Annotated in this window: 66 protein-coding genes and 6 pseudogenes; 45 read left to right on the top strand and 27 right to left on the bottom strand. The window is 35.4% G+C overall.

The features are described 5' to 3' along the window. Positions 1-350 precede the first annotated feature (350 nt). From JCM19055_RS12400 to JCM19055_RS12375, 6 genes are all read right to left on the bottom strand, one after another. Positions 351-887 (bottom strand): hypothetical protein, encoded by a 537-nt coding sequence (locus JCM19055_RS12400; protein ID WP_042359949.1) that lies wholly within the window; start codon positions 885-887, stop codon positions 351-353. Between the two features lie 190 nt (positions 888-1,077). After that, on the bottom strand, positions 1,078-1,395 hold the full coding sequence (locus JCM19055_RS12395) for a hypothetical protein (protein ID WP_042359948.1): 318 nt from the start codon (positions 1,393-1,395) through the stop codon (positions 1,078-1,080). 330 nt (positions 1,396-1,725) lie between these two features. Further along, positions 1,726-2,403 (bottom strand): hypothetical protein, encoded by a 678-nt coding sequence (locus tag JCM19055_RS12385; protein WP_042359946.1) that lies wholly within the window; start codon positions 2,401-2,403, stop codon positions 1,726-1,728. Then, positions 2,336-2,707, bottom strand: coding sequence for a hypothetical protein (locus JCM19055_RS26465; protein WP_152549868.1), 372 nt, complete (start codon positions 2,705-2,707; stop codon positions 2,336-2,338). The genes JCM19055_RS12385 and JCM19055_RS26465 overlap by 68 nt, the downstream gene beginning before the upstream one ends. After that, positions 2,707-3,306 carry a hypothetical protein gene (locus tag JCM19055_RS12380; RefSeq protein ID WP_042359945.1) on the bottom strand — a complete coding sequence of 200 codons (600 nt, stop codon included), beginning with the start codon at positions 3,304-3,306 and terminating at the stop codon, positions 2,707-2,709. Before JCM19055_RS12380 ends, JCM19055_RS26465 begins: the two co-directional genes overlap by 1 nt. Next, complete coding sequence (locus tag JCM19055_RS12375) at positions 3,299-3,652, bottom strand: hypothetical protein (RefSeq protein ID WP_042359944.1); 354 nt, start codon at positions 3,650-3,652, stop codon at positions 3,299-3,301. Before JCM19055_RS12375 ends, JCM19055_RS12380 begins: the two co-directional genes overlap by 8 nt. A 1,949-nt stretch (positions 3,653-5,601) precedes the next feature. On the opposite strand from JCM19055_RS12375, the gene JCM19055_RS12370 reads away from it, so the two are divergent. The 3 genes from JCM19055_RS12370 to JCM19055_RS12360 are packed head-to-tail and all read left to right on the top strand — an operon-like array spanning position 5,602 to position 6,579. Next, on the top strand, positions 5,602-5,931 hold the full coding sequence (locus JCM19055_RS12370; protein ID WP_042359943.1) for a hypothetical protein: 330 nt from the start codon (positions 5,602-5,604) through the stop codon (positions 5,929-5,931). After that, positions 5,894-6,274, top strand: coding sequence for a hypothetical protein (locus tag JCM19055_RS12365; protein ID WP_152549867.1), 381 nt, complete (start codon positions 5,894-5,896; stop codon positions 6,272-6,274). The genes JCM19055_RS12370 and JCM19055_RS12365 overlap by 38 nt, the downstream gene beginning before the upstream one ends. A gap of 14 nt (positions 6,275-6,288) precedes the next feature. Next, a complete protein-coding gene (locus JCM19055_RS12360; protein ID WP_265182097.1) occupies positions 6,289-6,579 on the top strand; it encodes a hypothetical protein in 291 nt (96 codons plus the stop codon). A 681-nt stretch (positions 6,580-7,260) separates the two neighbouring features. Here JCM19055_RS12360 and JCM19055_RS12355 read toward each other — a convergent pair. Continuing rightward, positions 7,261-7,914 (bottom strand): hypothetical protein, encoded by a 654-nt coding sequence (locus tag JCM19055_RS12355; RefSeq protein WP_042359941.1) that lies wholly within the window; start codon positions 7,912-7,914, stop codon positions 7,261-7,263. A 2,435-nt stretch (positions 7,915-10,349) separates the two neighbouring features. On the opposite strand from JCM19055_RS12355, the gene JCM19055_RS12350 reads away from it, so the two are divergent. The 4 genes from JCM19055_RS12350 to JCM19055_RS27400 all read left to right on the top strand — a co-directional run bounded on the left by JCM19055_RS12350 (position 10,350) and on the right by JCM19055_RS27400 (position 12,824). After that, entirely contained in the window at positions 10,350-10,703 is a 354-nt protein-coding gene (locus JCM19055_RS12350; protein ID WP_042359940.1) for a DUF4260 domain-containing protein, read from the top strand. Between the two features lie 803 nt (positions 10,704-11,506). Next, a complete protein-coding gene (locus JCM19055_RS12345; protein ID WP_081833664.1) occupies positions 11,507-11,716 on the top strand; it encodes a type II toxin-antitoxin system death-on-curing family toxin in 210 nt (69 codons plus the stop codon). A gap of 186 nt (positions 11,717-11,902) precedes the next feature. Beyond that, positions 11,903-12,202 carry a hypothetical protein gene (locus tag JCM19055_RS12340; RefSeq protein WP_042359939.1) on the top strand — a complete coding sequence of 100 codons (300 nt, stop codon included), beginning with the start codon at positions 11,903-11,905 and terminating at the stop codon, positions 12,200-12,202. Positions 12,203-12,683: 481 nt separating this feature from the next. After that, positions 12,684-12,824: a hypothetical protein gene (locus JCM19055_RS27400; RefSeq protein WP_193745416.1), complete on the top strand. Its 141-nt coding sequence runs from the start codon at positions 12,684-12,686 to the stop codon at positions 12,822-12,824. Positions 12,825-13,259: 435 nt separating this feature from the next. Here JCM19055_RS27400 and JCM19055_RS12335 read toward each other — a convergent pair whose 3' ends face one another. The 3 genes from JCM19055_RS12335 to JCM19055_RS12325 all read right to left on the bottom strand — a co-directional run bounded on the left by JCM19055_RS12335 (position 13,260) and on the right by JCM19055_RS12325 (position 14,965). Further along, positions 13,260-14,048 (bottom strand): type II CAAX endopeptidase family protein, encoded by a 789-nt coding sequence (locus tag JCM19055_RS12335; protein ID WP_042359938.1) that lies wholly within the window; start codon positions 14,046-14,048, stop codon positions 13,260-13,262. 113 nt (positions 14,049-14,161) lie between these two features. After that, positions 14,162-14,512, bottom strand: coding sequence for a hypothetical protein (locus JCM19055_RS12330; protein WP_042359937.1), 351 nt, complete (start codon positions 14,510-14,512; stop codon positions 14,162-14,164). Between the two features lie 156 nt (positions 14,513-14,668). After that, positions 14,669-14,965: a MerR family transcriptional regulator gene (locus JCM19055_RS12325; RefSeq protein ID WP_042359936.1), complete on the bottom strand. Its 297-nt coding sequence runs from the start codon at positions 14,963-14,965 to the stop codon at positions 14,669-14,671. A gap of 287 nt (positions 14,966-15,252) precedes the next feature. Here JCM19055_RS12325 and JCM19055_RS27395 point away from each other — a divergent pair, with 287 nt between their 5' ends. Beyond that, positions 15,253-15,423, top strand: a complete 171-nt coding sequence (locus JCM19055_RS27395; RefSeq protein ID WP_193745415.1) for a hypothetical protein — start codon at positions 15,253-15,255, stop codon at positions 15,421-15,423. 516 nt (positions 15,424-15,939) lie between these two features. Here the strand turns inward: JCM19055_RS27395 and JCM19055_RS12320 are convergent. Next, positions 15,940-16,275 carry a hypothetical protein gene (locus JCM19055_RS12320; RefSeq protein ID WP_042359935.1) on the bottom strand — a complete coding sequence of 112 codons (336 nt, stop codon included), beginning with the start codon at positions 16,273-16,275 and terminating at the stop codon, positions 15,940-15,942. Positions 16,276-16,951: 676 nt separating this feature from the next. Between JCM19055_RS12320 and JCM19055_RS12315 the strand changes: the two genes are divergently transcribed. The 12 genes and pseudogenes from JCM19055_RS12315 to JCM19055_RS29570 all read left to right on the top strand — a co-directional run. Then, entirely contained in the window at positions 16,952-17,710 is a 759-nt protein-coding gene (locus JCM19055_RS12315) for a bifunctional 2-polyprenyl-6-hydroxyphenol methylase/3-demethylubiquinol 3-O-methyltransferase UbiG (protein WP_042359934.1), read from the top strand. A gap of 670 nt (positions 17,711-18,380) precedes the next feature. Next, positions 18,381-18,656, top strand: coding sequence for a TetR/AcrR family transcriptional regulator (locus JCM19055_RS31760; RefSeq protein ID WP_370543110.1), 276 nt, complete (start codon positions 18,381-18,383; stop codon positions 18,654-18,656). A 16-nt stretch (positions 18,657-18,672) separates the two neighbouring features. Beyond that, positions 18,673-19,011, top strand: a complete 339-nt coding sequence (locus JCM19055_RS31755) for a hypothetical protein (RefSeq protein ID WP_370543120.1) — start codon at positions 18,673-18,675, stop codon at positions 19,009-19,011. Positions 19,012-19,016: 5 nt separating this feature from the next. Further along, positions 19,017-19,558: pseudogene (locus tag JCM19055_RS12305) on the top strand (GNAT family N-acetyltransferase). Between the two features lie 839 nt (positions 19,559-20,397). Continuing rightward, a complete protein-coding gene (locus tag JCM19055_RS12300) occupies positions 20,398-20,805 on the top strand; it encodes a hypothetical protein (protein WP_042359933.1) in 408 nt (135 codons plus the stop codon). A 26-nt stretch (positions 20,806-20,831) separates the two neighbouring features. After that, on the top strand, positions 20,832-21,047 hold the full coding sequence (locus JCM19055_RS12295) for a hypothetical protein (RefSeq protein ID WP_152549866.1): 216 nt from the start codon (positions 20,832-20,834) through the stop codon (positions 21,045-21,047). Beyond that, positions 21,040-21,540 (top strand): RadC family protein, encoded by a 501-nt coding sequence (locus tag JCM19055_RS25500; RefSeq protein ID WP_081833663.1) that lies wholly within the window; start codon positions 21,040-21,042, stop codon positions 21,538-21,540. Before JCM19055_RS12295 ends, JCM19055_RS25500 begins: the two co-directional genes overlap by 8 nt. A gap of 98 nt (positions 21,541-21,638) precedes the next feature. Further along, positions 21,639-21,878, top strand: coding sequence for a hypothetical protein (locus JCM19055_RS12285; RefSeq protein ID WP_152549865.1), 240 nt, complete (start codon positions 21,639-21,641; stop codon positions 21,876-21,878). A 176-nt stretch (positions 21,879-22,054) separates the two neighbouring features. Next, complete coding sequence (locus tag JCM19055_RS12280; protein ID WP_042359930.1) at positions 22,055-22,309, top strand: ArdC-like ssDNA-binding domain-containing protein; 255 nt, start codon at positions 22,055-22,057, stop codon at positions 22,307-22,309. Positions 22,310-22,470: 161 nt separating this feature from the next. Next, on the top strand, positions 22,471-22,770 hold the full coding sequence (locus JCM19055_RS12275) for a hypothetical protein (RefSeq protein ID WP_042359929.1): 300 nt from the start codon (positions 22,471-22,473) through the stop codon (positions 22,768-22,770). 367 nt (positions 22,771-23,137) lie between these two features. Next, positions 23,138-23,269, top strand: a complete 132-nt coding sequence (locus JCM19055_RS29575) for a hypothetical protein (RefSeq protein WP_265182096.1) — start codon at positions 23,138-23,140, stop codon at positions 23,267-23,269. Positions 23,270-23,605: 336 nt separating this feature from the next. Next, positions 23,606-24,036: pseudogene (locus JCM19055_RS29570) on the top strand (transposase); the annotation flags it as partial. A gap of 543 nt (positions 24,037-24,579) precedes the next feature. Here JCM19055_RS29570 and JCM19055_RS12265 read toward each other — a convergent pair. Further along, a pseudogene (locus JCM19055_RS12265) lies at positions 24,580-24,873 on the bottom strand (manganese catalase family protein); the annotation flags it as partial. 186 nt (positions 24,874-25,059) lie between these two features. Between JCM19055_RS12265 and JCM19055_RS31750 the strand changes: the two are divergent. Beyond that, positions 25,060-25,209 carry a zinc ribbon domain-containing protein gene (locus tag JCM19055_RS31750; protein ID WP_370543119.1) on the top strand — a complete coding sequence of 50 codons (150 nt, stop codon included), beginning with the start codon at positions 25,060-25,062 and terminating at the stop codon, positions 25,207-25,209. 185 nt (positions 25,210-25,394) lie between these two features. Beyond that, positions 25,395-25,649, top strand: coding sequence for a hypothetical protein (locus JCM19055_RS12260; protein WP_042359927.1), 255 nt, complete (start codon positions 25,395-25,397; stop codon positions 25,647-25,649). 225 nt (positions 25,650-25,874) lie between these two features. Here the strand turns inward: JCM19055_RS12260 and JCM19055_RS12255 are convergent, their stop codons facing one another. The 8 genes and pseudogenes from JCM19055_RS12255 to JCM19055_RS12230 all read right to left on the bottom strand — a co-directional run bounded on the left by JCM19055_RS12255 (position 25,875) and on the right by JCM19055_RS12230 (position 35,130). After that, positions 25,875-26,936 carry a serine hydrolase gene (locus JCM19055_RS12255; RefSeq protein WP_052366285.1) on the bottom strand — a complete coding sequence of 354 codons (1,062 nt, stop codon included), beginning with the start codon at positions 26,934-26,936 and terminating at the stop codon, positions 25,875-25,877. Positions 26,937-27,194: 258 nt separating this feature from the next. Then, positions 27,195-27,353: a hypothetical protein gene (locus JCM19055_RS27390; RefSeq protein ID WP_193745413.1), complete on the bottom strand. Its 159-nt coding sequence runs from the start codon at positions 27,351-27,353 to the stop codon at positions 27,195-27,197. Between the two features lie 1,044 nt (positions 27,354-28,397). Continuing rightward, on the bottom strand, positions 28,398-28,562 hold the full coding sequence (locus JCM19055_RS29565) for a hypothetical protein (protein ID WP_265182095.1): 165 nt from the start codon (positions 28,560-28,562) through the stop codon (positions 28,398-28,400). Between the two features lie 499 nt (positions 28,563-29,061). Beyond that, positions 29,062-29,562: a hypothetical protein gene (locus JCM19055_RS12250; protein ID WP_042359926.1), complete on the bottom strand. Its 501-nt coding sequence runs from the start codon at positions 29,560-29,562 to the stop codon at positions 29,062-29,064. Next, positions 29,555-33,239 (bottom strand): annotated as a pseudogene (locus JCM19055_RS12245) (multicopper oxidase domain-containing protein). The gene JCM19055_RS12250 and the pseudogene JCM19055_RS12245 overlap by 8 nt, the downstream one beginning before the upstream one ends. Before the next feature lie 30 nt (positions 33,240-33,269). Further along, positions 33,270-33,563, bottom strand: a complete 294-nt coding sequence (locus JCM19055_RS12240) for a hypothetical protein (protein WP_081833661.1) — start codon at positions 33,561-33,563, stop codon at positions 33,270-33,272. Positions 33,564-33,575: 12 nt separating this feature from the next. Further along, a complete protein-coding gene (locus tag JCM19055_RS12235) occupies positions 33,576-33,881 on the bottom strand; it encodes a hypothetical protein (RefSeq protein ID WP_265182094.1) in 306 nt (101 codons plus the stop codon). A 970-nt stretch (positions 33,882-34,851) separates the two neighbouring features. Then, positions 34,852-35,130 carry an aminotransferase class I/II-fold pyridoxal phosphate-dependent enzyme gene (locus tag JCM19055_RS12230; RefSeq protein ID WP_152549864.1) on the bottom strand — a complete coding sequence of 93 codons (279 nt, stop codon included), beginning with the start codon at positions 35,128-35,130 and terminating at the stop codon, positions 34,852-34,854. Positions 35,131-35,789: 659 nt separating this feature from the next. Here JCM19055_RS12230 and JCM19055_RS29560 point away from each other — a divergent pair. From JCM19055_RS29560 to JCM19055_RS31745, 4 genes are all read left to right on the top strand, one after another. Further along, on the top strand, positions 35,790-36,020 hold the full coding sequence (locus JCM19055_RS29560) for a hypothetical protein (RefSeq protein ID WP_042359923.1): 231 nt from the start codon (positions 35,790-35,792) through the stop codon (positions 36,018-36,020). Positions 36,021-36,093: 73 nt separating this feature from the next. Next, positions 36,094-36,270 (top strand): lmo0937 family membrane protein, encoded by a 177-nt coding sequence (locus JCM19055_RS26450; protein WP_152549863.1) that lies wholly within the window; start codon positions 36,094-36,096, stop codon positions 36,268-36,270. A 407-nt stretch (positions 36,271-36,677) separates the two neighbouring features. Next, on the top strand, positions 36,678-36,992 hold the full coding sequence (locus JCM19055_RS12220) for a hypothetical protein (protein ID WP_265182093.1): 315 nt from the start codon (positions 36,678-36,680) through the stop codon (positions 36,990-36,992). Between the two features lie 20 nt (positions 36,993-37,012). Then, positions 37,013-37,225, top strand: a complete 213-nt coding sequence (locus tag JCM19055_RS31745; RefSeq protein WP_370543118.1) for an STAS domain-containing protein — start codon at positions 37,013-37,015, stop codon at positions 37,223-37,225. A 1,481-nt stretch (positions 37,226-38,706) separates the two neighbouring features. Here the strand turns inward: JCM19055_RS31745 and JCM19055_RS12215 are convergent. Next, the gene (locus JCM19055_RS12215; protein ID WP_042359921.1) at positions 38,707-39,081 is read right to left on the bottom strand and encodes a DUF2834 domain-containing protein; all 375 of its coding nucleotides are present in this window, start codon (positions 39,079-39,081) and stop codon (positions 38,707-38,709) included. Between the two features lie 384 nt (positions 39,082-39,465). On the opposite strand from JCM19055_RS12215, the gene JCM19055_RS29555 reads away from it, so the two are divergent. From JCM19055_RS29555 to JCM19055_RS27385, 5 genes are all read left to right on the top strand, one after another. Then, a complete protein-coding gene (locus JCM19055_RS29555; protein ID WP_265182092.1) occupies positions 39,466-39,588 on the top strand; it encodes a hypothetical protein in 123 nt (40 codons plus the stop codon). 396 nt (positions 39,589-39,984) lie between these two features. Next, positions 39,985-40,188, top strand: a complete 204-nt coding sequence (locus JCM19055_RS12210) for a hypothetical protein (RefSeq protein ID WP_042359920.1) — start codon at positions 39,985-39,987, stop codon at positions 40,186-40,188. Between the two features lie 62 nt (positions 40,189-40,250). Continuing rightward, complete coding sequence (locus JCM19055_RS12205) at positions 40,251-40,541, top strand: hypothetical protein (protein WP_042359919.1); 291 nt, start codon at positions 40,251-40,253, stop codon at positions 40,539-40,541. Positions 40,542-41,101: 560 nt separating this feature from the next. Continuing rightward, positions 41,102-42,244: a hypothetical protein gene (locus JCM19055_RS12200; RefSeq protein ID WP_265182091.1), complete on the top strand. Its 1,143-nt coding sequence runs from the start codon at positions 41,102-41,104 to the stop codon at positions 42,242-42,244. Position 42,245: 1 nt separating this feature from the next. After that, positions 42,246-42,407 (top strand): hypothetical protein, encoded by a 162-nt coding sequence (locus tag JCM19055_RS27385; RefSeq protein ID WP_193745412.1) that lies wholly within the window; start codon positions 42,246-42,248, stop codon positions 42,405-42,407. A gap of 7 nt (positions 42,408-42,414) precedes the next feature. Here JCM19055_RS27385 and JCM19055_RS29550 read toward each other — a convergent pair whose 3' ends face one another. Beyond that, positions 42,415-42,543, bottom strand: coding sequence for a hypothetical protein (locus JCM19055_RS29550; protein WP_265182090.1), 129 nt, complete (start codon positions 42,541-42,543; stop codon positions 42,415-42,417). Positions 42,544-42,933: 390 nt separating this feature from the next. Here JCM19055_RS29550 and JCM19055_RS12195 point away from each other — a divergent pair, with 390 nt between their 5' ends. The 10 genes and pseudogenes from JCM19055_RS12195 to JCM19055_RS29540 all read left to right on the top strand — a co-directional run bounded on the left by JCM19055_RS12195 (position 42,934) and on the right by JCM19055_RS29540 (position 48,597). Then, positions 42,934-43,977, top strand: coding sequence for an NAD(P)/FAD-dependent oxidoreductase (locus JCM19055_RS12195; protein ID WP_042359917.1), 1,044 nt, complete (start codon positions 42,934-42,936; stop codon positions 43,975-43,977). An 84-nt stretch (positions 43,978-44,061) separates the two neighbouring features. After that, a complete protein-coding gene (locus JCM19055_RS27380; RefSeq protein WP_193745411.1) occupies positions 44,062-44,211 on the top strand; it encodes a hypothetical protein in 150 nt (49 codons plus the stop codon). Positions 44,212-44,936: 725 nt separating this feature from the next. Then, positions 44,937-45,499: pseudogene (locus tag JCM19055_RS12190) on the top strand (DUF3189 family protein). A gap of 1,011 nt (positions 45,500-46,510) precedes the next feature. Beyond that, entirely contained in the window at positions 46,511-46,684 is a 174-nt protein-coding gene (locus JCM19055_RS27375) for a hypothetical protein (protein WP_193745410.1), read from the top strand. A 31-nt stretch (positions 46,685-46,715) separates the two neighbouring features. After that, complete coding sequence (locus tag JCM19055_RS12185) at positions 46,716-46,988, top strand: hypothetical protein (protein ID WP_265182089.1); 273 nt, start codon at positions 46,716-46,718, stop codon at positions 46,986-46,988. A gap of 168 nt (positions 46,989-47,156) precedes the next feature. Beyond that, positions 47,157-47,342, top strand: coding sequence for an AbrB/MazE/SpoVT family DNA-binding domain-containing protein (locus tag JCM19055_RS31740; RefSeq protein ID WP_152549861.1), 186 nt, complete (start codon positions 47,157-47,159; stop codon positions 47,340-47,342). Between the two features lie 80 nt (positions 47,343-47,422). Beyond that, positions 47,423-47,821 carry a type II toxin-antitoxin system death-on-curing family toxin gene (locus JCM19055_RS12175; RefSeq protein WP_042359916.1) on the top strand — a complete coding sequence of 133 codons (399 nt, stop codon included), beginning with the start codon at positions 47,423-47,425 and terminating at the stop codon, positions 47,819-47,821. A gap of 38 nt (positions 47,822-47,859) precedes the next feature. Beyond that, on the top strand, positions 47,860-48,069 hold the full coding sequence (locus tag JCM19055_RS29545; protein WP_265182088.1) for a hypothetical protein: 210 nt from the start codon (positions 47,860-47,862) through the stop codon (positions 48,067-48,069). A gap of 44 nt (positions 48,070-48,113) precedes the next feature. Next, on the top strand, positions 48,114-48,464 hold the full coding sequence (locus JCM19055_RS31735; RefSeq protein WP_370543109.1) for a Fic family protein: 351 nt from the start codon (positions 48,114-48,116) through the stop codon (positions 48,462-48,464). Continuing rightward, the gene (locus tag JCM19055_RS29540; protein ID WP_265182086.1) at positions 48,418-48,597 is read left to right on the top strand and encodes a hypothetical protein; all 180 of its coding nucleotides are present in this window, start codon (positions 48,418-48,420) and stop codon (positions 48,595-48,597) included. The genes JCM19055_RS31735 and JCM19055_RS29540 overlap by 47 nt, the downstream gene beginning before the upstream one ends. Before the next feature lie 976 nt (positions 48,598-49,573). Here the strand turns inward: JCM19055_RS29540 and JCM19055_RS12165 are convergent. The 3 genes and pseudogenes from JCM19055_RS12165 to JCM19055_RS12155 form a co-directional block, all read right to left on the bottom strand. Beyond that, complete coding sequence (locus tag JCM19055_RS12165; RefSeq protein WP_052366282.1) at positions 49,574-50,014, bottom strand: site-specific integrase; 441 nt, start codon at positions 50,012-50,014, stop codon at positions 49,574-49,576. A 200-nt stretch (positions 50,015-50,214) separates the two neighbouring features. Beyond that, positions 50,215-50,660 (bottom strand): annotated as a pseudogene (locus JCM19055_RS25485) (Tn3 family transposase); the annotation flags it as partial. A gap of 591 nt (positions 50,661-51,251) precedes the next feature. Beyond that, a complete protein-coding gene (locus JCM19055_RS12155) occupies positions 51,252-51,650 on the bottom strand; it encodes a carboxymuconolactone decarboxylase family protein (RefSeq protein WP_265182119.1) in 399 nt (132 codons plus the stop codon). Positions 51,651-51,874: 224 nt separating this feature from the next. On the opposite strand from JCM19055_RS12155, the gene JCM19055_RS12150 reads away from it, so the two are divergent. From JCM19055_RS12150 to JCM19055_RS12140, 3 genes are all read left to right on the top strand, one after another. Beyond that, positions 51,875-52,432 carry a TetR/AcrR family transcriptional regulator gene (locus JCM19055_RS12150; RefSeq protein ID WP_042359914.1) on the top strand — a complete coding sequence of 186 codons (558 nt, stop codon included), beginning with the start codon at positions 51,875-51,877 and terminating at the stop codon, positions 52,430-52,432. A 392-nt stretch (positions 52,433-52,824) separates the two neighbouring features. Further along, positions 52,825-53,226, top strand: coding sequence for a hypothetical protein (locus tag JCM19055_RS12145; RefSeq protein ID WP_152549860.1), 402 nt, complete (start codon positions 52,825-52,827; stop codon positions 53,224-53,226). A gap of 73 nt (positions 53,227-53,299) precedes the next feature. Further along, positions 53,300-53,989 (top strand): hypothetical protein, encoded by a 690-nt coding sequence (locus JCM19055_RS12140; RefSeq protein ID WP_042359912.1) that lies wholly within the window; start codon positions 53,300-53,302, stop codon positions 53,987-53,989. Between the two features lie 90 nt (positions 53,990-54,079). On the opposite strand, the gene JCM19055_RS23880 is transcribed toward JCM19055_RS12140, so the two are convergent. Together JCM19055_RS23880 and JCM19055_RS23875 are read right to left on the bottom strand one after the other, a co-directional pair. Further along, entirely contained in the window at positions 54,080-54,562 is a 483-nt protein-coding gene (locus tag JCM19055_RS23880) for a site-specific integrase (RefSeq protein WP_193745408.1), read from the bottom strand. Then, positions 54,504-55,130, bottom strand: coding sequence for a site-specific integrase (locus JCM19055_RS23875; protein ID WP_052366280.1), 627 nt, complete (start codon positions 55,128-55,130; stop codon positions 54,504-54,506). The genes JCM19055_RS23880 and JCM19055_RS23875 overlap by 59 nt, the downstream gene beginning before the upstream one ends. Before the next feature lie 479 nt (positions 55,131-55,609). Here JCM19055_RS23875 and JCM19055_RS12130 point away from each other — a divergent pair, with 479 nt between their 5' ends. After that, positions 55,610-56,353 carry a hypothetical protein gene (locus tag JCM19055_RS12130; RefSeq protein WP_042359911.1) on the top strand — a complete coding sequence of 248 codons (744 nt, stop codon included), beginning with the start codon at positions 55,610-55,612 and terminating at the stop codon, positions 56,351-56,353. Positions 56,354-56,874 lie beyond the last annotated feature (521 nt).

Raw genomic sequence — 56,874 nt, 5'->3', positions numbered from 1 at the left:
TTAAAACCTCAGTAAATATTTACTGGGGTTTATTTGTAAGGTGAGTTCAAACCTTTGAAAAAAGCACGCCTCATCAAGGGACGTGTCAAAGCTTATACATTTATGTGGGATTAATGTAATTGTTAAAGGCACGTTCAAAAGAACGTGCCCGCAGAGTTAATACAGGTTCATGGATGAACCTTATTAATATGAAGCCCGGATTGAATTAAAATATAACAATTCATTAAAAATTTATTTACAACAAGCAGGATGAAAAACATATTCTGCTTTATAATGAATTAATAAATAAAACCATCCAAGAAACGTAAGTGATCTTTAGAGAAGCCTCTAAGAAGCTTCTCGTTCATTTTTTAGTAGTAAATTCGTTGATTTACAGAATGATACACAATCACTTCGTTGATTTTGCTCTCTTTCTTATTCAATACATAACGTTGAACGTTTTTGGGATTAAGTTGCTCATGTAAAATTAGTTTGTTTAACGCACTCTGACTAGCCGATAGAAAGACTTTAATCCGATCAAAGCCTTCTTCTTGAATCAACCTTTCAATATCAATTTTTGCCTTACCAGGATTAACTCGAAGCGTCGCATAGTCTGTTGTGATCTTTTTAAAGCCCTGTTCTTCCATCAAAGTTAAGATCTTTAATCGAAAGCCATCATACTGTTGTTGTAGAAGGACTTTCTTTTGGCTAAGTTGGATATATCTTTGAATCAATGCTTCATTTCGTGTGATGTGGTCAAAACTTTTAAAGTAATTATTAAGACGTGCTTTAACGAGCCTTTTTGGGTAGACCTCTAGATGCGGTGTATTCGAGACCAAGTGTGATACATGACGCCCTGTGACCGTTTGATACGCCACATCATCAAAAAGAAGAGCGTAATTGGTCAATCGTAAATTTCGCAAGTCCTTCACGAATGCCTGATCATATTTCTTATAATCACGATTGTGAAACTCTTGAACATAATACTCCCCAGTTTGAAGATAACTCTTACCTGAGATCCGTAATCGCTCAATTAAAATCTTCTTTAAGATTTCTAAATCTCTGGTTATAGTTTTGTATTCAATAAAAATGGAGGCTTCAAAAAAAGCGGGTAATGTCTTGCTTTAAATTATTTTCTGCTTGAAGCTGCTCCTCAAAATTCAAGTACATCGTTTGTAGCGCTGCGTCCTCATTTTCTGATTCTGTTAATGTTCGTTTGAACTTTATTTTAAACTCCGTACTCATTAGATGATGCAAAACGTTGTTGTCCCCGATGAATTTCCGAACACATGCAGGAGTGGGGTAGTCACGCCAACGTATCGCAATCTTGCCATCTTCCTCATCAACCTTTAGCCCTTGTCTCCCAATGTAAGGGAAGTTCTCCAACAACGATAATTTAATGGCTTGTACGTTCATCGAATTACCAAGTCTACGATAAACATATTAATAAATGCTAAAACCGCTAGCACAAGAATCCATAGTTCGTTCGTCGTCAATTTATTTCTCCGTTTCGCAACCTTATTCTTTTTCATAACTTCTCCCTTCCACAATCCCTGTCGCCGAAGCGGCACAAAGGATTTGTGCCGCTTCATTCACCTGAGCGGGAAGGCATTATTTTTTTAACTTTAGAACCGATAAATGTATCTCATCACAGAGTCAACATAGAGGTATTTTCGTTCATTCCTTCGTCTGCTATCTGACCGTTTATATATTTGTTCATTCATATTGTTCACCTGTAGGCAATGGCTAATGCTTCAAGCGTCCTACTTGCTTGTAGTGCCGGATGAGAAGAACGGCCATTAACGTATGCTCATTCTCACTCTGATAATCCTGTAGTAAGCTCTTGATTGAAGCACGAACTTCGATCGCCCATGGCTCCTTCGAGGTTTCGATGTGAAGGTATTCGTGCATCGTTTCACTGTAAATATTTGGAATCTCACTGGATTCAACTTGCGCGTGAATTGCCGACATCATATCAAGGTTTAGAACATGGCTAAGGAGAATTTTGCTGAGTAACAAACGTTTTTGGCCAAGACAGTAGTCATCCCATTCCTTTTCGATTTGGGTAAATTGTTGTTTAAACGCTTCATAATCCACTTTTAAGTGTCGTTTCTCGATCTTTTCTAATTGTTTTGGCGATAACTTTTCAGCTTTGTGAAGTTTTCGCTTCGTGTATTTTTTTCGAACTTCTTCATATGGTTTGTTTGATAAATGGGCCTCTAGATCGTATACATAGCCGCTTTCATTGCATAACCAACACCTAAACACATGCATCTCGGCATTAATGGAGAATTTGTATTTGCGACGGTTGTTCGCATCTCCATGGCAAAACGGACATTTGGCTTCAACTTGTACCTTATATGCTGTACGCGGGTTGATTTCCATGTTGTACTCGTTGACAATCGTCATAATGTCCGGCTGCATGGTCCAACAACACCTCCAAAAATAAAAGATCCGTATCTCGCACGTCTTGATACGCACGAAGAACTGACTGATACGTATGTGACTTGCGATAAAGGGTCAAGGCTTGCTTCACGCAATTACACTGCACGTGTTTCGGGTAGTCACAACAATAGTGAGTGACTAAAATGTCGTCGGTCGATCCAAGGCGCTTAATCTCGACTAAACGAGAAACCGATACGATGTCCTGTTTCTCTGGTGAGATAAGCGCAAACCGTTTGAGTTTAATGACGACACGATCTGAGAGTTCATAGACGGTAGATTCCATTACATCACCGCCCGTGCATTCGTAAGACTCACCAGATGATGTTTGCATTTCACAATATCCGCGAGGAATTGACCATGCAGATGCAATTGATCGAAGAAATCTACCCAGGCATGACTCACAACGCCTCGATGTTCAATGCCTTCCGCATCCGTAAAGACCAATGATCCAAACGTACTGAATTGATCGTACCCTCGGTGTAGTTCAAACTCCTGTAGCACATAGATGGGTGCGTCCGCGTTCTCATTCATGATGCCCCATGATTTCATGCGTTCAATGGCCTGTGCTAATTGTTTGTATGTTAGCGTTTTAACGGTGTTGTCGTGTTGACCGTGTAATTGACGAAACAGCTCTTCTTTGTCGACGCCTTTTTCTAATAGACTCTCGACGAGGGCTTCGTATTCGTTTTGGAATCTCACTTTTTCTTCCGCTTTTTCCAAAATGGCTGCGAGTGTATGCAAGACCGTTGTTTCTTTTTCTTTTGGCAAGAACGTGAACGACGGCACTTGACATAGTTTACTTAACACGTCCTCAGTCACACTCGGTTGCAATGTCATAATGTTTTCAACTAAGTCATGAATTCTCTCCATCGTATTAGGCATAGTGCTCACCGCCTTGAACCGCAAAGCTGTAGGCTTGCTTACTTCCGTTGCGTTCCACCACACCTGAAGGAACCAATAAATCGGTGCGTGAATCATCGGCATACATTGCGGTCATGGCTGAAACAATGTAACGGATACCAGGAATCATCGGTGGCAAAGGTGCGCTTGCGTATACGACTCGCTTGGTCTTCACCGGTTGACCATGCATCCATTCGTCCGTAAATGTTTCGCTGATCGTGCAGCGGGCGACATATCCAGACGGTTCAATGATGATTTGTTCGCGACGACTCCCGACAAGGTGCACATGATGGCTTGTTAAATTGATTAATGAACTTGTGGCTTTCATTTTGTAAAATCTCCTTTGAACGCAAAAAAGCACGACAGCAAGGATCATTTCCTTTTTGTCATGCTTTTTCCGTATGTTTTTAGTGTTTCGTTTTTGTTTTCATGATCGAACAATCTCTTTTTGATTTGCTTTCGCTTGCTCTTCTAAATCTCCCTTAAAATTTGTCCTGATGTATATAAAAAAAGGCAGAACAAAAAAAGACCGTAACGGTTGCTTTTTCATTCTGCCTTTAAATGTTTATTGTTATTTCCAATGAATCGTTCATTTTTTAGTGGTGCGCTATTCGACATAACCGCAGTTAGTGTCGTTTCCATCTCATCCTGCGCCTGAAAGGGGGGATGAAAAGCAAGTTAGGTAAAGATATTTGAATAGTTAAAATAATAACCAATCTTTTATATAAAGTCAACGACTAATAAAGCTTTCTTAATCAATCCTAAACACTCAAGTTAAAGATATTTCGGAAGCATCACTCAATATTGTATTATAATCCGATGCACGTGCCATGTTAACATACCAATATAGAATCAATGATTTTAGTGATTTTTACCAAAATAGGTGATGAAATGAACTTTGTTGAACCGATAGAATTCATAGAGCGAGGTGCTAGTTTCGCTCTTTATTTGATGTTAATCATTGGTTTTTTTTGCGATTCTACGCGTCCTATCAAACAATTTTTTAGGTGGCTTATACCAACGTATTTTCAAAGCAATGACTCAGCTATATAATTCTATAAAAGCTTGGTTCAAGTAAAACTTAACGAGAAGGTTTCTATTTTACTTTCATTTTTATGTAATCAGAGAAACATAAAGGGAGGAAATCAATATCTTAGTGGGAATTGTTTGCTTCCATTTTTAATTAAACGCTCTATGATAAGAACGAATGTTATTACAGGACAATGCACCCCCTTCCTATACAAACTTCTACTCGAATTCGTACAGGACATTTAGGGTAGCTTCAATCTTTCTTTTTCCTATTCCTGATATAGGACTCTTTATACACCTAACTTTACTCAAACAAACACGGTTTTCAGTGAAGAAGGAAAAAGAAAAATATACTCTAAGATGGATTTGTCAGTTGAGAAAAAGATCGCTAAACTTCTTAAATCTAACTTACCTAACAAGTCTTAATACTTTGATAACAGAATTAGCAGGTACAGTATGGTTAAGGGGAAATGTGAAATCAATGGCTACAAGTTACCAGCAACACTTGTGCACTGTCACCATCATCATAGCCCCTTAGTTTAGAGGTAATACCTTTCGGAATCTGAGAATCCTACACAAAGATGTGCATAAGCTTGTGCAATCGACCAATGAAAATACGATTAAGAATCTCATTAATGAATTGGATCTCGAAACGAACCATATTCGAAAGGCTAATAAATTTCGTCTAATAAGTAACTTGGAACTTATAAACATCTAGATTGAAAGATAGGACGCGGTGCGGTGAAAGTCGAACGCACAGTGTGGTGTGGGGGAAAGGTGGAGATTACTTTAGTCATTGCAGGTGATCCAAAGCGACGTAGTGGCGTCATTTAGCTTTATTTCCCATCGTAAAGACGAAACCGCTGAAGTGCTTTGGCGAGCCTAACAGAAGTGTCCGAATGTTGGTGTGAAAAAGCCAAATGAAAATTATTTTGATGTCTCGATTGATTTAACGAATAGCCTATTAGTTTTAATTGAACTTATCGAGCCGTATAAGGAGTTGTACCTTTCTTTTTTTTAAAATCTTCAATTGAAAAATTAGTCTTTAAATCAGTCATAAATATAAGATTTTTAAGAGATTATTATTGCAATTTAAATCTTCTGAAATAACTGTAAATATCATACTTAAGTAGATTTTTACAAGGTTTGTAATGAAAGTTAAGAAAATTGTAAATTGAAAACGGACAAATGATTCTAGTAATATCGGCACCAGACAAATGATTATAAAATCTAGGAAAGGATGATTGGATGAAAAGCATTAAGAAACAAGTCTCAATGGGGGTAACTGCATCTTTAGCTTTACTATTGGGATTAAGCCCTGTTACTCATCAAGCGCAAGCTTACAATGAATTCGAAGAGATTGATACTAGCGAGGTAGAGTTAACCCCAGAAGAAGAAGCGTTAGCTGAAGAGATGTATGATCAATATTTAGCAATTGAAGCCGTCGTAGAAAACCTTGATGATGAACAAGAAGAAATATTCCTTAATGCCTTGTTAGATCCTGAATTTGATTCCTCCCAATTTGATGGAGATGTACTTATTGCAGAAAGTAAAAAAAGACGTAGACACTTTGGATGAAATGTTCACTTCTCTTGGGACTTCGGTTGAATTTTCAGAAGATACCGAATCAGTTAGTATAAATAATAACGGAAATCTCGTTGGTGTCGACGGTGATGGCATTGAAACAATGTCTTTCTGGGGCGGCGTTTGGGATGCGACTAAATGTACAGCAGCGATTGCAGCAGTCTTTATTCCAGGAGCACAAGCATACAGAGCAATTCGCGCTCTTGGCGGAGTTCGTGAAACCGTCCGCTTACTTGCTGGTGCTTCTACAAGAGGTGATTGGTTAAATATTGGTGGGTGGGCAGCAGCAGAAGTTTTAGGTATTGCAGGTGTTGAAGCATATTGCTTTGACAGCTAAAAAGGAGGATTTAAATGAGTACGGATGCTACTACAAAAACTAAGCAAGGTGTTCTAGGTCCAACAAGTCATGCATTCATGTCAGTATTAGTATACGGGATGTTATTTGTTGCCTTAATGGTGGCTACAGGTGGATCGATTACTTTAGACAACCTACTTTTACCGATTGTTGGGATTTATGCAGTCGTAGGTATCACTGAATACGTTACGATGAAGCGAGTTGATAAGGCCCCCCAATGGCTCATCATCGGTTCATTCGGTGTCGGAATTACAATGGCCGTTTTAATGATGGCGATTACCTTGTAAAAGTAAGGGTCCTATTTATTTTAATGATGTAAGAATTGTGAACTAATGAACTGGGAGCAAACGATAACCTTAGTGGGGGTTGTTTGCTCCTTTTTTGTAAAGTGCTTTAGTAGGGAGTGAAACCTCTCTAATATACATATCTGGCGAAAAGGGAGCGGTATGGGATGAATCTATCAAAAAAATTATGCGATTTGAATGATTTAACCGTAGCCTCCAGAGAACATTGCGAAGAGGTTGCCGAAGAGTAAGCGTAAAGGGGTTCACGGGATTGACCGTCTCATTAGGGAATGAAGATGGCTACTCTAAGAGGACTGCGTCCTTTCACAAGCAAATATGCATAGAAGACTATACACGACGGATTTGAAATTTATGAGGTAGCGTTTTGTCACGTGAAACTTGAAAGTTGGCTCTGGGCGTTGCATAAGCGTCTCCTTAGAGAATTAGAAACGAATAACTGTCGCCAAATGAGTTTATTTCATAGTGACCGTATCATCACAAGGAAGAAGTAAAACAATGCAATTGATTATGTCAAAGATCGCTATGGGCTGTCATCTATCATTACGCGTCTTTTTTTAACAAGTGCAGGGCTAGCTCGACAGAGCATTGAAAATTTGTGGGTACTACAAATAAGATTAAGTGAGAACACTTGTCGAAAACCCCACTCCTTTAGGGAGAGAGTTATCAGTTATTTTCTTCATCGTCCACCCAATCATTTAAATATGTGTCAACTGCCTCAGTAAGAGAGTTTGTTTTGGATCGGAACTTGGCGATAATGGAATCGAGTAAATTTAAAAACGAAAACTGTACCGCTTCTGGGTTGCACTCATGTATAAAGCGCAATACTTCTTTTAATTGTTGTCTACGATTATAATCCAGTGTGTCCATAATTCGTTGCTCAATATGACGCTGTAATAGCGGTGTTTCTTGTGAAGCAACACGAATGATTTCCCCTGCAGTAGAAGTAGGTGTCTTTCCTATTGCATAAGCGAATGATTCTAATTGGTTGTAGACATTCTTTTTGAGTCTCATGTTCAATTTTGTTTTGGGATGTGGGACTCGTATAACTTTGCCTGAGAATTCATTTTGTACGGCATGGCCAACAAACATCTTGTTGCCGATCCACAAGTCACGCATCAATTCAGGTGCAAAATATTCGATAACTACATCGCTTTGGAAGCTTTCTTCTAATAATGTCTCAGCAACGGTTTTAATTGGTTGCATCGTAATATAAGAAACTCGATCTAGCGTTTGATACAGAGCAACAGGAATGGTTGGTTTACAATCACGCTTTTTATCGGAACGTTCTTTTCGTGGAGTGTTAATCTTCTCTTTCATGTTAAACCACCTTATCTTTTAGAAATATCTCATGGAATGATTCTCTGGTTCCCAAGTTTTTTTTACTATATGAGATTAGGGCAGAAGGTATGTTTAACATTGCATATTTTTGGTGAGACTATTTAAAAAGTAATGGGAAGGTGGCTGATCAGCATGGGATTAAAAAAAGATAAGAAAAAAAAGCACAACAAGAAGTTAAAGAAATGATTGTTAGAGCTGAAAAACATCATATCTACCTACGTAAGACTGAGAGTAATAAATAGAATTTTCAGTTAAATAATGATTTCAGTACATTTTTAAGTGAAGAAGTCATTACGGTGAGGATTTGTAATTTCAAAAAGAGTTATAAATTCTCATTGATTTAATAAACCATATTGATCAATTACTTCAATTTCATAAAAGGAAATAAACCTGCTCTTTGTTATCAATTCGTATTCTTACGTATTTCAGTGTCGCTAAATATTATGATAATGTGTGAATACATATAATTATAGCTTTCGCACATATCGTATTATTCATTTTAACTCGAAGTATGATGAAATAGACTGTAATTATTGACGTAAGAAATTAGCTTTGATATTATAAAGATGTCGATTTATTCGTAACATTATTAATGTTCAGTGTGTAAATCGGGTAACTAGCAGTATCTCTTCAATCGTTCTAATCTAAATGTCGACTATACATTTAGATTAGGGCGATTTTTCGTTTACTTTGATATTTTTTTTGTTTAACTCTACCATGAGTTTCTAATTATGAAAAAAATGCTATTGGTATCCCTTTGATAAAGATGACTTTATTAAAAGTCATTATGGGGTATTAGAGTGTATTATAAAAAAGATAAAGTTTTAGGTGGAGAATCTTCGGTAACAAGTGATGAAGATAACTTATGCAGGTAAGCTCAGTTGAGTTCAGTTCAGTTCTTTGTTCACAATAGTCGTTCTGTTATCCAGTATCAACTTGTGAAATAGCAAATTAAGGGTAATTGCACAACTGAGAGAAGAGGCTATATAACCATCTTTAGACATTTGATATTATGTTAATTATAATATTTATAAAAAAAGCACGCCCCAAAAAGGACGTGTCAAGGTTGGAAAATATATTTATGCGGGATTTGGAATGGACAGTAATAATGTAACCCATTATTGGGATTATATACATCTTTACATTAAAAAACCTCAATAAAGTGAGATGAATTATTATATCATATCGTATATCTTCTAGAAGAGTTATTTATAGAAGGTTAAAAGGTAAGGTAATTAGCTGTACAATAAAAAAAGTGGAGGAATTTTGAGCTTCTAGTCTCAGCGAGAGGACACTTCCTCCTAATCGCATTAGCATAATAAATGTTAAAGGCACGTTCAAAAGAACGTGCCCGCAGATTTGATACAGGTTCATGGACGAACCTTAGTAATATGATGCCCAAATTGCATCAACATATACCATTTAATCATAAAAAAATTTATGGACATAGAGGGAGGATAATAATAATTTTGAAGTAGAATCATTGGTCCGCTAGTGGTTCAAACATTAGAAGTCTTGGATTTGTAGATCTGGTCCTTTATTTGTTTAAATAAAGAAAACACGCCAAGGAGTCAAGGCGTGCTAACTGGATATCATAACCTAGGGATTATCTCGTGAGAGACGTTTGTAGTGTATGGAATAATTAATAATGTATGCAAAGGGATTTAACTTTCTTTCATCAGTCATATTAATTTAAACCCTATGCAAGAAGTTCTGAGCTTAAAAGTTCATAAGCAGAATTATGGTTAGAGTACTACCTAAATTTATTTTTTTTCTTTCTCAGAAATATCTAACTTTTAAAGAGACATCAGGTCAAAAGAGTTAGTTTTTTTATTAAACAACGTGGAGGTTAATATGTCGATACTATTATGGTCTGTCGTCTTAATACCGATTATTATCGGTATTATATTTGGTGTAAAAAAATAGTAAAAAGGATACTGAGAATTGAGTGGTATATAGAAAAGGAAGCGACACTAAGGATTATGCATATAAGGAGTTGTAGGGACCTTTTAATACTCTGGATAAGTCCTCGGTGAATAATTATCGATTAAAAGGAATCGGATCACATTAAAATTATAAATGTATTCGCTTTAATTAGCCTCTACGGGGAACCATATAATTAGTTAAATGGGAATGAGCCTGTTTCAACCAACGGAGCTTCTTCTAGCACAAAGGTTTTCGAATAAATCATCTTTGAATGGCGTTATGAAGGTAATCAATTGCAAAAAAATCGGGTGACAAAATGCGGGAGCTCGGATCCAGGAACTTTACTAAGGTATTAGTATAAGCAAACGTAAATGAAGCTGTGAAGGGAAGGTGAATGCCCGATTCATAAGTCAGTTTTTTTAATGAATATTCTGTGATAAATGTTGATCCGTATGACCGATAGTCTGCAGAATTAGGAGGATTTCAAAATGAAAAATACTATTCTTTTACGCATTGAGGGGGGAGTTACTTTTTTATTCAGTGTCTATTTTTACTTCTTTATTCTACAATTTAGTTGGATTATCTTTGTCATATTATTGTTAATACCTGATTTGTCAATGCTTGGGTATTTGAAGAATAATAAGGTTGGTTCGGTATGGTATAACTTATTCCATACTTATAGCATGCCAATGTTAATTATAGTTTTTAGTGTAATGGTTAATAGTCAATCCTTTTTAATGATAGGCCTAATTTGGGTTGCTCATATCGGTATGGATAGAATGTTTGGTTATGGATTGAAATATCCGACAAAGTTTCAAGATACTCATTTGAATCGTATTTAATAAAAGGTCATCAATATACGGATGTGAGTATGAAACAACAGCTTGCCGAAATTTCACCAAACATTTTATGTAGATCAGGCGGTTTTGCATTATCTGGGTACTTTATTCTGTAGCGTAGAGTTTGATTTTGATACCTAACGTATTGGCAACCCTTAGAAGTCGATATAACATAATTCTGTAGCTAAAGATTCGTTAAGGTGAATGTGTTAAAAATGATCTTTACCTACATCCTTTCCCTCCCCCTTTTTTTAGGCGCAGGGAAGAAATGAAAAATGTATGCACGAAGCGTACTAATTCGGCAACACTAAAACATAAGCAAGAAAATATTTAAATACAAGAGTATACAAACAAAAACCTTGAAGTGTTTTTACGTGCGCTTTTTTTGGCTATAGATAATAAATTGGAAGGAGAAGAAGAGGTGAAAGATTAAAAGAGAATGAGAGGCACATATCAAAAACATACAGACGCAACATTAAGAGGGCAATGACTATTGTTCTCATTTTGTTGCAACAAAAAGGGGTTATAAGAAAATATTTACAGATATAGGTCAATCAATAACGTATCATTTCGCATAATAGACGTAAGCAGTTCAATTGTCGGTGCCATCAGTAAATTGACTGAACAGAATGTATCTGGCCCCTGCCATTGAAGGGAAGTATATCTCAAGAGTCTTGATGAGTATGAAGTTAAATTGCTATGGGATATTGCATGTAAATACATGTTCGATGCGTGTTGGGAACGGTTGCAGTGAAACGGATGTTTTTGGGAATTAAGCTTATCCTACATTATATATTATATCTTAAATGTGCGGCACTTTTCATTCGTTGATTAAAAACCATGCGTTTCACAATGCGAATAAACGTACAGCTTTTTTGGCATTATTGCGTATGCTGCAATTGATTAAACGAACGTTGGTAGCCTCTAACGATGAGGTTGTTAATTTTACAGTAGAAATCGCAGAAAATGATGATAAAACTGTCGATATGGAAAAGCATATCTTGTATATAGCGTAGTGGATTCAGATGCATTTTAGACAAGATGATCAATAAGTATCATCTTGTTTTTTCTTTATATCTAGTAGAAAAAGAAATAAGACAGCGGGCACACAGAGGGGTTATCATAAGGCATTATTTGCATGATTTTAAGAGATACAAGGTCAATAAATAATGTGATACAATCAATAAAATGGAGGGGTTAGTATGGATGGCCAGAAAATTCTGGACGCTATATTTGAATTGAAGAATGACGTTAATAAAAGGTTTGAGAGCTTAGATAAAAGGTTTGATATGGTCGATTCTCAATTTGGAGAGGTCCTAAACCGTCTTGATCGAATTGAGCAAGCTCAACAAGACGAAGTTGTCGCGTTCTTAAAGAACGTAAATAAGAAGATAAACCATCAAATCGATATATATAATGAATTAAAAATTGATACAGAGCTGTATTATAATAAATTGAATGATATGGAACGAAGGTTATATAGATTAGAAAGGAAAGCTTAATGTTCATAGGTTGTTTTGATTATTTGATTGAAATGAGAATGATATATACGAAAGGCACTACAAAACCAAGTTTAAGGTTTTGTAGTGCCTTTTTGTTAATAACCGACATTCATAGGACAAATTAGTCGGCAATACGATAAATACTAAGATTATTTTTGTTGGGGGTACATAATGACTGAGATATCATTGAGTAATTATTTGAACTCATCAAATGAGTGGATTTTCCATGTTCCTTACTTTGATTAATACTGTTGCTCAACTAACGGTTCATATAACGGCATAAAGCAAATATTCTAGCCACAATGAAAAGATTAAACAAAAAGAACTGATGAACTAAAAAAAGGACAAGAAGCATTTTAATTTCTTCGGTGAAATGCAGACAGATAATGAGTACTCATCTGGAAGTGTATTACATTGAACCACTTTACTACAGAAGAATTAAGCAGTCAGTGATACAATGAAGACAACCGGAGGGATTAATATGGATCAAGAACTTCAACAAACATTGCTAGCATTGCAGGATAGCATCAATGATATAAATAAAAAGATGGAAGAAGGATTTAGTACTGTAGGAAAAAGTTTTTCAGATGTGAGCAAGAAATTAGAAAAAAATCGATTCTAGGTTAGAAAGAATCGAACAAGGTGATCATGAAGATGTAGTTGGTTTCTTAAAAAAACATTGATAAGAAACTCATTCGTACTAATGATGACGTAACTTACCTCGCTCAAAAAGTTGGCCAACATGATATGGAGCTAAATAGACTGAGTAATAACTAGAGGGCAAAAGCCCTCTTTTTTATAGTCCAAATTCATAGTTAAGAAACTCATAATTTTAATCTTTAAGGTATGATGTAGTTGTCCCAATGGAAGTATGGTTTGCTAGAACCTTTAAGACTTGAATGTCTAAACTACCATGATATCAAAAATCGTTGACCTTGGTAAAAATGAGCTTAACGATCTGAAATGTTAGATTTGTCAAGCCAATCTAACATGCTATTTTACCACAAAAAGACAGTTGTTTTTATTCTAAGTAAAAGCTGTATTAACTCTATGATGATTATGTCTTTTGTTTACTTGTGTACAAGCAGTCTCTATAGTTAATGATTATTAAAATTATAGCAACCAGTACATATAATAAAGATGTAACCATTAATACATTAAGTGCGTCTCCCACTTGAATGGCGATCGTATAATTAAATAGTTGATGGATCGTGATCGGAATTAAGAGATTATTATTTAAATTAAAAAAGGCAGTTATCATAATTGATATGGCTATAATACCTACTAAGAATAAGACGATATACTGCAACAATTGCAGTCCTGAATATCCCGACATAAACCATAAAGGGCTATGCCATAACCCCCAAACAATCCCAACTATACATGCAGAGCGTAAAGGGGAATAGATCACCTGTAGCTCCTTAAGAACATATCCTCTCCATCCTAATTCTTCACCAAGCGGTCCTAGTATTAAATTATAGCCAAATAGCATAAGTAAAATTGGCCAAGAAACAATAACTTGGTCATAAACAGAAATATCCCATAGAACATGTATAACTAAGAAAACACAAATTAAAACAGTTAATTGAATGAATAACACACTTAACAGGGTAGATATTTTTATTCTTTGATTAAATTGTTTTCGTACAAATGTCCATAACTTTTCTTGAGGGTAAATCTTTCGAAACATCATAACAAAAACAAAAGTTGACGTCCAAGATGAAAGCATAATTAATAGATCAACAATCATATGTGACTCTAGTAAAAACATCATTAATCCTATAAAAAGAAGAATAATATAGAACATAACATACGTGCTAATGATGTATTGCTTAACATTTTTCATAAATTGATATATCCTCCATAATTTATAAAAAGCCAGTGCAGTCGCTTCTTACAATCCCGTTGGCTTTAAGATTAAACTATGGTGTTCCCCCCAGGTCAAAGATAAAATGCTTTTTATTCAACCGGTATGAATATTTCTAAATATGCTTTCTCATCATGATCTCTATAAGTAATTAGACGAGTTTTTATAAAAGCAATACCTTTTGATTTAAGCCCCCGTGTCTTCCCCCATTCTAAAGTTGACTCAAACAGCTTTTGATTAATAACTTCCTCATCACGTTGATACCTATTATCTTCTATAATTGTATAGATGCAGTTATCATAATGTATGTATTGTTCAGTTTCATCTTTTTGCTTCATCGAATACTGATCGATAATATACATCTTAGAATCCAAGAGACCATTTTGATTAAAAGTAAATTTCCTTATGATCTTGCTGAGAATATCATCTTTTACTAAATCCATACTTTCTAATATAACAGGGTATTCTAGAAAGGAGTAGAAATCGGAGAACTCACCTATAAGATTGCATGTTGGAAATTTCTTTATTGAGTAATTATTTAGATGATAATTTAAGTCCCTACAAAAAGTCTTTGTTTCTTTTAATTTTTCTAGTATAAATTATTCACGAGAGATTTTTCTTTCTAATTCTTCCATCTTCATCTCTAGTAACGATTCTAATTCTTCAATTTCAATCCCTTGCTGAAGGGTTTTAATTTCTTTTAAAGACAAGTTTCTTTTCTTATAAAAGTCAGTAACGAGTAGTCTATAAATATCTTTATCCGTATACTGTCTATAGTTATTCTGTTCATTATGTCTAGGGTTTAAAATGCCTTGTTTTTCATAATACCTAAGTGCATCTCTAGAGACATCAATCATTTCTAACAAATCACTAGTTTTATAGATTATTCCTTTCAATTCCTATTACCTCCATGAAAAATTATTTTTGTAATTGTACTATCAGTTCTTTATCCAAAGGACCTTTGATAACTGTTTGATATGTTTCTTTTTATACTATTATTCACGTAACCTTGAATTCTCGCTAACGCTTTCAACTTCGAAGCATCTATTATAGCAATGCGATAGAAGAAAACACGTTTAGGTTAAATAAGACAAAGCCATATTAGAGGATGGGATTACCATTGGTGGGGAGAAGTCTCTGATAGAACACCTAGAAGTCATTAACCATCGAGGTGCAATTCTGTATGTGGAGAATATCACAAAAAAATCAAATTACAGAGCTAGACATTCGAAGTATACACAAAATCATCTTGCGAGGCGTTCATGAGAGTGCAGAGTCTTATCAGATTGAAGTGGTTTTGTTTCAAGGGGCTTCACATAGAGTCACACCTTCGATTCTGAATATCCAATTGTAAGAGTAGCCATGTGACACAGCAAATCCGTTAATGTGCATCCTTTTTTTAAATGATAATGGCCGTACTGGCTCTTGATCATGAATCTAGAATTAATGCGCTATGGGTATCTGCCGATCGTTATTGAAGTCGAATCGCGACAAGATTATTATGATGCTTTAGATATAGTAGGTGTAAAATCGGACTTCAGCAAAATTTTTGAATATATTACGGTGTGAGAAGTTCGAGCTTTGGAAACGTACCTTGACTATGCGGGTTAGAGAATCCTCAATTGAAACTTAGAGGTGCTGAGATCATACTTTTACAAAGTAATGTCTCTTTCTTTCTTAGTTAAAAATTCCATTACTAATATATAGGAAATTATGTCACGGGCAAACGGCAACTACTAAGTACCATAGTTTCCGAAAATTAATAACCTCGTAGGGCTTCTCAGGGATTCGCTGTTCATGCTCATTCATTTACTTCATTACATAAGAAAAAGCCCTACAGTAGCTTTTAGGGCTTTGCATTTATATTGTCTTAGTATTGTTGGTCTCCTTTAATGAAAACTCCTTTATCATGGTGGTACAGACTTTCGGCTTTTTCATAGACGGGCTGTGCGTATTCAACTTCATCCAAAATAACTATGTCTTCCTTATCTATTACAGTCCAGATTTCATCATTAGCTTTAAAGAGTCCGTCTAAATCAACTATAGTTTTTACCATAACCCTGTGTGTGCGATCTATAGTTTTTATTTCAAGAATTGTATTCTTTCTTGTAGACATGATATTTAAAAGGTTCAAGACCCCTTTAGCGAATTCATCAGTATTCGTAGTACCTTGTATTACATATTCAAAGCCAGGATATTGTTTCACTTAATTATTCCCCTTTTTGTTGTTACTAGTAATCCCCTTAGATTAATTTAATAAGCATTAATCTGTAGTTACTTTTATGTTTCTTACACTATATATTATATCATTTATCATATTTGAAGTATTTTAATATAAATAGAAGCGGTAATGGAATCTAAGCTTGTGATCGTTCATCGACATCATAATTCCATTAAAGCTTGCGAACAGTTGTTGAGCGCTTATTCGGATCGTCCGAAGTGTCAGTGATGTACAAGCAGCCTATAGCGGTCAAAAAGATGTTTGAAAAAGGCTAGCGAAATAACAATAAATTGTTGTTTTGCCTCGTAGATTAGGTAAAGGTTTAAAGCAAGGAGACTCTAAATGATCGGAACTGTTTAAAGATGAGTACTAGTAGATATTAGTGAATATATGTTCCAAGAAGGGTTATGGTTAGGACTATTTGATAGAACAAACAGTACAAAAAAAACACCTAAATATATAGCTAATTTAATAAGGCTTTTTAGTATATAATTAATATTATATAAAATTGAAAGCGAGTGATTTATTATGATAGTCAGTTCATTAAGTTCATTAAGTTCATTAAGTTCATTAAGTTCATTAAGTTCATTAATTAAAATTGAGGTACGGAAGGATTAGTAAATATTAATACCCTCCGTACAATAAATGGAGGAAGCATTTTATGTTTAGTTATTATGGTAAACTTAGTACGGAGCTTTATGATTTTACAAAACCAGTGGGTTGTTCCATAGATGGCGATATTGAATATTATCAAGAACGATTGAAAACCTGTCGAGGGAGAATTTTAGAAGCAGCGGTTGGCTCAGGTCGGTTTATGATTCCATTTCTTGAAGCAGGATATACAGTTGATGGAATTGATTATTCTCCTGAAATGTTACATTCTTGCCGTACACGTTGTGAAAACCGAGGGTTAAATTCGAATTTATATCAGGGTAATTTAAAAGATTTTTCTTTGCCATTGCAATATGAAGCCATTATTATCCCTACTGGTTCGTTTTGTTTAATTGAGAATCGAGAAGACTCTTTAAACGCGTTGAAATGTTTTTATAAACATCTTGTTTCAGGAGGGCGTTTAATTGTGGATCTACAATTACCTCATGGTTGGAGACTAGGGGATAGATCTACTTCAAATTTTATTCTACCAAATGGTGATGGGATTACGATGGAAAGCAAGCCAATTGAAATGGATTGGCTTAATCAAATAACTATCTCCTATATAAAATATGAGAAGTGGCGAAACGGTAAACTAATTGATACCGAATTGCAAAGGTTTGCAATGCGTTGGTTCGGTATTGAAGAGTTCAAACTCATTTTGGAGGATATTGGTTTTTCTGATATCACATGTTCGGCTGATTATAATTATAATCAGCAACCATCTAATGCGAGTCAAATTATGACATTTGAAGCTATACGAGAGTAATTATTCAAGAAACTATAGATTGAAACATTAAACTATGATTTATTTGATTTAACAGTGAAATTCGCGCTCGATTGTTTAATATCAACAATAGAATAACTAACAGAAGTAACAAAAAGCTCAATTTCTCTATATTAATATTTAGGGAAATTGAGCTTTTTAATTTGGAAATTCCTTAACGTTGTAAATCCACATTTTCCTGACGGTACCTCAAGTACTACAAAAGTCGCTTAGAGACGAAAAGAAGATCTTCTACGGTCTTTTTTTGTATTTCTCGACGATATTTTTAAAATCTTCTTCATCTAATTCAAGTTCATAAGGCTTACCATACTAATCAACGCCACGTATCTTTTTTTTGGGTAATCGAGAAATAGTGTGGAAACCCATTTTATTTAATTAAAAGTGTATTTAAGTGCTATTTCGGATTATCCTGTAGAAGCACAATAGAATTTTTGAAACTGAAAAACGACTAAATTACATTACAAAACCCCAGTTGTTTTGCGTTTTGCTCATTTTAACACACCGATTATGAATGAAGCCCCCACCTTAATTATAAAAAAAATATACACAAAAATTGAAACTATACACTAATGTCGTTATAATTTATACTGTAAAAAGACATTAGTGTATAGTTTGTTGTTTGTCTCTTATCAATTATTATGGAGGTGGCTTTATGGCACCTAAAGTTAGCGAAGAATATAAAAAGCAGAGAAAAAAAAAATTAGTAGAAATAGCTAAGAAAGTTTTTATCAAGAAAGGGTTTGTTCACACATCTATGCAAGATATTATGGATAAAGCTGGAATCTCAAGAGGTACATTGTATAGTTACTTTGATAATATTGAGGACGTTTTTCTCGAAGTCTTAAAATATGATGATCAAAAAGACATTCAATATTTTGTTCCGTCTGATGAAGGTTCAATATGGCTACAATTAAAAAAATTGGGTTGAAGAACAGCAATTATATATTGAGAGAATTGACCAAACATTACTCTATGCAAGGGCGGAATTCTTTTTGTCATCTAATTACGCAAATGATAAAGGTAATTTTTCTTACATTTCTGAACGCTACAATCGAATTATTGAAGCTATAGAAGAAGTATTATATGAAGGTAAACGTAAAGGCGAATTTAGACCTCAACAATCTACTCGTTCTATTGCACGGTATCTTATATCATTTATAGACGGCTTGATGTTAGACACGTTTCAACTGGGACATGAACAAACAAAAGTAAAGGAGCAATTCTCTGTTTTACTTTTCACTTTAGAAATATTAATTAATCCAAAATGCGCAAATGAGGAGTGATTGTTATGCTGTTTGAATCGTCAAGAGTGAGATTAAGAAAGATGACAAAGGAAGATACAGAACTTTATAATAAGTGGCGAAATGATTTGGAAGTTATGCATTCCACCAACCCATCTTTGGATGTTTATCCTATGGAAGCGACTAAAGAATTTGTCGATCATGTTATTCTGGGATCGCCTACAGCCAAAAGCTATATCATGGTTGAAAAAGGGAAGGAAATACCAATTGGCATTGTTTCGTTAATCAATATAGATTATAAAAATAGAAATGCTGAATTTATTATTGATATTGGGGAAAAGGAATATTGGGGGAAAGGCTATGGTCCAGAGGGCTTGAAATTACTGTTGGATTATGTTTTTTTTACGAAATGAACCTCCATCGAATTTCCCTTAAAGTATTTTCATTTAATAATAGAGCTATTCGTTTGTACACTAAAATTGGTTTTCAGGAGGAAGGAAATAGTAGGCAAAGTCTATTTAGAAATGGTGAATGGCATGACATCATTCATATGGGAATTCTACAAGATGAATATTTGAGAAACAAGTAAAGGCATATATAATTATCCCGCCATAATAGTGAGGAACAACGTTCGAAAAAAATTGGGTGCTTTATCAGCAGGAGATATTCAACTATTTCACTTACACCTATCACTATCACAAACGCCTATACAGAGTCATTAAATCGCCTAAGGGACTTGATTGTCAGGTTTGCTCTCTAGAATAATAAAGCTTTACATAGTCATTGGCTTTATTTTTAATTCTACATGCTTTGAATAACGTCTACGATGTTTAAGATAAAGCTCATTGGTTTGGGCCAAGTGAATCGCGTATAGCTGTCAAATTAGCACCTTGTTCAATACCGTGCCGTATAATGACGACAGTATGGCGGTGCTTGGATCTGTGCGTGACCGAACGAAATTAAAAGATGCTTCGTAGATCAAGTAGGGTGTATTCTTCAAAATGATCCCCAAAAAACCTCTTTTCATTTTTACACATTAATTTAGTGAAAAAGTCTTGCTAATAAATTGGGAAATTTGTTAAGCTTAACGTGATAAAAATAATCTTTACCTATGACCCTTTTCGTCCCCCTTTATAGGCGCAGGGAAGAAATGAAAAATGTATGCAGAAAGCGTACTAATTCCGCAACACTAAAACATAAGCAAGAAAATATTAAAATACAAGAGCGTACGAAAAAAACATTCCTTGGAGTGCTATTTTTCGTGCGCTTTTTTTATGTCTATAGATAGCAAAATGAAAGGAGAAGAAGAGAAGAAAGACGAAAACAGACTAAAAAAACACGTATCAAAAAAAATATAGAGACGCAACATCAAGAGGGCAATGACTATTGTTCTCTTTTTTGTTGCGCCAAAAAGGGAGTATAAGACAAATGATTAAGAATGTAGGTCCAACAATAACGTATCATGCCTCGTTTATGGATATGTATATCCCAAAGGTTACGTATCATTACGCATCGATGGACTTAAGCATTTCAATTATCGAAGCCATCAGTCAATGTACTGAAGAAAATGTACCTGGTGTTTCTGCAATTGAAGTGGAAGTGTATTCCAAAAGCCTAGATGAGTATGAAATTAAAGTGTTATGGGATATTGCATGTAAAGATTTATTAGGCGCGTGTTGGGTGATGTTGCAGCGACTATTCAATGGAAGTGAAGCATCATGCATTTACTTCGTTTCGCTGCTAGAAACGATTGAATACACGGATATTGAACGCAAATACAAGAACAAGAAAACACTATTCGAGCTATTAAATAGTAGTGCAGAAAATGAAAAGTGAATAAGAGCTGTTGCGAAATTGTTCTATTGAATAAGCATAAGACATACGTAGGTCAACTTCTTAAAGAGGATCAAAAAGCCATTAATAACGCTCTTGTAAAAACGCTGTTCGAGTCGGGATTGCGTGGAGAGGAATTAAAACAAGCGGTTCAAGATGGAATGGGTTCAAGAGTATGTGACTTAGCAGATACGATCAATGTAGATGTAGTTGTAGAAAAAGTAAAGGATGATAAAAATGAATAAAGTCTATGAAATACTGAAAATTAAGCAATTTGTAAAAGAAGTTGAATATAACTTTGATATTCTTAATAATCCAGAAACCGCTGCTAAAATTGCAACGATGACGATTGGTGATTCAGATCGTGAAGAGCTATTAGTTTTGTGTTTAAATACAAAAAATAAAATTGTGGCAATCCATTCCGTATCGGTTGGAATAATTAATCAAAGTATTGCACACCCCGCAACTATTTTTAAAACAGCAATTCTAAATAATGCTGCATCAATTATTTTGGCCCATAACCATCCAAGTTATGATGTAACGCCATCTGAAGAGGATATAGACTTTACAGATCGTGTAGTAGAAGCCGGAAAGCTAATCGGTATTCCTGTTTTAGATCACATTATTGTGAATGGTGTAGGTGGTTATTACAGCATTAAGGAAGGTCTAACACAATCGACGTATATCGATCCAAAAGAAGAAGTGAAGTTTGATTTAATCATAGCGGAATCATTCTAATATAAGCCTTCCCTCTGGCATAGTAGAGCGGCGCATCATTGGCCGTTCGGGTCATGATGTGGAAAGGATCACGTATGAAAAATAATGAGAAGCACGTGATGTTGGTTGGTGATTTTTCTGATCATTATTATATTAAGTCAATTTCAGCCAATATTATTACACGGAAAGTTCGGAATCAAGACGGAATTCTAATTGAAGAAAACTGCAAAGAATACTTCGTTAATCGATGGAAAGACAATGGTTGTGTATGGAAATTAGTGGCGAAAGATTTCGATGAAGTCATTCCAAAAGTAAAAGAACATTTCAACTTAAAGTACATTTGGGAAATTATAAACTAGCCTTCCCCTCTGGCGTAAACGAGGCGGCACATTCTAAATGCCGCTTCGGTGGCCAGAGTGTGAAAGGAAAAAAATAGATGAAAAAGAAACGAATAACAACGATAGAAATTGTACATTCTCTAGTCGAAATTATCTTAGAACGATTAAAAAAAGGGGGACATACCTTGGCGTAAACCTTGAACAGTTCCCGACGCTACAATCGCATCTCGATGAAGCGTTATCGTGGCTTCAACCAGTTGCTTCTTGGGGGCGGTGAGTGGGCGACGTTCAAGCAGATCAAAGACGAAGGTGGCACGATCAAAAAGGGGTCAAAAGCAATGAAGATTCTCATCTACAAGCCAATCACAATTAAAGATGATGAGAGTCAAGACGAAAGTGAAGGAAAAAAACGAAAAGCAGATCCCAATGGTAAAGACCGCGAATGTATTTAACATTCATCAGGTCAAAGGGTTGGAACCTAAACGTGTGGTCGTTCATCGACATCATAATGCCATTGACGCTTGCGAACAGTTGTTGAACGCTTATTCGGATTGTCCAGAAGTGATCAGCGGTAAAAAATAATGTGATACAATCGATAAAATGGAGGGGGTAGATGGATGGTCAGAAAATTCTAGACGCTATATTTGAACTGAAGAATGACGTTAATAAAAGGTTTGAGAGTATAGATAAAAGGTTTGATATGGTCAATTCTCAATTTGGAGAGGTTCTAAACCGTCTTGATCGAATTGAGCAAGCGCAAGAAGAAGAAGTTGTCGCGTTCTTAAAGAACGTAAATAAGAATATAAACCATCAAATCGATATATATAATGAACTAAAAATTGATACAGAGCTGTATTATAATAAATTAAATGACATGGAACGAAGGCTATACAGATTAGAAAGAAAAGCTTAATGTGCATTAATCACTGATTGGAAAATTGAAAAACAAAAGGCAGCCGTTAAAGGTTGTCTTTTGTTTTTTAGCAATATTAATTTCACATACCGAACTTTTATTTAAAAAAAGAAAAGCTCGAAACAACAATAAATTGTTGTTTTTCATCGCTAAACTAGCAAAGAGTAGTCTTTGCAGCTATGATGGAGCACAAGCTTCTTTCTATTGTCTACAAATTTTGGTTTCTTGGTTAGATTGACATCTTTTTGGTTATACCATTCATATACTAATGTATATACTTTTGAATATATAAATTTTATATGAGGTGATATAATCATGAAAAATCAAGGAAGTAAAAGAGATAAATCTGTACAAGGGAGGAAAATCGATGACTACAAAGATGCACCCGTATGGTGGAAGTCATGCTCTCACGGTCCATGCTTATGTAAAAAAAGCACTTAACCTTGATGAGAGTACAGAATTGGAAATCGAATTAAAAGAAGGAGGTTTTTTTCGTTAAACCAATTAATAAACAAGAAACAGGTGTAGATCAAGAGTTTCTAGATTTTCTAGAGCAATCGGGTGAAACGTATGGTGATGCTATAAGGGATTAGTCGATCGAAAATGAATAATGTTTCGGAAATAGATGTGAAGTGCATCAATACATACATCATAACCAAGTACTCACCTGGAGAAGAAATTGGAATTAAAGAATATCGCTAGCACTTCACACGCAAAACGGTCAAAATCGAAACACAGTCTAACTTCGACGAATTGGATGAGGCGGTTACGCAAGATTTGGAGTAACACGGAGAAAAGCCGTTAGCCAAAAAGGAAAAGGAGAAATGGAAAACCGTCCGTAAAAGGACGCATCCCAAAGTGGAAGTATACGTATGATCCAAAAGCCAATACGTACATATGTCCAAAACTTTGACGTATTCACCACACATCGAGAAGGGTATCGTCAGTGCAAATTCCAATCCGGAAGATTGTAAAACGTATCCACTTCTTTCAAACTGTAAACAGTCACAAAATCACAAGAAAGTGCTGACGCGACATGTGTGGGAAGAAAGCAAAGAACGTGTGCGAATGAATCGACTTTCGGAGGAAGGGAAAGCGATCTATCGTAGCGAAGGTTTAAAATTGAGCGAAGCTTTGTGGATTTAAAACAACTCCATGGGCTTCGCAATTTTCGTTTGCGCCGTTTGGAAGGGGCCTCGGAACAAGGTACTCATGACGGCTACGGTGCAGAACATCAAGAAGATTGCGATGCACCTCTCCAGACAGCAGGAGAGGCTGTTTTCATGTTCACTTTGTTCACCTTTAAAAATCGTGATTAAATATTTTAATTGACCACAAGAGAAATCCTTGGTTCACGCAAACCAAGGATTTCTCGACAACCTGAAGGTATAGCTAATAAAGTGCTATACCTTTTTGAATTATTTATTGCTTACCTAAATACTTGGGGACTTTCATTATTGTTTCATATTAGATTAGCTTCAAGATTTCTTTTTCTACATATCTTAAATTTTTTTATCTTTTTTTTCTGTTAGTTCTCTGCATGGAATTTCTTGAGTTAACAAATGCAATGTTAAATTGATTTCTTTTAAATATTGTTCGTACTTTACCTTATGTTCAGAGTTTTTACAACAAGAAAAAAGCTTGATTCATTTCTGTAGTTGCTACTATGTAGAGTTTTTGTATATTTGATTTTTGTTTTTCTCCTAATGGATAAACTTTATTTGAAATAATATATCTAAATATTCAATTAAACTAACCATATAATATTGTGTCAATACCTCATTAACATTTCTATAGCACAAATCCAAATTAAGATTCTCTTTTCGTCATAGCGTTATTGTTATTAGTACGAGGTGTATTGTAAATTTTAGGAGGAGCTGGTTTTAGAATTGGTTCTTCTCCGTAAATAACTGGATCATTTTTATAATGAAATGTTCCTCTTCCATCAGGCGCTTTTCCACGTGCCCAGGGACCAGTTGAACTTTCTTCTCCCTCAGAAAAATTATAGAAATCATAAGCAACTGCTTCCAATTCATTTTCTCTCGGAAAAGTAGTTGGTACTACAATATCTCTTTCTTTCTCTTCTAATTCTTGAATTGCTGCTAACGTTCTGGTTGAGATTTCACAAATGGCGATCAAGCGATTCAACAGTCATATATTGAGAAAATCTAAACTGGGGTACAGCGCTCATCAAAAATCACGATGTCGTCTGTATCGAAGATTTGAATACCAAGGGAATGGTACGGGAAAGCACTTATCAAAATCAGTTAATGGTATCCGTCGAGTCAAATCGGTTCTCATTGCGGACATCAATCAGGAAAGAAGCCACTTGAAATCAGAGATTGGACGTATTCGGCTTGCCAAAACCACCACGATAGAGATATTAATGCCAGCAAGAATACTTTAGTTGAAGGATTAAGAGCACATGTAACAGCCTAAAATCAAGAACCAATGGAATTGACGGGGATAGCTTGGTTAAAAAGAGAAACCGCTGTTGGCAAAGAAATATTTCAACAAGAACACTCTGTTCCAAAGAATCCCCATTTTAATCTGACCGTATGAATGATAAGTGGAGGTAGTTCAAGGAAGAGTATATTCCATAGTTCACGTATCATTACGTATCAATGAACGTAAGCATTTCCATCGTAGATGAGATTAGTCAATCTACTGAGGAGAATGCACCTGGCGTTTCTGCAATTGAAGTGGAGATGTATTTCAAGAGCCTTGAAGAGTATAAAGTTATAATGTTATGGGATATTGCATGTACAGACTTAATAGGCTCTTGTTGGAAATGCTGCAACGACTATTTACCGAGAGTGAAGCATACTGTATTTACTTCATTCATGTTACAAACCATTGAATGCTCAGATGTAGAATGATAGTATAAAGGGTTATACTAAAACTCTTCAATTAGTCAATTATTTCTAGTTTTGATTGCCTCTTCAGCTCCCATAAGTTTTGAAAGCAATTAAATTGTCGTTTGGTTTTTTTTATTCTTCAACAACGGCATGTTAATTTCACCCATTTTCGTTAAAAAAAACAGGATAACCATTTCATAAAACTTCATTGTAATTTCTTAAATCTGAAACTGGTTTAATACATATTTACGTATTCCCTCTTATAAATAGTTGCAAAACTGCTAATATTGTTCTAATAAAGACAGATGTGACGAGTAGAATTACAATATACGGATCAATGAACCATAAAATCATTACCGAAATCTTGCTCAAAAGAAACGCTCCACTCACTAAAACAATGGACACGAGCACTTTTGATAAAAGACCTTTCTTATTTGAATACTTAGTAATTATTAACTCTTTCTTAATAAAAGCAGGAACTAAATTAAATATGACACTTATTGACCAACATAAAATCAATATTGAGAGAGCATACACCGTCGGCATTACAGTATGTCTTAATTGATCAAACTGACGTTCGATTCCAAAGTTTGTATAGTACCAAGCACTAACTAATTCATTTAACAAACAAGTACCGTTATTTCCATTCGTTAAAATAATAAGCCCATTTCCTGTTTTTGGTTCCATCGAAAAGTGTGCCTTCCAACCGTTATTACTTCCATCATGTGTAACAATTATACTGTTATTTGCGTGATTAATAAAATGACCTAATGCCGCCTTATCATTAATAAAGCTTTCAAAACCTCTAACTTCTAAAATAGGACTAAACATCTCTTGAATCGTGTCAGCTTCTAAAATCCCCGATCTGTGAAAGCTATTGATTTCAGCAATGATAAACTTATTCATGTCTTCTATCGTTGTATAAAGCCCGGCCGCTGCTTTCTCGATAAATATGTAGTTTGGTAACAACTGTAGTTTTAGATCGTAAGCTTTTGCTGTCTTATCTTGGAGATGATCATCCCATTGAAAACTACTATTTTCCATTCCTAACGGTGCAAGAACAACTTCATTTAGATAGGAATGAAAGTCTTCTCCTGTTACTTCTTCAATCATGAGTTGCAGTAAGTTATAACCACCACCTGAATAGCTATACCGTGCTCCTGGTTCATGTTCTAATTCAACAGGTTTTGAACCACTACTAATCCCACTAAGTGATTGCTCTAAAGTAGGCAGCTGTGTATTGGACTCGTAGCCAGAATAACCACCACCGACAGATAGCCCTGATGTATGACTTAATACCCCCCGCACTTTCTAGTTAGATCGTTATGATTCAAGGAAAATGGAATAGTAGTGATGATTGCTAATATAAGAAAAATGATGGATTTTCTTTTCATATTAACCTCCAAATTTAACAATATATAAATATCTTTTTACTATTTTTCAAACTTACCTTGTAAATTTCAAAAATGTCACAATTCGTTTATCATTTGTATTTTGTTCAAAGGGCTAGAATAAGAGCATAATAAAATACCCGTAACTAGAAGAAAGCTACGGGGAAATTACTAATTATCCATTCGTACCATTTTCCTCTGGTGTTGTTTCTTCTTCACCATATGGGTAACGATTGATTAAATTATTGTTAATTATAATCGAGCCACACCCATGATCCTTTTTAGGATATGGTTTTTTTCGTTTTGGGTGAAACAAATGATGATGCTCACTCATTTTTTGACACCTCCTATCCTTGATACACACATTTTATTGCGACTCTTCATTTGACCTATATTTTAAGCCCAAACATTCAAAAGCCTTTTGAATATATATATAATGTACTCACCTCCAATCAACCGAGCAATACTCCCTTGCTCGGTTGAAAATCATAGATATTTGGAGAAAGGGAGGTGTGTGTCTTTTTATTATATTGATTTAATAATAATCAGCCAACAAAAATAGTCTCTAGATTTATTAACTGGAGAATCATGAATTTATTAAGAAACATTCTTATTAATAAAACTTGAATAAGTTATAAAATATTCTTCAATTTGAATAAACAGAACAAGAGAACTGCTAATAATAACTTCTGTAGTTTATTTAGCAGTTTTCTTGTTTGAAAATTTGACAATACTTCACTATAAATTATTTTATCTTAGTCTTTTTTAAGTTGTGAGTGTTAATTATCTGCCGCAACATTTACGACAAAAGCAATGGCGCGAATAACCACAGAAATCAAAGCACCTATGGTTTTTTAAGCATCTATGATTAGAAGTGCAACGGCTTCGATGAAAATGTTGCTTATCACAATGGTTCCATTTGTGATGATCAAAATGAGTTTTTTTTGCAACCGTAGTTGTTGTCCTTGTTACAGCCACAATCATTAAAGTAACTCAATTGGTACCCCTCCTTTTCCTGAGATACTATATTGTATTTTTAAAACGTATATATGCATCGGCTCTTGACTTATAAATGTTTTTATAGTAGATGTATTAAATTTACTTTTAACAAAAAGTGGGCTGTTACATACAATGTGTTACCAAAGTAAGGAGGAGAAGAAGGTATGTCGAAGGGAGATATAAATATGCAGTTAAAAGAATTAAAAGAAAAAAACAAGTCTCGAATGTCATCATACATTCATTAGGGGAAAGATTTGCGATGCAGGTATCGATTTTGTAGATATCTTAAAGGATGATTGCACGGTCATTACGATATTGAGAGATTCTATCCGAAAAATTAAATGGCTAGATGACTGTCACCCGTTTGATCATCATAATCCTATTTCACGTAATCAAAACAGGAGATGTCGATACCACCACCTTCTTGGCGTAGACCCACCTTCAGACGCTTCGCATAGCAAAGGATGTCACCATCATTGTTGTAGTGATCATGGTCGCGGGCATGACTGCTGCTGTGATGATCATGGGGACGGACATCATTCATGTGATTTTACATGCCTGCAAGATTTTGCGATCCCAGTGTGTGATCACAGAACTCAGTTACGCATGGCCGGACTTACAGGTGGCTTAAGCTTTCAATTTCTTCGAAATAGAGGATGTGAAGTAATTATCGAATGTGCTTGAGCTTAAAAGAAATCATTATGATTATGTAAAAAACCTGCATAGGAAAATATGCAGGTTTTAAATGATAATGAAACAAATCTCTTCAATTTTAATATCTAGGATCTCGCTTTCGTATTCCACTTGGATAGCATCTTCTTCAGCATTGATCAAACAGCCGTTTATTGTCTGTATGTTTTCATGTGCCTCACGGGCAGCTTCTTTATTTTCCTCTTCAAGGGCGACTTGTATATCGCATCCAATGAACCTAACTAAGAAAAGACCTAGTGAGATACCAAAGAATAAGTTAATGAGTGATGGATTACCTGAGACGACTTTTCCAAAGTGAAGAACGAGGTCACGTCGAAGTTGTTGATCAATGTTTAATAATGCGGGTTCATGGTGACCACGATTGTTATCATGATCGTGATCAAGATCATGATCAATCGAGCAAATTTTTTTGAATCGGGATGATAATTTTTTTCATCGAAGTTGTTGAGAATGATAAAATCCTTGCCTGCGTCTTTGAATCCCCCGAGGAACTTTTTCTCTTGTTCTCCGCATTTAACGTGAATACGAACAAATCTCTTTCTAAGATGCTGTAATCGCATCCGTAATTGCGTATGACTTTCGTCTTCTTGTACAGCTAATGTCATTAATAAGTCATTAATTTCATGGATACAAGCATCTAACTCCTTGAGCTCCTCCGGGGATAATCCAGAGTTTGGTGAAGAATATCGTGGTGTCGGGATCGCTTCGGGACAATCACAGGGCGAACCAAATCGATCATCTCCTTCAGATGCGGATAAACATACCGGGCAGTGAAAGGCATGTTGATGATTATGGTTTGTAGAATTGTTATGAGAATCATGTACATTACTCATGTTCAACACCCTTTTCCTGAATATCTTTTACTTGCTTTAGAGGCGCCAAACATGGATCTTTTTCTTCCAATACACGTAAGATTCCCCACAAGCCAAGCTCAATGTCCCAACGAATATTCCCTGAACGGTACATATAGTCCCCAGGAATAGATAACAAGCCGCCTGCACCATAAAATAGTTCAAAATCCGCTGCGCTTCCTACTGTGTTTTGACCACGAATAGAGATAACAGATGAATTAATATCTTCTTTACTACGTTGCCACTTGTGTCCATGGATTGTAAATGAGTGGGCTCTAGGTTTGTCAGCAGGAAATACGAAACGCACTGTTGTTGGATCACCAGGATAGGCGAGAAATATAGGTGTTGACGGATCTCCATGTACGTCGGAGCTAAATACACTAGAGATATCAATATTTTTTTCTGAGTCGGTTTCTAAAACGTTCTGCACGATAATTAAACCCTCTTGATCCTTGGTCCTCTGTATCTTCAAGACCCTGCTCTGAGGAAAATAATACCGGTTCAGGATCAATAATTAAATTTCCATTTGTATCTAAAAGGCGAACTCCATCATGCATTACTAATACAAACTCTCGATATTCCCCTAAAATTGGATTGGAAATAATCATTTGACTTCCCGTATTAGAAGGCTTCCGTGTTATTGGATCTAAATAGACAGAACCTTTAGGCTCAGCAATGAAAATACCAAATGCCCCGTGGTGACGATGGTTTCTTACGTCGGCCATATCCCACAGATTGCAAGACCCTACGTTCGTGTCCACATACCAACGATAGGTGATGCTTTCGCCGGGACCAATTGTTTGATCAGGGTTAAACCCTACGGTCGCCCCATCAGACCCATTAACATCATAAGTTAGTAATTGTGGGTGCATGGAGATTCGTAATGATGGTGGAAACGGTGCTTCGACGGGAACTAATGGATACCCGTGAACTAGATGGCTATGGAATTTCGGATCAAGTTTGTTGTGTAGTGTAACCTCGATACACTCTCCAACATTACCACGAAGAATGAGCGGCTCAGGATTAATTTTCCCTCTTCGAATCGCTTTTTCATTCTCGGCGAGAGCAAAGACAATACCAAATGGATCATGATCACCGTAATTGTTATAGACGATATCAGTTTGTAAAGCAACGACTTCGTACTTACGTATGGGGGCACTAACAGGAGCTGGCTCCCCTGGATTAGTAGCAGGAGGTGGATTGTCATATGTTGGGCAATTGATTAATTCTTTATGTCGTTTAGGAGGTGGAATTCGATCTGGTAGTGGTAAAATTTCTGGGTGTTCCTCATGATAAGATGAAATAATCCCCCAGTTCCCTAACCATAGGTCGTCAATTGAGCCAAAATGATATAACATATCGAAGTCGCCGTCACCTTCGATCGCAAATTCCATAGTGAAATGTTCAGAAATTCCAATGTGCTCTTGTTGAGTGAGCTCGGAATCCAAATCACGTCGTTCGCGGTTCCAACGCTGCCGATGTAAATTAAAGCTGTGCGATTCTTCCTGTGCCCCTTGAAACAGGCGTATACGTACTGGGTCTCCGTTGTATGTTCCTAACATGGGCGTTACTGGATCTCCGTGAAGATAGGAACTGAATACATAAGCTGGATCGCAATCAGGCTTGGCTAATCGAAATTGCAGGGGTTCATTTTTATAGTTAATCCCCATTACACCCGGATCTTCATGAGAACCTGGAAAGGGTGGTGGATTTAGTGGGCAGCCGTCTTTATCAAAGAGGAAAGCAAAGTCTTGCACAAATATGCTCATTTCTCGGTAGTCTGGAGTTAGAGGATTAACTATCATCGCTTGTGTTCCAGATTCAATGTCTTTCCCTGTTTTCATATCTAAATATCTAGAACCCTTTGATTGAATGTTAATCCCACCGAATACTCCATGTGGTTGGTGAGCATTCGCAAATAAATGATCGTGAAAAAATGTCCCTTTTAATTCAACATCGGCATACCATTGATAACGAATGGTCTCACCAGGAAGAACTCCCGAATCATAATTCCATCCAACATTTGCCCCATCGGATACCAAGGGATCAAATTTCACAAAATGAATGTGTAGTCCAGCTTCGTAAGTTCGTTCGACTAGTTGAAACGCGTTCCCACCCAAAGTTTCGGGCAACTTATTTGTGAATTTTACGTGTATACATTCTCCCTGGTTCGCACGAATGATGAGGGGTTCGGGTACCTTTCTACCTGCAACAATATCTTCTTCATCTTCAGCTAAAACAAACATTCTTCCTTCAGGGTCGTGCCAACCTTCTTTGTTGTAAATAATTGGTCGTTGAATAGCTACCACATGAAACTCTCTTACGGGCGTAATGTCTGCAATACAGGGATTTGTAAATACAGCCCCTGGCTGTGCATTAGTTGTAAATTGGTTAATTTCAAGCGTCGTTGATTCTCTTCCTCCAATAATTCCTAACGGTGGACGCGGGGCTTTACAGCCATTGATTCCTGGAATAAAATTCGGAAATCCGGGAAGTTCCGGTGTCGGTTTTGGTGGGGAGGGACGGTCAGGTAAAGGATTTAAAGCCTTGATGGGCACTCCATTGGGATAACATTGGCTCCCGTCCTGTAATGTGTTAAAAATTCGATTCATTCCCCACATGCCTTCATGAAAGTGAGGATAAAGGTGACAATGAATGATGATATCGCCAATAGCCCCTTGTAAGCTTCCTGCCCCATATAAAGGTGAAACTGTATATGAATTCTGTGGGGATATTGCTTGTGAATCAATGATTTCTGAATCCTGATCCTGCATTTCAAAAAGCCATTGGTGCACATGATAATGAAAGACATGCGTTTCTTGCACACCACCATGAATTAATCGGATTTTAACAGGATCCCCAACATAGGCACGAAGAATCGGTGTCGCAGGGTCCCCAAATGGCCATGAATCATGATGAACTTCTTCACCTGAACAATCTGGACACACGACTCCTTCGTGGATTAATTTCATTCGGTTTCGCATCGGTTCAGAACGATAATTTACTGAATGTACTGCCTCAGGTTGTAATGTGTGCGTACTGATAGGGGTGTTTCCCGTTAAATCATCCACCTCCATCTCATCATGAAAAAACCATGCATATTCTCGAAATGAAGGGAGTATTGGGTGATGAATATCTGCATAAAGCCCGCTGTTCATAAACTTCCCTGTAACTGGATCAGTCCATGTAGAGCCTTTCGGTTGGACGATTAATGCCCCGAATAAGCCGTGCACGTTGCTTCCAAGTTCACTGGATAAAGAATTTCCTAAGTCTGTAAAAATGTTAATGCCTTGTTGAGATACACTCCAGCGATAGATTTGCTGTCCGCCTGGGGGACAAGGTGGCGCTGTAGAATCTTTATTACAACCTACAAAAGCTCCGTCAGAAGTTTGAATGTTATATTCAACGTTTTGAATATGCATTGATGTATCAAAGGCTAACTGGTTTTCAAATACTATTTCAATATCATCACCTGAGTTGGCTCGAATAACTAGAGGTTCAACAAGGTTTACTGGTTCAAATGGATGTTTCGCCACCAATGCCCTAACCTTTTTTTCGTTTTCTTTTAAAACGTATATCATCCCGTTTGGATCGTGATCACCAAAGTTGTTGAGGACAATTCGAATCGGTATAGCAACAACATGAAATTTTCTCAGCAAATTAGTTCTCCTTTCCGTTAGGCAAATTACCTAACGTAACGATGGGATTTTGCAGTATTCGTCTTCGATGTAAAACACCTCAATGTCATCAACATGAATCCAAACGGGTTCTCCTTTTTCAAATTCGGAAATGTGAGTCGTGTCCACATTTACTGAAACGTAATCATTGATGACATCTACAATTTGTCCTATGACCATAAATGGAAATTGAGGAAAGAGAACAAAAACTTGTTTCCCAATCCCGTTAATAAATGTTTGTGTGACGAATTCTTCACGAATCGAATTAATTGATCTTTCAGAATTCATTTGTGGAGAGTTTTCCACCATTTCACCTCCTCAAGTCAATGGAATTTTAGTATCAGGATCAAAAGGAACAATAAATGTGATTTTTTCCAGTGGGAAGTTTAGGGGGGTAGGAAAATGATAGAAAGGTGCATTACTCATTTTGATAATGACTGGATCCAATGTTAAAAAGCCGACTGTCAATCCTGCAACTGTCCCCGTAAAAATCGGTCGAAAAGTTTGACCAAGAATATTGAGCTGATCGGCAACGGTGACTAATAAGACCTCTGTTCCTACAATGTCTTCAAATGGGAAGCTTCCAAGGATAAGACTTCTTTGCTCTCCTTCATGTTGTGACAATTAATACCCTCCTTTAAGATTTATTAATTAGGTGTCTAATGAATTCTAATCACTCACAAATAGAGAAAATCAAATTATATATATTCACAATTAATTAAAGTATTCTAATTATTTAGCGCTAATCAAATACCAAAGTGGATTCTGTGAATTGGTGGATTTTTCCTGTATATTCATTGATGCGTAATGAGACGTAACCTTTGTTTGTGGATGGGATTACCATTTGATAAGGGAAGTCTTTATGAGAGCGCTTAGAGGTCATTAACCATCGAGGTGCTATTCTGTATATGAAGAGTATCACAAACAAGTCGATTTCAGAGTGAGGCATTCGGAATCTTTAAGCGATCATCTTGCGGGGTATTCATTTAATTAAGGTGCATCGTTTACCCGCAATGATCAAGCAATTACACTGTTACTTAACCGTGCGAGGTATTTGCATAAAAAGGCGCACTCGGAATGAGTGTACCTAATGAGAGAAGAGCTTGTATTAGGATATTATACATATTTACATAAAAAAAGTGTGATCAATTCAATAACATGAGACTGCTAAGAGAGAGGCAATTATATAATTTATAAGTATCAGAGGGGAATATACATTTTAAATTATGTAGGGCTTTGAAAGTGTCTAAGTCTCAACGGGAGTTTTAGACGCTACCTCCACAATCATAGTCTATATTTCATATATATAAATAAGGAAGACAGGCTCAACAGAAGGCATTGTGTGGGAACAAAATGAAACTTGCTCATCTACCAGAATAAATTTGGGTTTACGTTAAAATCATCAATGTCCTTAACAGGCAAGGTGACTAAATGACTGCACAATAAATGTAGATGAACTCATCCACTTAAAACTTACAGTAGCACGTACAACATTAAATCCACCATTTACTCCAAACTCTGAACTGATTGTGTACTTGTGGTTGGAAGTGAAATAAGAGCTAACAATATCAAATGCATTATTACACCTTAGATATTAAGTTGCTTTTTCAATAATTAGCTTAAGTTTTTCTATAGCATTGTCAATGTCTTGGTTGTTCACTCGTGCAAAGGTTAATCTAAAGTATCCATTTTTATCATCATAAATACTTCCTGGCATAAACAAAAGGTTATTATTAATACTTTCATTAATAAGTGTCCTTTCGTTATATTCATTATTTAATTTCACCCATAAGTAAAATCCTTCCTTTGGTTCTCGATACTGCACTAAATGCTTTAGTTCTCTATTCATAGCTGTCACTAGGATGTCTCGCATCCAGTTAGAAAAATTGATGGAGAGAAGGGGGGAAGTGAAAAATTGATGTGCTTTGAAATGCTATTAGAGTAGCTTTTTACTCTAGGTACAAGTTAAATATTTTTATTTTTTATAAGTTTAAGCATGATTTTACGTGGGTAAAAAAATATCTAAACATTATTCAACTAGTGAGGAGAGATTTTAAATGGGAAAAAGCGGTGAAAAACGTTCACAAGAACAAAACAAAGAATTGGACGCCAAGGGAAGCATGCAAAAGGGAATCAATCAGATGAAAAAAAAGAAAGATAATAAAAGTTCTTAACGGTTAGATTATATAATTTAAAGCAAAAAGAGCGTTATTTAATCTCGCTCTTTTTGCTGGAAATCATTAAATGACTAAGCAATTTCGTGTAGCCTATTTAATAGAAGGAGATATTAACAATGCCTAAAGTGAAATTTTCACAATTGGACAGAAAGAGCCTATTTTAGATTTTTATAAAAACTATGAGGAGGTATCTCAAACCATTAATAATTTGGATGACTCTCTATCTAACAATACTTTTGTTTCCTATACGGATTCTAATAAGACTGAGGTATTAGTTCGAACTGATAACATTACGCATATCCATGTGAGCGAAGAATAGTTCAAGAAAGTAGCAGCATTAGATGCTGTTCGTAAAATGAAATCGAAATACTCATCATCATGTATTTATGTTATTAATCCTCAACCTTACGATGAACAAAGAATGACTAGCGAGGATTACGGTTTACCTGATGGCAATGTACATTATGGCAAGAACAAGCATGAATTTCAATTTAAGTTAATAAATTGTGGTTTTAAAGCTCAAGAAGTAACTCAGTTGGAAAGAGAAATTGATCCAGGAACTATATTAGTAATTGTTTGCACTTAATGTACGAACACATTGAATTTGAATCATTTGCTTAAACAAATTAATATGTGCAGTGCAGAGGAGTGGAGTTTTTATGCTCTGGACAATTATAATTTTAATTTTGGTTTTGTGGTTTTTAAGTTTTATCGGAGAAGTGGGTGGGGGGTTTATTCACACCTTACTTGTCGTGGCTTTAATAATATTTTTCATTCAGGTTATAACCAATAGAAAAAAAATAATAATATTATTACATCAATCATGTAATAGTTAGTATAAAACGACAATCAATTTTGATTGTCGTTTTAGTAAAGAGTTAATAAAGAGTAAATACACATATATATATACTTTTAAAACAAGTCGTTTACTATTTATAATAATTGGGTAAAGAAAATTTCAAAATTATATAGAGAGGAATTAGTAGTTATGAGCTTGCCTAATGAACTAATGAACTTATCTAATGCTATATTTCATAGTGTTGATAAATTGACATTAAGACTACTTAAAAAGCTAAATTTGAAATTAACTATAATAATCCTATTAATAAAGGTGACTTTATTAAGAATCACTATGACCTATTAGAACGTCTTATACAAAAAAATAAAGTGTGAGCTTTCTAAATCCTCGGATACAAGTGGTGAAGTCAATCTGGATTATGATCCTAAAAATAAAGTTGCTGAAATGGATGTAACTTTAAGTACAATGGTGGAGCTCTTAACTATGTATCGCTCAGAGCTTTTGTATTACATACAAGAAAAATCCCATGAAAATAACGTTTCTACAAAAACAAGTCACATTCTGATGAATAAATCAATTCAAATATTTGATCAAGCAGTAATAGATTCTATAAATAATTATAACAGTAAGAATGAAGAAGCTCTTGATATTATGAAAAAGGAAATAGTTAAGGTATCTGCACCTTTGGTTCCAGTAGGAGACAATATTACTGTTCGATCACACAGCAAACATCTACAATCATGTAGTCCCAGAGATTAAAAAAATAAGCTACACCAACAATTATTCTTGATTTTTCAGGAGTTTACCGCCTTAATAGTGAAGTAATTAAAAGATGCTTCGATATTGCCAATCTATTGAAGTTAATAGGGACTGAGCCAATTATTACTGGTATTCGACCTGATTTATCGCGCATGGTAGTCCAGTCAGGCTTTAGTATTAATTCTTATCAGATTTATCGAAACGTGAAGGAAGCACTTAAGGCCATTGCGTGATAACAAAATAATTACAGTTTATATAACGAAGGCTATAAATTTATTAGCACAATCAAGAAGAAAGCTACTGAATAGCTAGGGCATTGGGAGAGGAGGATGATCATCTATCCTCTCCCAACGATAATTATCAACCTTAGTAAATAATCAAGTATAGATAAAAAAATATGGTTCTACTATAACGAAGAGTAACCTTCTCTCGGATTAGTTTTCCACGCTAATGTCTCAGTATGTTCTAAGTTTCTTTATGTTCCCATTCAAGTTCATTCATTTCCTCTTTTTTTTAACTCCTGCATTTCTTTCCATCCCGGCATATGTGTCGCAGGCTCTGCTAACAATCTTTTCGCCAGCACGCTCATTGCATCGCTTGAGGTTAACCTAAGTAAGCTCTCTTAATAGAAAAATTGTACTATTACAAAAGACTGTAAACGTTTAACATTGTGAAGGTTCAAAAAAATGTTGGTATCAGCTTTAATGTGAATTCTAACCCTGCTGGTGCTAGATATTTTTCGTTATCTTCCTTACGGTACGGGTCAGACTTTCACTACGTAAAGTGGCAATCTCTCAAAGCCATTGCTCGTGTACCCCACACACTATAGAAATAATATATAGTGTAATAGGTGACTTGTGTTAATTTTCTGATTTTTGTTCTGGTTGCTTTATATAAAAAAGCACGCCCCATTAAGAGACGTGTCAAAGTTGGTACATACATTTATGCGGGATTTGGAATGGACATTAATAATTTCACCTATTATTAAGATTATATACATCGAATTTAAAAAAAGCCTCAGTAAGATGAGACATGTACAACCATTATCATTACGTATAACTGCTATAAAGAAAACACGCCAAGGAGTTAAGGCGTGTCAACTTAATATCATAACCTAAGAATGTGTCTCGGGAGAGACATTTGTAGTTTGTGGAATAAGTTATAAAATATACAAAAAAAGCACGCCTCGTAATGAGACGTGTCAAGGTTGATGCAGAACAAAACAAAGAGTTGCTGTAGTAAAATTATGTACAAGTTCAACAGGAAAGTATACAATCTTGTAAAATAAACATGCCTCAATGTCTGAGGCGTGTCAACTTATTGTCATGATTATGGGTTACCACACAGGAGATAGCTTTTATATAGTTTGTTGGACATGTTAAGATGTGATCTGATGAGTTTAAATTTGAAGAGGTTTCAAAAAAAAGCAGACGACCAATATGCTATGATAAGAGGATCTACCAGAGTAACCAGCAAACTTAGATTTTAGCCACGAGTAATAAATTTTCTTTAACTAATAGGAGCCTTAACAGAACAAAGGCATTAAATTTGGCCAACTTTAAATATCTCATACTTCTTTTCACTTGGAATTGTTATTGATGGTTCCATTTCTCGTTCGATCGCAAAACGCCGACACAGTCGACAACATCGGGGAGACAAGGCCACTTTCAGTAATCAATGGAAAGACTAGGAATAGACAATAATAATGTCCTTCCTAGTCTTTCTTTTCACTCTGATCATATAAAGAATTTACATCATTGAACACATCAACTTCAATTGGTTTATCTAAATGCATCTGTCGAAACAGGAGAAATAGAGGCAAGGCCAAAGAAACACCAACCGTTAGTGTAGCAATAATCGGAATCCATAGATACTTCATTCCTTTACGCTTTCCTTCGTAAATGATAAAACCGATGATGACAATAATGGAGATGATCACATCCCACCAAGCGAACGCCCCCATTCTCGACTGGCTCATCTCGGCAAAGAATTGTGGCAGATTAAAGCCATAGTGATATAACCACGGTAACAACTGAGAATAGGGAAGTATTGTCCCAAGTATTGCTAATACTCCATAAAAATACTTCATTTGATCTCCTCCTTCTCTTTAAGATTATTCACAACTACTTAATTATACAACGTATTGAACAGTAGAAACCTCGCAGTCACTTCGATTTAGTTTGCAAATGGAATAGGTATAAGGTATGATTATTTTGAATGAATGATCTTTACCTACTTTGCTTTTCGTCCCCCTTATCCTTTTGATAGGCGCAGGGATGAAATGGATATGATGATAACTACGGTTGCATCGGATGAATCACCCTTAAAAAGAACAACAGATCCATCAAAAAAAACCAACAACAAGGCATTGTTAAAAACTCTAAAACAAAAGGGTTCTTTAGCAATGCTTTTTTGTTCTAGAAACTAGAGGAACAGACCAGGTAGCACTAAAATAATTGAAGGAGAGAACAATATGATTAAGTACCCTGCACCAACTTTGGAGAAGCGTCTGGCAGCATCAAGAATGGAGACTCGTTTTTCTGGATACAGAGCTGCTAATCGATACGTAGAGAGGGAAAGAAAAGAGGCAGGCTGATGGTTTGTACATCAATGTTTATCCAGAGGATGGGTTCGTTACTTATATGCCTGGGCCAGTGCAATTAGAGAACAATTTAAGGTACTTCCAGAAAAGATCTTGAACGCGGATGCTCCATCGCTTAACCGCTTTGTGAGTGATGTCATTAATTGGGCATTAAAACATCGCGATTCTTTTTTTTGTGGAGAATCTTGATTCGTTTTATTCCGATGGTGAAGTTCTAGGTAACGTGATTGATAAACTAGAAGGTTTAGAAGACATGAATTTCATTTGAGTAAAAGATATACGTGATTGTATTGACCTAACTGACTTAGGTAAGTGTCTATGGGCATGGCTAAGAATTGTGAGGACGTATGATTGTGAAGCAAAAGTAATTTTATGGAGATGAAGTTCCCGATGAACACCTATTGGCAAGTTCGTGAAAGCTGTGAATGTCTGCTGCAGGAACTAGAAGATAAGTTTCAGCAGGCGAACATTCCTAGTCGAATCGACCGTTTAATGGATCAATTGATATGTATTGAACAAATTTGGGAAGAAGCAAAACAATCCAAGAGATTGCCTGGAACTCTGACAATAAAAACTAAGAAAAGGCATGACTAAAACCGTTTATTTGGTTTTGGTTATGCTTTTTTTAAATACCAATAATAAGGGAGCGAACAATGATGCGTTATACAGTTGCATTAATTATTACAGACGAAGAGAGCAAAAAACTAGATGCTTATGTCAACCAGGATGAAGCCTTTAAGGATTGGTTTGGTTGTAGTAAGCGGACTGAAATTGAAGGTAATGCAGTGACTTACTTACTTGATCATGTGAAGGATCGTTATGGATATATTGATAAGCTAGATAGCTATCTAGACAAGGTGGATAATGCAACGTTTCAGTATCAAGTAATGATGGATGATAGATGGGAGATGTATGTGAATCAAGGTATTTATGAGGATGGTATCTAATCAAATAAGATATAACGCTGATTTAAAAATTGTTAAGGCACAAGCCATTGACTGGAGCCAATTAGCGACTCGTCTGTCCTATTTAAGCCAGGAACATAGCGGTTAATGTAATGAGCGAGATCAAAGGGATCTAGACCTTGTTATGGTGGCTGTAGAACGTTTAGATAAGCATTTGCTTTCGTTCCTACATGGCCAAACATACTTCTCTAAACTGAATGAGGTCTTAGACGAACACATTGGTTAATGAATAACAATCTATCGTACGCTCAAAGGCATAATTTGCGTGTTAATCGCTAATTGTGTCTTTTTTTGGGGTGAATGAACGTGATGACGCAGAGAAGTAGCAAATAACTATTAATAATAGAGGGCTTATACACACCGAGATAGAGAGAATTTGTATAGAGAATTAAATTAACTTGAGTCACCTAGTGTAAGAACAAAAATGGTCGATGCATGAGTAACAAACATACCAACGAAAGCAATGATTTGTTGAGTGTTATGCAATTTGAACATTAAAAAAGCAATGTAATAGGTTTTAAGCATATAGACAATAGATTATAGTGGTAGAAGAAAGAGATAATAAAGCTTCTATTCTAAAGTTAGTAGAAGTTAAATTATTAGTAGGAGATGTTATGAAAACTGAGTTAAATACTTTAGAAACTATAAAGAAAACATTGCCGAAGTTAATCAAGTTATTAAAACTAGGAAAAGACCGTAATTATCCAAATTTGTGGTTGCAATGTTTAGAAGGAATCAAAGTAGTTGCAAAAAACTTGAAAGAACACTGGTTGATGTCTATGTTAACTTTAATTGTATCTACTATGGGTGTTCAAATTTTCACACCAGTCTTACCTCTAATTTTAGAAATGTACCCGGATACTTTTGGGGCCCGTGCTCTGTTTTTGATAATTCTTACTTTACCGGTAATTATTATACTTAAAATGCTTGGCAAACAAAATTTAAGCCAACCAGATCACTCTAAATTTAATTATTTACTTTATAGAAATATGCGCCCAGTAGAAGATGAAGCGTTATATTCATTAGTAGACATGTCACAAGAGATAGGGATTGAACTTGAAAAATATAAACTTAATACCGATGCCGATAATAATCGATTGAAAATTCTAATTGATAAGAACGAAAAATTAACAAATCAATTGGAAGAGCAGATTCAAATTATTAATGAGACGAATAGCATGTTACAAGAGAATACAGAAACTATTGAACTACTTGAAAGAGGTATTCAAAAGTATGTACGGTTGTTAGATAATTTCTGTAGGAATATGGTTGAAATAAGTGGAGGAAGAATGAATTATGGTCATTTTGAATTTCCGGCAGGATATGAGATATATGAAGTTACTTATCAAGCACCCCATGGTAAGAGAAAGTTTCAATTATTAGGCTCTAGGGGAATAGGTACTACAAATATAGATCCAAATTACATGGATGTGTTTGATTTAAATCTCGTAATAGATGAGAATTTAGATGTAAATGCCCCTCTTATTCAAGAGAAAAATGACTATACAAGTTATGTGTGGTACATTGAAATTGAAGAATTCTCTTGGGTTATGAGGCTCAATGTATCATCGGAAATTCTTATTGGAGAAGATGAAAAGGATCGTGTATTTATTTCGGAGCTTATGAGTCTACTAACTATTAACGGGCTAATTTTACATCATTCTAATTGGAAGGAGGAGAGTTAATATGGCAAATCATTTAAAAGTAAGAAAGACAGGGCAAATACTTCCTGCTAGAAAGAGTTATTCCGCGTCTAGTCATACTCAAAAACAAATTAGAGCAAACAAACAATTAATTGAACGTAATAAAAGAGTAATCAAACGATCAAAAGAGGTGATGGAAAGCTAATGAAACGTTAGCTTTCCTTTTTATTTTTCTCTACAACTTTCTTGTTTTTCTCAATCTGTTTTCTGTTTTTCTCAATCTGTGATTTTGCTGCTGATTTATAACCATTAGCAGTAACAAATTTTGTGTCTTTTTTCATGATTTTCAACCTTTTTTTTAGTTTCATCATGGACAAAATCAACGGACATTAAACGTTTAAGCAAAAATGAAACTGTATCACTATGGTGTGGTTATAAGTGACAAACGAGATATAATGATAAACTTGATAAAGCCAATGGCTTTAGATAGTCATTGGCTTTATTTTTAGCCCAACATACTCTTAATAAGTCTACGTTGTTTGAGGTAAAGCTCAATAGTTTGTATTGGAATGTGGCCAAGGGCGGCGCGCATTGCAGTAAGATCAGCACCATGCTCTAAACCCTCATAACAATTGAAATTGTTTTTTTTCTTATTAAAGAAAATTTATTATATAGATACTTTAGTATTAATATAGTATATAATTAAAACAATACTGTGTGGGGGTATATAAATGCAACCTGTTTACGAAGTTATAGTTATTGGAGCGGGTCAAGCTGGAATTGCAATGAGTCAACAATTGCAAAGCGACGGAATTGATAATCATATCATGCTAGATAACCATAAACGTATCGGTGATTCTTGGCGATTACGTTACACGTCTTTAGTTTTATTCACACCTAGATCGTATTCTTCACTACCTCGATTAGAAATGAACGGCGATCCTGAGTCATTTCCAACTAAAGATGAAATGGCAGATTATTTAGAGACTTATGTTGAACATTTTCAATTACCTTATCAACTCGGTGTGAAGGTTATAAAGGTTGAAAAGCAAGCTAATTACTTCGAGGTACATACATCACAAGGAATTTTAAATGCGAATCAAGTAGTTGTAGCTTCTGGTGCTTTTCAACAACCATATGTTCCCTCTGTAATAGAGAATGACGCAGCTACCTCCCATTTACACACATCCGAATATAAAGATTCATCATCATTAAATAGTGGTTCTGTCTTAATTGTAGGAGGTGGTAATTCAGGGGCGCAAATTGCAGTTGAACTATCAAACATTTGTGAAGTGACACTTTCTATATCGCATCAACCTAAATTTTTACCCTTAAAAGTAGTAGGGAAAAGTATTTTTAATTGGTTAGAGAAACTCCGCCTTCTGTATGCAGGAACGGATACGAAAAGAGGAAAGCTCTTTCAAAAACAAAATGATCCTATTTTTGGAAAAGAGCTTAAACAAGCAATAAGAAGAAAGCAGGTAAAAATTAAGCCTCGAGTAATTAAAGTAGATGGAGCAAATGTTACATTTAAAGATGGAAGTAAGCTCCAAGCAGACCAAGTTATCTGGGCAACAGGTTTTACTCCTTCCTATAAAATGATTGATATTGAAGGAGCCATTGATGAAAACGGAAAACCTCTACATAAAAGGGGTGTTAGTCCAATTGATGGATTATATTATATTGGGTTACCTTGGCAACATAGTCGCGGATCAGCGCTTATTTGTGGTGTTGGCAAAGATTCTGAGTATTTGATGAGACAATTAAAATCTTAATTAAAATTGCGCCTTTGTTGTCGTATCCTAAGACTCTCGCTTTTATTATGTAACTACTGAATATAAAGAGTTAGTAACGTATTTATGATATTAATTATAGTGGCTGAAATGCTTATGAACGGTCCTTTACACACCCTTAATGAAGGGGATATTACCATTTCGGTTATTGAAGCGATTACGTTAGCAGTTGGATATAACGAGGTTATCGTTGTATTACTCAATAGAAAAAAGTAAGCTCTCATTAGTCTGCCAGACTTTTTTTTGAGTGGGACTTACCTTCTTTAGAAGCCTATTTGCCAATTGCTCGTAGCAAGGAAGGATCCGCCCTAGTACTGTAATCTTATGAACATTATGATTAAAATCAATTTTTATTTAAAAATTGATTTAATAAAAGTGTAACATTAAATAATTAGTTTAAAGGGTATTGTCATTGTACCCCCTCTTTTGATATATATACATTATAAAAAAAGCCCGTAACTGGGCTTTTTTGTGCTCTAATCTTCAAATATAGGATTAAAACGGAAGTTTTGTTCAAAACCATAGAAGTAACAAGATATGGATTAAACCTTAAATCATAGCCAATAAAGAGCTTCTTGCTACTAGTCTTTGTTTAGGCATTTTGCAATCGTAAAAAAAAGTTTTTCTTATAATCCTCGTGTTTTTTTGCAAAAGAGCACCTGAAGAGAGAGTGCGCTTGTTATTAAGATGTAAACTTTATACCCTGATATTTAAGGTAATAGTTAGTGCTAAATTAATCTAATATTATGCGTAAAAAGGCACGTTCATCAGAACGTGCCTAAAAGAAAGGACTACAAGCCTTGTTGCCGGATGGCTAATGTCATTGTATGCAATAAGAATTTTATAATGACACTTAAGTACAATGTAGCTTTTTAAAAATTCAACCCAATGGAAGTGTATCAAAATATATCTAGCTGGTCTGCCAAGACAATGAATCATTTATGATTTGGTTGGCAAAAGTAAGGTCAAGAACAAAGGAGGTATATGAGCTACATGATTTTTATATCTATAATGACTATGGTGGTACTCATACGACTTCGATAGCTCGGCGCACCATTTAGGTCTTTTAACAACATCAAATTCATCATTATCAAAAGAAAAGATTCTTGATATCAAATTTTTCAATAAACTAACAAAAAAAGATGCCGGGAAAGTTAATATTTTATGAAAAACTGATCAAGGAAACTTAGTGTTTACAATTAGACGAAAAAGATCTAAATTGGTTGTTCCTGCACTGGCAGAGTTGTTTAAACAATTACCTTATTCACAGGGATTTGATAAAGTGATTTTCTCTAACACATCTCCAACAGTTCCAATATCGATGACTTTAGGGGGCGGACTATCTAGGGGGTTAGGTTTAGACACACTAGGTGTTCCGTTATTAATAAAAGGAGCGAAGCAATGCAATTCGAATATTTTTGCTCTAGTTTTAAAAACCAAAGAGATGGCAGAGCAGTTATCAGACACTGTAATTATAATTGACAATAAGGAATTCAAAATTTAAAAATGCTCTTTATTAAAGAGTTCTAGGTCAAATTAAATACATAAAAAAAACACACCCATAACGGGACGTGTCAAACCACATGACCATAAAGTAAGATTGCTCAGAGAGAAGCATTTATATTCTTCTACAAATTTGCTTGGGATATACTTTGCTGAAGAATTTTCAAACTTTAGAGAGTCAATTAAAAAAAACGTTGCTCTAAGCAATTCTGCATTCGTCTAAATAATAATATGCGCTCATAAGGAAAACACGCCCAACGGAGTAAGGGCGTGTCAGCTGAATACCATAACCTAGGAATTGTCTCAGGAGCGACATTTATATTATGTGTAATGAGTTCAAAAGTATGCAGAAAACGAAAAAAAGCGCGCACATTAATTGAACGTTTTAAGGTCAACGTATGATTTTTGCGAGAAGTTGAGTGATATCCAATGTCATGATCACATTTGTAGAATTAAGTTCATCATTAAAAAAATTTGGCGGAGGGTTCACAGCATTTAAGTCTTAACAAAGTCTTAAACGGCTCCCTCCAGTATCAGTATATGTTTAAGAATTGGAAATATGAAAAAAAGCACGCTCATTAGAGCTTGCCTGCGGATTTGAAAAGGATCTATGGAAGAGCCTTGATTATATGGTTTCCATTTCAACTCAACTTATACAAGAATGCTCCACTATTTTAGGTGACGGCTGTTCTTGTTCGGTTTTAAATCTTATATATTAGCAGTTATAATGGATTTATGTCAGATAATGATGTTACAAACTTAATTCGTTTGCTGATTGGTTAAGAATATACTAGGATTTCTCCCCAGTTAGGGTTACTCAACCACAGCAGCATAAGAGAAACGTTACGATATATTGAGGTATATACCTAAGTTGAAAAAGATCAGGCTGTACTTTCTTTAGATTTATAAATATCAATCACATCAAGATCAATTGTTTTCGTATACAAAACTAACGATTAGCTTTTCCAATGTATCTTGTATATTGTGAAGAGCTAATAGGAGGGAAAAAGGAATGGTTTTTGACGTTGAACGTTTTCGAAAAGTCGTGAAGATGACCGGTGAACGAGCGATGCTCGATGCAAAAATGAATAATACGTATATCGTCTACCAAAAAGGTTCGGAACTTGTTCGAGAATATCCAGATGGACGGATAGAAAAAGATTCTGGTATGGAACCGCTATCATGAGTCCTTCATGTTTTATGATCATATAGGGTCGGTGATTAATATTGATCCCGATGCCTTAGTTACAAAACATGAGAATCGAACAACTAAAAACCCTACGCTCCGTGCAGGGAAAGAGGCACTTCAGATCGTCAATGAATGTATTCAATTAAATCAAGACTTCTCCATAGAAACCACATTAGCAAGCAAAACATCTATACGTCAGATAAAACATGCTAAATCCAAAGGATTCCAAGTAGACGTCATTTATGTAGGAACTAACCATGTTGCCATTAATTTAAGGCGTTTGTTTAGAACATTAAATTAGTGAGGGATACCTATAAAAACAGGCACATCTTGAGTCCCTTAAAGGTGTGCCTGTTTATTAAAAAGGAATCAATCTTGTAATTATAAATTGATCTTAAATTATAATTGTAATAAAATTTATAATATCAGGTTAAGCTATAAGAAGGATTTATTTTATTTATGGCGGTGAATGCAGGTGAATGCAGTGGAACGAAAAATAACGAATGTCGGTAAATTAGACGGAGTAACATTGCCTCATGAAGTATTAAAACACATGAATGCGAAACGCGGAGATCGTTTGTCGTTTCAATTAAATGATGATGGGTCGATAACCCTTTCTAAAAAAAGCTTCATTAGAGCATTTAGATTTTGTTGACGATGAAGACTTTATCGAAGGGTTAAATAAAGCGTTGAATCGATACGGAGATGGCTACAAAGAGTTGGTGGACAGATAGAATGGCCACTAAGTATCTAACAGCCGAGGAAGTCATTTATTTGAATGCGGTACAAGTGAAGAAGTTCTCTCCAGGTGAGACGATCGAGGTGTTGTACCCGAATTTGCTTGATATAGCACTGAGTCGACCGAAACAGTCTGTGATGGGCGAGGATGCTTATAAAAGTATCTATTCTAAATCAGCAGCACTCTATCAGAGTATTGCTCAAAATCATTGCTTTGCTTCCGCGAACAAACGAACCTCTAATTTAGTTACTTTTATTTTTCTTTACAAAAATGGGTATGAGTTAATGACAAGTAATCGAGAAATGGTTGATTTTACGTTGAAAATTGTTCAACATGATGTAAACCTCGATGAGATTAGTGACTGGCTTAAAAGGAACTTATCACAATTCCACTAGCAAGGATTGATAAATCACAAGACAAGGTAGTGAATGGAATGAATGACGTTTTAGCTAAAGCCACGAACTTAAAAGAAGTATTAGACCATAAACGGCCGATGAATTTGCACACGTTGCATTCGTTACAGAAAGACTATATCCTTCGAAGCACCTATCATAGCAATGCGATTGAAGGAAACACGTTAACGTTAAATGAGACAAAAGCGATATTAGAGGATGGGATTACCGTTGGTGGGGGAGATCTCTAAGAGAACACTTAGAGGTCATTAACCATCGAGATGCTATTCTGTATGTGGAGAATATCACAAACAATCAAATTACAGAGCGAGACGTTCGAAATATACATGCAATCATCTTGAGAGGCATATATGAGAGCGCAGGTTCTTATCGAAGTGAAGAGGTTCTGATTCAAGGTGCTTCGCATAAAGTTACGCCTTCTTATTTAATTAAAGAACATATGAATGATCTCATGAATTGGTATGAGACGTCTATTGCTGATTCGGAACACCCAATTGTAAGAGCAGCTATGCTACACAGCAAATTCGTCAATGTGCATCCTTTTTTTAGATGGCAATGGACGTACCGGGCGTTTGATCATGAATCTAGAATTAGTACGCTGCGGGTATCTGCCGGTCATTATTGAAGTTGAATCGCGACAAAGTTATTATGATGCGTTAGATGTAGCAGGTGCAAAAGCTGATTTCAGTCAAATTATTGACTATATTACGGAGCGAGAAGTTAGAGCGTTGGAAATGTATCTTGACTATACGAATTAATTTGCAGTCAATTAAAAGGCTCTTAATGTGGATATAAAGATGTATATTGAGAGTTGCTTATTACTCTGCATATTTGCTAAGATATGATTATAAACTAATAAAGCCCATCAGTTTGCGACCACTGACAGGCAATATTAGAGGGAAGAGATTCACCTAAGTACAGTGGGTTACTAATCCTCTATGTTGAGAACGGAAAAGTAGTTACCACAACTTTGGATGGTGGAGGTGACTACTTTTTTCTGTTTTCATCATTACTTTGCTTTCTTGTAATTTTATATATTAAAATTCTAAACGTCTTTGGGGGAGTCTCTAAGAGAACTCCTATTGGTCATTAATCATCGAGCTACCATTCTTACTCTGGCGGCAGCTGTATAAGATTAAAAGTGTTGATTCTTATCAACACTTTTTCTTTCCTAGTTTACTTAAATCAAAAAGGTGTTGAAAAGAAGTTAGCTGCAATTAGTTGTGGCTTTTCTTGTAAACTTGCTTATTAACCTGCATATTTGCTAAAATATGAGTATAAACTAATAAAGCCCGTCAGTGTTGCACACTGACAGGCAGTATTAGAGGTAGTAACTAACGTAATGGTGGGTTTACTTCCTCAGATTTGTTTTCCGAAAAAGAGTAGTCACCTTTACCTGTGGAGTGGTGGGATGACTACTTTTTTTTCTTCGTCATTTTGGTTTTTGGCGATCGTATATACAAGCGTTCCTACAGCGAGTGCTAGAAATAGTGCTTCATACGTTACAACCATAATATACACCCCCTTCCTGATCTGACATAGATCAGAAAGAAGAGGATGCAACCCACCATCCTATATTAGCGTTCCCGTTTGGAATTATCTTCCCGTGGGGTCTATTATAAGCCATATTTAAGTGCTTTGTAAGGGTTATTTTACATAGAACAGATTCAGTGTGATCCTAATTAAATTAATGTTAGGGCATGATGGCATTACCGTAATTGCCTGGTGCGCTGGCTAAAAATAAAGCCAATGACTATTTAATGTCATTGGCTTTATTTTTAATCCTACATGCTCCGAATAACGTCTACGCTGTTTGAGGTAAAGCTCAGTAGTTTGTATTGAAGCGTGGCCAAGGGCATCGCGTATTGCGGTAAGATCAGCGCCTTGATCAATTAAATATTGAGCCGTGTAGTGACGACAAGTGTGCGCTGTGATAGGGTCTTTGCGTGACCGAACAAAGTCGAAAGGCGCTTCATAGAGTAGATGTTTAAAGTGGCCACTTAAATAGGTAGCCGAATATCGTTTGCCATTGGTTTTAGGAAAGAATGGAACTAGCTTGCTATCCTCTGAAAGTCCTCGTTGTCTGCGAAGTTCTTTTATAATATCTAATACATCTTCATAAATCACGATCGGTCGTTGCTTCGATTCTGCAAGATTAAGAATAAAAAACCCCATATCGAGTGATTTACCAAGCCTTAAAGACAAAAGAAGCTGTAACGATGTTTATTGTAGCAATTGGACCAAGAGACGGACTAGAGACATACAGCCTTGCTGGAAACCGAATTGAAGAGTAGTGGGTAAAGGGGTACAGCCAACATTATAACGGAAATATACTCTAAACCAATATTTGGAACAAAATGCCGAATTTTTCTACGTTAAGGAGATTCTGCTTTTCTTATATTCAATGAAGGTAATGACTGTAGACCAGCCTTACTATTGGACTTAAATGTGTACTCCCCTAGGAAATTAATATGCTCCCACGCAAGAGGTGATACATGAGCTAACAAGTCCTCATCTAACGCACCGTTTTTCTTTAACTGATTCGTGGCTTCTGTAAGATAAACGGTGTTCCAAAGACTTATCGCATTGATTATAATGTTTAATGCGCTTGCTCTTTGCAGTTGATCTTTTAAAGCTCGTTGTCGTAATTCACCATGCTTTCCAAAGAAGATCGCCCTAGCCAATGCATTCATGCTTCTCCTTTATTAAGTCCTAGTTGTACACGCCTCCGCAGCGATTCATTTAAAATGTAATCAAGTATAAAGAACGTTTTTTCCATTCATCCAATTTCTCTAAGTGATTGTGAAATTTTGTTCTGCCTAAGGTTGTAAAGGGATCGAGCTTCTTTTCGCGTGCCTGTATAAGTGCTTCACCTAAGCGCAAAACGGACGTGGAAAGAGTGAATAAAACGTTATTCGAAACGGTTACGGACTGAATAAAAAGAAATTATTCAGAAAGTTGAGGGCTGTAGCAATGTGTTTAGAAGATCGGGTGATGCCCTTTCTAAAGTACATAAAAAAAAGTTTGGATATTCACTTGAACCATACGCAACGTCATGATTTATAGTGAGAGTACATTTAACGCGATTTCGGAAAAGTTTCGTAAATACCTTTACGGCTAACGATCCTGCGCTACAAAAAGCGGCTGAAACATACCATGCTGAATATCCTGGGAATGATTTACAAAATGAGATAGATGCGAAAATGTACCAGTACATTGGGAAAGCGTTGAAGAGTAGTTAAGACGCACTACTATATAATGAAGGGTGAACTTTCTAGAGTCACTCTTCTTATTCCGTTTTTTCGAGGGAATGTGTAAAAACATCCACTAACAGGAATTACGCCTTTTTTGAGAATCGACAAGGTTGTTGGGTACCTTTCCTGAGTTAACATTTCATGAATACCTTTAATATTTAATTACTAGAAGTGTTACCCATAGAAATGGCTAGTCGATTCCATAAATTAATTTGATTGATGACCATTACTAAATCAATATATTCTTTTTCATCATAAAGTTTTCTGACTCTGTGATATAACTCATCGTTTACTCTTAAGTTAGAAATATGTGTAATATGTTCCGCGAGTTCTAATACTACTCTTTGCATTTCATTAAATAACTCATTTTCTCTCCAGTTCTTCAGCTCATTTAGCGCTTCATCCGATATCTTTAGCTTCTTGGCTTCCTTTGTGTGCATTTCTATGCAAAAAGAACAACCGTTCAACTTTGATACATAAACTTTAATTAGTGCTTTTAACTGTCGATCGATCTTCGTTTTTCGTACATATCTTTCTAAAGCCATGATATGTTCCAGTGCTTCAGGAGCAACTTTGTAGTAGTTTATTCGATTTTTTTAAGTTCATCAAACTTGCCCCTTTAACAATCCCTTTATTTACTAAACCAGCCATGAGTAGCCGCCCCTCTGCAACACTTGTTGCACTTTTGAAGTTATTATATACTGGGTTTACATTAGTAGCAATAGAATTTGTGTAAGTACTACATATTTGAGATGAGTGTTGCAGAAGGGAGGAAGGCTAAATGAAGTACGAAACGGACAATCCAGTGGCCTTAAAATCACAGCAGTGGCTATTAGATGCGTTAATGAAATTGATGCATGAAAAGCCCTTTCACAAAATCACGATAACAGAAATTGCTCAAAGAGCCGATGTAGACCGGAGCACATTTTATCGACATTATGATACGAAAGAAAGTTTGCTACATCAATATATTCATCAGCTGGCCGAAGAGTTTATCGGTCGTCTTCAAGAAATGGATCAATTATCAATGGATAAAATCAGTCATGTGTTTATCCATTTGTGTATGGATGAGTTAGACTTTTTCGTTACCTTAAGGAATAATGGTTTATCGAATGTTGTATTGGAAAGTTTTAATGAACAATTGCCATATGTTCATAAAGTAGTGACTAATAAGTTGGCGTACCTTGTGGAGGATGAATATTTAATCTATGCTTTAGCTTTTAATGCTGGGGGAATGTGGAATATGTTGATGAGCTGGATTGATAATGGTATGAAAGAACCGTATACGGATCTGATTCGTGCGTTTAAGGAAATTAGTCAGTTTAATAGCTATAAATGAATGCTTAGTTGTTTCTCCTTTTGTTTAATGAATAATGTCCATTAAATGAACAGTAATAATATGTTCTTTCTTTAAAAAGCTTATGTTTATCTTAGCGTATAGTTTCGTTAAAATGTTGGCGGTACCCCTTAAAGAACGAAGGAAAGCTAGTCTAGCTTTCCTTCGTTCTATTTTATATGGCAATAGTGCAGGAAGTTATGATTTAATTGTATATAGTTGAAATACTCAGATGAAGGCGTTGACGCATCCCTTAACGAGAAGGATGCTGCCATGTATTTTACTAAGCGATTACGTTAGTTATTGAAATCGAACGTGGGGTTTCTTTGATACGTATAGGAGATAGTTAAAAACTAATCATTCCCATAGTAAAATTCTTGAATGTGTTTTATGCTGTGGCTGCTAAAGGAGCAGGAGAAAACATGAGTTTTAAGTATAATTACTATAGTGGTTTAGGCAATTACTTTAAGGATCCAACTAGTCAAGATCTGAATATATCTGCCAATGGTCTAAGTCTAATTAGGGGTTCTATTATAGTAGGATTAGCACCATACGCACACCGATTGCATGATCAGGAGTTACTCGAATGGAAGATAAAAACTATGTTAACTTTTATTGATCCTACTAAATATAAAGTTAAATACATTGATAGTCTGGAACAAAGTGAAAAAGTTGCGGTTGCTTATTTTATTGGTATGGTGTGTGCGCAGATACATATGCAATCTATTTATAAAATAAGACATATGCAACATTTAACAAACAGAGGTATAGAATCGGTGTCAACGCAAAAAAAGTAAAAATCGTCCAGACTTATGGGGTATAGATAATAGAACTAATAAATCTTATTTAGTCGAAGCTAAAGGATCGACAATGGAATCAAAACATTTCGATACAGAAAGAATTAAGACAGCAAGCAACCAACTAAAAGTAATAGATGAAATTAGATATTCGGGCACGATTTATAATGAAACACATAGTAATTTGATAAAATTAATAATTGCAACTCATCCACTGAAAACTGGAAGCTTAAAACAGCATGTCATAAAATTAGAAACAAGTAATGAGAGCGGCGAAGACGAGGATTCTCCATCATCTGGGAGGGAATTTAATAATGATAGTCGAGATGAAGATGGTGAGAGTTCAGCTGATAATCCAGGTGGAAATAATAAACTTGATAGTGATGATAGTGGTATTAGCTTATCTTTTAAAAAAGATCGTTTAATATATGATTATTATGGTGGATTAGCTTCTATTATTCGTAATGGTGAAAAAATAGAAAAGAAGTATAAAGATCATAATTATGTATTGCTAAAATTAAACACAATTAATTATACTGTGGGTATTTTAAAGGAAATTTATAACGAAATTATACAAATAGAAAATGATAATATAACTCCAACATCGTTGAAAGGGTTATTTAATAATATCAACAACTTATTAGACGAATATGAAGAAACTAATAACGTGATTAAACAAACGATTTTTCGACCAGAATACTCTTCAAATAAAGTGAGCGCGGCACCGGACGGTATTATAGTAATTGAAGGTACCTTACCATAATCGTAGTATAAATTTAACTTTTACAATTCTTATTACTATCCTTGGGGATTTGGATAGTGGTGACTACGAAATTGTTAAAAGCCAGTGACTCTACATAGTCATTGGCTTTATTTTTAATCCTACATGCTCCGAATAACGCCTACGTTGCTTGAGATAAAGTTCGGTTGTTTGTATTGATGCATGACCAAGTGCATCACGTATTGCGGTAAGATCAGCACCTTGCTCAATTAAATATTGAGCCGTGTAGTGACGACAAGTGTGAGCTGTGATAGGGTCTTTGCGTGATCGAATAAAGTTGAATGGCGCTTCATAGAGCAAGTGTTTAAAATGGCCACTTAAATAGGTAGCCGAGTATCGTTTGCCGTTGGTCTTAGGAAATAAAGGACCTAGTTTGCTATCCTCTGAAATCCCTCGTTGTCTGCGAAGTTCTTTTATAATGAACAGCACATCTTCATAGATCACAATCGGTCGTTGCTTCTTCCCTTTACCTTCAACATCTAGAAAGTACGCTTGTTCAGACGAGCGCCACACTAAGCGCTCCATGTCCGCGTTGGCCAACTCCGCAATTCTCATTCCGGTTGATAGGAGGATGGAAAGAAGAGAGTAAGTGAAAAAAATCATGCGCCTTGAAATGCTGTAGGAGTTGCTTCACCTCGTCTTCATGTAGGTCCCGATCGACCAGTTGGTCTTTCGGTTTGGCCACTTTAATCATTTTCGTGGTAATGTCACGCTCAATCATCTCTTCCTTATACAAAAACTGTAAAAATTGCTTAATCACAACGGTATGCCGGCTCAACGTTGTTGGTTTATATTCTTTATCTCGTTCCAGGTGAAGTTGATACGCATAAATCAGAGATGCTGTTAAAGAACGAATTCCGCCATGCTCTGTTGCATAGCTCATAAACGGTTTCAAACTTTCCAGGTATTTCGCTTTCGTTTGTGGTGTTCGATCTTTACCGAGCTGTGGATTTTTGTGTAAGTATATATATAGAAGAAACTCGTCTGGAATCTCACTCCAATTCACTTGATCGAACCCGTTTTGTGAGAGTTGTACATATAAGTGATCATTTAAAAAGGTGTCTGGTTGATGTAACGTTAAGGAAGTTTGCTGATTAGGTGATGATGAGATGTCAGGTAACATGTAAAATTCTTCCTTTCGATCACGGATAGGATTTGTTAACGAAGCGAGGATGATAGGTTTACAATGTAATGCCAGAAAATTCATGCCTTTGAGGATCGATCCAAAAACAAGAACATTTATTCGCTTCTTTCAAAAACCTAAAGAAACCCGTAATTTCTTTAGGTTTTTATTATATCATAATTTATGAGTTGATGTAGAGAGGAGAGATGTGTGATTTTATAATATTCCAACTATATGGACATAATTTACTGGTTAAAATATACTAGTTATAATGATTATGTTATGATGTTTAAGTATTTAATAGTGTCGCAACCATATGGACAATTAGATAGATGTAGGTGCGTGTAAGTGAATCTAATTTGCGAGAATTGACAATCTCAAGCATCCATTATTTGTAAAAATGATGCAGGTGGAGGTGTTACCTTGTATTATGACAAAAAACAGGTGGTGGAGATTCTTGATGTAAGATACAACACGTCATGGATTATATCCGACAAGGGATACTTAATCCAATTCGAACAACAACTGTACATGGCCCTTTTAAAAATTTATTTCGAGCTGAAGAAGTGCATGAATTAGAAAAGAAATTGAAGCTACCACCTGGTCTATCATTACATAAAGCCGCTTTATACTTAGGGATTAGCGACAGTACTCTAAGAGAATTAGTCATAAGAGAAAAAATTCCTTGTGAGTATTCTAAATATAATAAGCAATATAAATATAGCTTCCAAATCGAAGACTTAGATATGTATGATCTAGAGAGGAAAGGTATTACTCCGGATATAATTAACACCATCCCTCTATATGATAATCATCAACGTATATTCAACTGGATTCAATTAGTTGCATACCGAGGACGTATTATACATACACGGCCATTAGTAATACAATTAGATAATGGCGAGTTGCATACTATTAAGAAACAAGAATTGAGATTTGATACCCCTTGGCCTGAACGTTCCTCTCTATCAGAAAAAGCCATTAAAATGACAATACCTGTTCCGGATGACGTAGAAGATGACATGTATAGTCGAATGCAACGTTTGATAGAAGGTGTTGGAGGTAACAATGTGAGAATTATAATTTCAGGGAATGTTTATCGGTTAAAGATAAAGTATTGTAAATATCATGCCACGAAAAATGATTATGATCAGTTGAAGTTTTATTGTGGTGATAACGATATAATGTATCGAAATGATGAGATATGGATAGGTAATTTCTAATGTAATTTACTTGTTTTTTTTGTGAAAAATAGGGTAATATATATGTAATAAGTCCTTAGAGAAGAAATGTCTTGAGCAGAAATATAAGCTCAAGGCTATTTTTTTTGCCCAAATTTAATCAGTTCTAAGATGTTAGATGACGGAAAATTCACTTGTAATATAAATGTAACATTAGCTTTATTGACTGATCTTTTTGTATTTTATTATAAAATTATGGTACGTGAAATTTCAATTAAAAACCCGGTAAATCAGTATTCCTTTTGCATATCTCTATAAAGAAAGAATTTTCAATTAAATATGCTGAGTTTTAATTGCTACATATTTACAATTAATTCGGAGGTACTTTTGATTTGCTCTTCCATGTTTGTCTTGAGTTAATTATAATTAAATAGACCTTAATAACTAGTCTATAAGGTTGTATTATTTTAAAAATTGTCTAGATCTATAATTTCATATAATAGGAGGATTATCATGTTAAATCAATTACACAATGAATTCAATTATACCTATATCTTTTTCCA

The sequence above is a fragment of the Geomicrobium sp. JCM 19055 genome (assembly GCF_000698185.1).
Lineage (GTDB): Bacteria > Bacillota > Bacilli > Bacillales > Marinococcaceae > Geomicrobium_A > Geomicrobium_A sediminis.
Note: the sequence above shows the minus strand (reverse complement) of the source record. Positions and strands in the feature narration are given on the sequence as shown.

Bases quoted from the DNA above. Each gene is read 5' to 3' on its own strand.
- JCM19055_RS12260 (WP_042359927.1), top strand. From the start codon at position 25,395: ATGAACGTAAGCATTTCCATCGTAGATGAGATTAGTCAATCTACTGAG.
- JCM19055_RS23880 (WP_193745408.1), bottom strand. From the start codon at position 54,562: ATGAGAATTGCGGAGTTGGCCAACGCGGACATGGAGCGCTTAGTGTGG.
- JCM19055_RS12195 (WP_042359917.1), top strand. From the start codon at position 42,934: ATGCAACCTGTTTACGAAGTTATAGTTATTGGAGCGGGTCAAGCTGGA.
- JCM19055_RS29575 (WP_265182096.1), top strand. From the start codon at position 23,138: ATGACTACAAAGATGCACCCGTATGGTGGAAGTCATGCTCTCACGGTC.
- JCM19055_RS12250 (WP_042359926.1), bottom strand. From the start codon at position 29,562: ATGAGTAATGTACATGATTCTCATAACAATTCTACAAACCATAATCAT.
- JCM19055_RS12375 (WP_042359944.1), bottom strand. From the start codon at position 3,652: ATGAAAGCCACAAGTTCATTAATCAATTTAACAAGCCATCATGTGCAC.
- JCM19055_RS12300 (WP_042359933.1), top strand. From the start codon at position 20,398: ATGATTAAGAATGTAGGTCCAACAATAACGTATCATGCCTCGTTTATG.
- JCM19055_RS25500 (WP_081833663.1), top strand. From the start codon at position 21,040: ATGAATAAAGTCTATGAAATACTGAAAATTAAGCAATTTGTAAAAGAA.
- JCM19055_RS27390 (WP_193745413.1), bottom strand. From the start codon at position 27,353: ATGAGTGAGCATCATCATTTGTTTCACCCAAAACGAAAAAAACCATAT.
- JCM19055_RS12210 (WP_042359920.1), top strand. From the start codon at position 39,985: ATGAACACCTATTGGCAAGTTCGTGAAAGCTGTGAATGTCTGCTGCAG.
- JCM19055_RS12175 (WP_042359916.1), top strand. From the start codon at position 47,423: ATGGCCACTAAGTATCTAACAGCCGAGGAAGTCATTTATTTGAATGCG.
- JCM19055_RS12275 (WP_042359929.1), top strand. From the start codon at position 22,471: ATGGATGGTCAGAAAATTCTAGACGCTATATTTGAACTGAAGAATGAC.
- JCM19055_RS27385 (WP_193745412.1), top strand. From the start codon at position 42,246: ATGGCAAATCATTTAAAAGTAAGAAAGACAGGGCAAATACTTCCTGCT.
- JCM19055_RS27395 (WP_193745415.1), top strand. From the start codon at position 15,253: ATGTGGAGAATATCACAAAAAAATCAAATTACAGAGCTAGACATTCGA.
- JCM19055_RS12385 (WP_042359946.1), bottom strand. From the start codon at position 2,403: ATGCAGCCGGACATTATGACGATTGTCAACGAGTACAACATGGAAATC.
- JCM19055_RS27375 (WP_193745410.1), top strand. From the start codon at position 46,511: ATGGTTTTTGACGTTGAACGTTTTCGAAAAGTCGTGAAGATGACCGGT.
- JCM19055_RS29540 (WP_265182086.1), top strand. From the start codon at position 48,418: ATGAATCTAGAATTAGTACGCTGCGGGTATCTGCCGGTCATTATTGAA.
- JCM19055_RS12350 (WP_042359940.1), top strand. From the start codon at position 10,350: ATGAAAAATACTATTCTTTTACGCATTGAGGGGGGAGTTACTTTTTTA.
- JCM19055_RS31760 (WP_370543110.1), top strand. From the start codon at position 18,381: ATGGCACCTAAAGTTAGCGAAGAATATAAAAAGCAGAGAAAAAAAAAA.
- JCM19055_RS12285 (WP_152549865.1), top strand. From the start codon at position 21,639: ATGTTGGTTGGTGATTTTTCTGATCATTATTATATTAAGTCAATTTCA.
- JCM19055_RS12380 (WP_042359945.1), bottom strand. From the start codon at position 3,306: ATGCCTAATACGATGGAGAGAATTCATGACTTAGTTGAAAACATTATG.
- JCM19055_RS12360 (WP_265182097.1), top strand. From the start codon at position 6,289: ATGAGTACGGATGCTACTACAAAAACTAAGCAAGGTGTTCTAGGTCCA.
- JCM19055_RS12355 (WP_042359941.1), bottom strand. From the start codon at position 7,914: ATGAAAGAGAAGATTAACACTCCACGAAAAGAACGTTCCGATAAAAAG.
- JCM19055_RS12345 (WP_081833664.1), top strand. From the start codon at position 11,507: ATGTGCGGCACTTTTCATTCGTTGATTAAAAACCATGCGTTTCACAAT.
- JCM19055_RS29560 (WP_042359923.1), top strand. From the start codon at position 35,790: ATGAAATCGAAATACTCATCATCATGTATTTATGTTATTAATCCTCAA.
- JCM19055_RS29565 (WP_265182095.1), bottom strand. From the start codon at position 28,562: ATGAATGATGTCCGTCCCCATGATCATCACAGCAGCAGTCATGCCCGC.
- JCM19055_RS31740 (WP_152549861.1), top strand. From the start codon at position 47,157: ATGCAGGTGAATGCAGTGGAACGAAAAATAACGAATGTCGGTAAATTA.
- JCM19055_RS12395 (WP_042359948.1), bottom strand. From the start codon at position 1,395: ATGAACGTACAAGCCATTAAATTATCGTTGTTGGAGAACTTCCCTTAC.
- JCM19055_RS12215 (WP_042359921.1), bottom strand. From the start codon at position 39,081: ATGAAGTATTTTTATGGAGTATTAGCAATACTTGGGACAATACTTCCC.
- JCM19055_RS12330 (WP_042359937.1), bottom strand. From the start codon at position 14,512: ATGGATTTAGTAAAAGATGATATTCTCAGCAAGATCATAAGGAAATTT.
- JCM19055_RS26465 (WP_152549868.1), bottom strand. From the start codon at position 2,707: ATGGAATCTACCGTCTATGAACTCTCAGATCGTGTCGTCATTAAACTC.
- JCM19055_RS29555 (WP_265182092.1), top strand. From the start codon at position 39,466: ATGATTAAGTACCCTGCACCAACTTTGGAGAAGCGTCTGGCAGCATCA.
- JCM19055_RS12165 (WP_052366282.1), bottom strand. From the start codon at position 50,014: ATGGGGTTTTTTATTCTTAATCTTGCAGAATCGAAGCAACGACCGATC.
- JCM19055_RS27380 (WP_193745411.1), top strand. From the start codon at position 44,062: ATGATATTAATTATAGTGGCTGAAATGCTTATGAACGGTCCTTTACAC.
- JCM19055_RS23875 (WP_052366280.1), bottom strand. From the start codon at position 55,130: ATGTTACCTGACATCTCATCATCACCTAATCAGCAAACTTCCTTAACG.
- JCM19055_RS27400 (WP_193745416.1), top strand. From the start codon at position 12,684: ATGGATCAAGAACTTCAACAAACATTGCTAGCATTGCAGGATAGCATC.
- JCM19055_RS12205 (WP_042359919.1), top strand. From the start codon at position 40,251: ATGCGTTATACAGTTGCATTAATTATTACAGACGAAGAGAGCAAAAAA.
- JCM19055_RS29550 (WP_265182090.1), bottom strand. From the start codon at position 42,543: ATGAAAAAAGACACAAAATTTGTTACTGCTAATGGTTATAAATCAGCA.
- JCM19055_RS12340 (WP_042359939.1), top strand. From the start codon at position 11,903: ATGGATGGCCAGAAAATTCTGGACGCTATATTTGAATTGAAGAATGAC.
- JCM19055_RS12140 (WP_042359912.1), top strand. From the start codon at position 53,300: ATGGAATCAAAACATTTCGATACAGAAAGAATTAAGACAGCAAGCAAC.
- JCM19055_RS12220 (WP_265182093.1), top strand. From the start codon at position 36,678: ATGGATGTAACTTTAAGTACAATGGTGGAGCTCTTAACTATGTATCGC.
- JCM19055_RS12150 (WP_042359914.1), top strand. From the start codon at position 51,875: ATGAAGTACGAAACGGACAATCCAGTGGCCTTAAAATCACAGCAGTGG.
- JCM19055_RS12335 (WP_042359938.1), bottom strand. From the start codon at position 14,048: ATGAAAAATGTTAAGCAATACATCATTAGCACGTATGTTATGTTCTAT.
- JCM19055_RS26450 (WP_152549863.1), top strand. From the start codon at position 36,094: ATGCTCTGGACAATTATAATTTTAATTTTGGTTTTGTGGTTTTTAAGT.
- JCM19055_RS12130 (WP_042359911.1), top strand. From the start codon at position 55,610: ATGGATTATATCCGACAAGGGATACTTAATCCAATTCGAACAACAACT.
- JCM19055_RS12230 (WP_152549864.1), bottom strand. From the start codon at position 35,130: ATGCGAGACATCCTAGTGACAGCTATGAATAGAGAACTAAAGCATTTA.
- JCM19055_RS29545 (WP_265182088.1), top strand. From the start codon at position 47,860: ATGAATGACGTTTTAGCTAAAGCCACGAACTTAAAAGAAGTATTAGAC.
- JCM19055_RS12315 (WP_042359934.1), top strand. From the start codon at position 16,952: ATGTTTAGTTATTATGGTAAACTTAGTACGGAGCTTTATGATTTTACA.
- JCM19055_RS12370 (WP_042359943.1), top strand. From the start codon at position 5,602: ATGAAAAGCATTAAGAAACAAGTCTCAATGGGGGTAACTGCATCTTTA.